Origin of the sequence: Streptomyces sp. NPDC102462 (assembly GCF_044765425.1) — a bacterium.
Taxonomy (GTDB): domain Bacteria; phylum Actinomycetota; class Actinomycetes; order Streptomycetales; family Streptomycetaceae; genus Streptomyces.
The window spans coordinates 172,956-230,626 of sequence record NZ_JBIWKB010000007.1 but is presented as its reverse complement, the minus strand read 5'-3'; the positions used below and the strand labels follow the sequence as shown (position 1 = coordinate 230,626).

General features: G+C 73.2%; 43 protein-coding genes and 1 pseudogene (1 of these 44 only partly in view). 19 read left to right on the top strand and 25 right to left on the bottom strand.

Translation table 11 applies throughout. The features are described from left to right. Positions 1–424, top strand: the end of a protein-coding gene (gene ptsP, locus ACIRFL_RS09320; RefSeq protein ID WP_404025731.1) for a phosphoenolpyruvate--protein phosphotransferase. It extends 1,247 nt beyond the left edge of the window; 424 of the gene's 1,671 nt are visible here — the last part of the coding sequence; its start codon lies beyond the left edge, outside the window; its stop codon occupies positions 422–424. Between the two features lie 68 nt (positions 425–492). On the opposite strand, the gene ACIRFL_RS09315 is transcribed toward ptsP, so the two are convergent. Continuing rightward, complete coding sequence (locus ACIRFL_RS09315) at positions 493–1,386, bottom strand: hypothetical protein (RefSeq protein WP_404025729.1); 894 nt, start codon at positions 1,384–1,386, stop codon at positions 493–495. A gap of 186 nt (positions 1,387–1,572) precedes the next feature. Continuing rightward, positions 1,573–3,540, bottom strand: coding sequence for an acetoacetate--CoA ligase (locus tag ACIRFL_RS09310; protein ID WP_404025726.1), 1,968 nt, complete (start codon positions 3,538–3,540; stop codon positions 1,573–1,575). A gap of 213 nt (positions 3,541–3,753) precedes the next feature. On the opposite strand from ACIRFL_RS09310, the gene ACIRFL_RS09305 reads away from it, so the two are divergent. Further along, complete coding sequence (locus ACIRFL_RS09305; protein WP_404025725.1) at positions 3,754–6,114, top strand: glycoside hydrolase family 31 protein; 2,361 nt, start codon at positions 3,754–3,756, stop codon at positions 6,112–6,114. Positions 6,115–6,123: 9 nt separating this feature from the next. Here ACIRFL_RS09305 and ACIRFL_RS09300 read toward each other — a convergent pair whose 3' ends face one another. Next, positions 6,124–6,660 carry an NUDIX domain-containing protein gene (locus ACIRFL_RS09300; RefSeq protein ID WP_404025722.1) on the bottom strand — a complete coding sequence of 179 codons (537 nt, stop codon included), beginning with the start codon at positions 6,658–6,660 and terminating at the stop codon, positions 6,124–6,126. Positions 6,661–6,804: 144 nt separating this feature from the next. On the opposite strand from ACIRFL_RS09300, the gene ACIRFL_RS09295 reads away from it, so the two are divergent. The 5 genes from ACIRFL_RS09295 (at position 6,805) to glpK (ending at position 12,842) form a co-directional block, all read left to right on the top strand. Next, positions 6,805–7,251 (top strand): Zn-ribbon domain-containing OB-fold protein, encoded by a 447-nt coding sequence (locus ACIRFL_RS09295; protein WP_404025720.1) that lies wholly within the window; start codon positions 6,805–6,807, stop codon positions 7,249–7,251. Further along, positions 7,248–8,438, top strand: coding sequence for a lipid-transfer protein (locus ACIRFL_RS09290; protein WP_404025717.1), 1,191 nt, complete (start codon positions 7,248–7,250; stop codon positions 8,436–8,438). Before ACIRFL_RS09295 ends, ACIRFL_RS09290 begins: the two co-directional genes overlap by 4 nt. A 131-nt stretch (positions 8,439–8,569) precedes the next feature. Beyond that, the gene (locus ACIRFL_RS09285) at positions 8,570–10,219 is read left to right on the top strand and encodes an EAL domain-containing protein (protein ID WP_404025714.1); all 1,650 of its coding nucleotides are present in this window, start codon (positions 8,570–8,572) and stop codon (positions 10,217–10,219) included. Between the two features lie 343 nt (positions 10,220–10,562). Next, complete coding sequence (locus tag ACIRFL_RS09280; protein WP_404025712.1) at positions 10,563–11,300, top strand: MIP/aquaporin family protein; 738 nt, start codon at positions 10,563–10,565, stop codon at positions 11,298–11,300. 21 nt (positions 11,301–11,321) lie between these two features. Continuing rightward, entirely contained in the window at positions 11,322–12,842 is a 1,521-nt protein-coding gene (gene glpK, locus ACIRFL_RS09275; RefSeq protein ID WP_404025709.1) for a glycerol kinase GlpK, read from the top strand. 117 nt (positions 12,843–12,959) lie between these two features. Here the strand turns inward: glpK and ACIRFL_RS09270 are convergent, their stop codons facing one another. The 5 genes from ACIRFL_RS09270 to ACIRFL_RS09250 are packed head-to-tail and all read right to left on the bottom strand — an operon-like array spanning position 12,960 to position 20,852. Continuing rightward, on the bottom strand, positions 12,960–13,565 hold the full coding sequence (locus tag ACIRFL_RS09270; protein WP_404025707.1) for a GTP-binding protein: 606 nt from the start codon (positions 13,563–13,565) through the stop codon (positions 12,960–12,962). Further along, the gene (locus ACIRFL_RS09265; RefSeq protein WP_404025703.1) at positions 13,546–17,163 is read right to left on the bottom strand and encodes a hydantoinase B/oxoprolinase family protein; all 3,618 of its coding nucleotides are present in this window, start codon (positions 17,161–17,163) and stop codon (positions 13,546–13,548) included. The genes ACIRFL_RS09270 and ACIRFL_RS09265 overlap by 20 nt, the downstream gene beginning before the upstream one ends. Before the next feature lie 24 nt (positions 17,164–17,187). Continuing rightward, entirely contained in the window at positions 17,188–17,583 is a 396-nt protein-coding gene (locus tag ACIRFL_RS09260; protein ID WP_404025701.1) for a DUF742 domain-containing protein, read from the bottom strand. 9 nt (positions 17,584–17,592) lie between these two features. Then, positions 17,593–18,027, bottom strand: coding sequence for a roadblock/LC7 domain-containing protein (locus tag ACIRFL_RS09255; RefSeq protein ID WP_404025700.1), 435 nt, complete (start codon positions 18,025–18,027; stop codon positions 17,593–17,595). Continuing rightward, on the bottom strand, positions 18,024–20,852 hold the full coding sequence (locus tag ACIRFL_RS09250) for a nitrate- and nitrite sensing domain-containing protein (RefSeq protein WP_404025698.1): 2,829 nt from the start codon (positions 20,850–20,852) through the stop codon (positions 18,024–18,026). Before ACIRFL_RS09250 ends, ACIRFL_RS09255 begins: the two co-directional genes overlap by 4 nt. Before the next feature lie 420 nt (positions 20,853–21,272). On the opposite strand from ACIRFL_RS09250, the gene ACIRFL_RS09245 reads away from it, so the two are divergent. Further along, complete coding sequence (locus ACIRFL_RS09245) at positions 21,273–21,728, top strand: hypothetical protein (protein ID WP_404025753.1); 456 nt, start codon at positions 21,273–21,275, stop codon at positions 21,726–21,728. Between the two features lie 75 nt (positions 21,729–21,803). On the opposite strand, the gene ACIRFL_RS09240 is transcribed toward ACIRFL_RS09245, so the two are convergent. The 3 genes from ACIRFL_RS09240 to ACIRFL_RS09230 form a co-directional block, all read right to left on the bottom strand. Further along, positions 21,804–26,501, bottom strand: a complete 4,698-nt coding sequence (locus tag ACIRFL_RS09240; RefSeq protein WP_404025696.1) for a hypothetical protein — start codon at positions 26,499–26,501, stop codon at positions 21,804–21,806. Between the two features lie 109 nt (positions 26,502–26,610). Beyond that, a complete protein-coding gene (locus ACIRFL_RS09235) occupies positions 26,611–27,489 on the bottom strand; it encodes a hypothetical protein (RefSeq protein WP_404025694.1) in 879 nt (292 codons plus the stop codon). A 52-nt stretch (positions 27,490–27,541) separates the two neighbouring features. Further along, the gene (locus ACIRFL_RS09230; RefSeq protein ID WP_404025691.1) at positions 27,542–29,068 is read right to left on the bottom strand and encodes a hypothetical protein; all 1,527 of its coding nucleotides are present in this window, start codon (positions 29,066–29,068) and stop codon (positions 27,542–27,544) included. 49 nt (positions 29,069–29,117) lie between these two features. Here ACIRFL_RS09230 and ACIRFL_RS09225 point away from each other — a divergent pair. Then, positions 29,118–29,597 (top strand): annotated as a pseudogene (locus ACIRFL_RS09225) (allophanate hydrolase subunit 2 family protein); the annotation flags it as partial. Positions 29,598–29,601: 4 nt separating this feature from the next. On the opposite strand, the gene ACIRFL_RS09220 reads toward ACIRFL_RS09225, so the two are convergent. From ACIRFL_RS09220 to ACIRFL_RS09200, 5 genes are all read right to left on the bottom strand, one after another. Further along, complete coding sequence (locus tag ACIRFL_RS09220; RefSeq protein WP_404025688.1) at positions 29,602–30,459, bottom strand: SGNH/GDSL hydrolase family protein; 858 nt, start codon at positions 30,457–30,459, stop codon at positions 29,602–29,604. Continuing rightward, on the bottom strand, positions 30,456–31,760 hold the full coding sequence (locus ACIRFL_RS09215; RefSeq protein WP_404025685.1) for a glycosyltransferase: 1,305 nt from the start codon (positions 31,758–31,760) through the stop codon (positions 30,456–30,458). The genes ACIRFL_RS09220 and ACIRFL_RS09215 overlap by 4 nt, the downstream gene beginning before the upstream one ends. Further along, a complete protein-coding gene (locus tag ACIRFL_RS09210; protein WP_404025683.1) occupies positions 31,757–32,884 on the bottom strand; it encodes a glycosyltransferase family 4 protein in 1,128 nt (375 codons plus the stop codon). The genes ACIRFL_RS09215 and ACIRFL_RS09210 overlap by 4 nt, the downstream gene beginning before the upstream one ends. A gap of 139 nt (positions 32,885–33,023) precedes the next feature. After that, positions 33,024–34,442 (bottom strand): HEAT repeat domain-containing protein, encoded by a 1,419-nt coding sequence (locus tag ACIRFL_RS09205; protein WP_404025682.1) that lies wholly within the window; start codon positions 34,440–34,442, stop codon positions 33,024–33,026. 301 nt (positions 34,443–34,743) lie between these two features. After that, positions 34,744–35,136, bottom strand: coding sequence for an ankyrin repeat domain-containing protein (locus tag ACIRFL_RS09200; protein ID WP_404025680.1), 393 nt, complete (start codon positions 35,134–35,136; stop codon positions 34,744–34,746). Between the two features lie 335 nt (positions 35,137–35,471). On the opposite strand from ACIRFL_RS09200, the gene ACIRFL_RS09195 reads away from it, so the two are divergent. Both ACIRFL_RS09195 and ACIRFL_RS09190 read left to right on the top strand, forming a co-directional pair. After that, the gene (locus tag ACIRFL_RS09195; RefSeq protein WP_121888451.1) at positions 35,472–35,666 is read left to right on the top strand and encodes a hypothetical protein; all 195 of its coding nucleotides are present in this window, start codon (positions 35,472–35,474) and stop codon (positions 35,664–35,666) included. Positions 35,667–35,706: 40 nt separating this feature from the next. After that, positions 35,707–37,593: a hypothetical protein gene (locus tag ACIRFL_RS09190; protein WP_404025677.1), complete on the top strand. Its 1,887-nt coding sequence runs from the start codon at positions 35,707–35,709 to the stop codon at positions 37,591–37,593. Positions 37,594–38,115: 522 nt separating this feature from the next. On the opposite strand, the gene ACIRFL_RS09185 is transcribed toward ACIRFL_RS09190, so the two are convergent. Then, the gene (locus ACIRFL_RS09185) at positions 38,116–39,624 is read right to left on the bottom strand and encodes a PLP-dependent aminotransferase family protein (RefSeq protein ID WP_404025674.1); all 1,509 of its coding nucleotides are present in this window, start codon (positions 39,622–39,624) and stop codon (positions 38,116–38,118) included. Between the two features lie 64 nt (positions 39,625–39,688). Here ACIRFL_RS09185 and ACIRFL_RS09180 point away from each other — a divergent pair, with 64 nt between their 5' ends. The 4 genes from ACIRFL_RS09180 (at position 39,689) to ACIRFL_RS09165 (ending at position 43,231) form a co-directional block, all read left to right on the top strand. Then, on the top strand, positions 39,689–40,378 hold the full coding sequence (locus ACIRFL_RS09180; RefSeq protein WP_404025672.1) for a YitT family protein: 690 nt from the start codon (positions 39,689–39,691) through the stop codon (positions 40,376–40,378). Next, positions 40,375–41,142: a glycerophosphodiester phosphodiesterase gene (locus ACIRFL_RS09175; protein WP_404025669.1), complete on the top strand. Its 768-nt coding sequence runs from the start codon at positions 40,375–40,377 to the stop codon at positions 41,140–41,142. The genes ACIRFL_RS09180 and ACIRFL_RS09175 overlap by 4 nt, the downstream gene beginning before the upstream one ends. A gap of 92 nt (positions 41,143–41,234) precedes the next feature. Further along, positions 41,235–42,578 carry an MFS transporter gene (locus ACIRFL_RS09170; protein ID WP_404025667.1) on the top strand — a complete coding sequence of 448 codons (1,344 nt, stop codon included), beginning with the start codon at positions 41,235–41,237 and terminating at the stop codon, positions 42,576–42,578. Positions 42,579–42,856: 278 nt separating this feature from the next. Further along, a complete protein-coding gene (locus ACIRFL_RS09165) occupies positions 42,857–43,231 on the top strand; it encodes an RNA polymerase-binding protein RbpA (RefSeq protein ID WP_003977404.1) in 375 nt (124 codons plus the stop codon). 119 nt (positions 43,232–43,350) lie between these two features. On the opposite strand, the gene fxsA is transcribed toward ACIRFL_RS09165, so the two are convergent. From fxsA to ACIRFL_RS09145, 4 genes are all read right to left on the bottom strand, one after another. Further along, the gene (fxsA, locus tag ACIRFL_RS09160) at positions 43,351–43,914 is read right to left on the bottom strand and encodes an FxsA family membrane protein (protein ID WP_404025665.1); all 564 of its coding nucleotides are present in this window, start codon (positions 43,912–43,914) and stop codon (positions 43,351–43,353) included. Positions 43,915–43,961: 47 nt separating this feature from the next. Next, positions 43,962–44,765 (bottom strand): polyprenol monophosphomannose synthase, encoded by an 804-nt coding sequence (locus tag ACIRFL_RS09155; protein WP_404025662.1) that lies wholly within the window; start codon positions 44,763–44,765, stop codon positions 43,962–43,964. A 534-nt stretch (positions 44,766–45,299) separates the two neighbouring features. Beyond that, positions 45,300–46,913, bottom strand: a complete 1,614-nt coding sequence (locus tag ACIRFL_RS09150; RefSeq protein ID WP_404025659.1) for an amidohydrolase — start codon at positions 46,911–46,913, stop codon at positions 45,300–45,302. A gap of 289 nt (positions 46,914–47,202) precedes the next feature. After that, positions 47,203–47,643: an Lrp/AsnC family transcriptional regulator gene (locus ACIRFL_RS09145; RefSeq protein WP_121888443.1), complete on the bottom strand. Its 441-nt coding sequence runs from the start codon at positions 47,641–47,643 to the stop codon at positions 47,203–47,205. Positions 47,644–47,911: 268 nt separating this feature from the next. On the opposite strand from ACIRFL_RS09145, the gene ACIRFL_RS09140 reads away from it, so the two are divergent. Continuing rightward, positions 47,912–48,349, top strand: a complete 438-nt coding sequence (locus tag ACIRFL_RS09140) for a hypothetical protein (RefSeq protein ID WP_404025657.1) — start codon at positions 47,912–47,914, stop codon at positions 48,347–48,349. A gap of 532 nt (positions 48,350–48,881) precedes the next feature. Here the strand turns inward: ACIRFL_RS09140 and ACIRFL_RS09135 are convergent. Then, positions 48,882–50,057, bottom strand: a complete 1,176-nt coding sequence (locus ACIRFL_RS09135; protein ID WP_404025655.1) for an acyl-CoA dehydrogenase family protein — start codon at positions 50,055–50,057, stop codon at positions 48,882–48,884. Positions 50,058–50,394: 337 nt separating this feature from the next. On the opposite strand from ACIRFL_RS09135, the gene ACIRFL_RS09130 reads away from it, so the two are divergent. Next, complete coding sequence (locus ACIRFL_RS09130; protein WP_404025653.1) at positions 50,395–51,636, top strand: glycoside hydrolase family 18 protein; 1,242 nt, start codon at positions 50,395–50,397, stop codon at positions 51,634–51,636. A 51-nt stretch (positions 51,637–51,687) separates the two neighbouring features. Here the strand turns inward: ACIRFL_RS09130 and ACIRFL_RS09125 are convergent, their stop codons facing one another. From ACIRFL_RS09125 to ACIRFL_RS09115, 3 genes are all read right to left on the bottom strand, one after another. After that, a complete protein-coding gene (locus tag ACIRFL_RS09125; protein WP_404025650.1) occupies positions 51,688–52,380 on the bottom strand; it encodes a TetR/AcrR family transcriptional regulator in 693 nt (230 codons plus the stop codon). 18 nt (positions 52,381–52,398) lie between these two features. Further along, a complete protein-coding gene (locus ACIRFL_RS09120) occupies positions 52,399–52,536 on the bottom strand; it encodes an SCO1431 family membrane protein (RefSeq protein WP_404025648.1) in 138 nt (45 codons plus the stop codon). Positions 52,537–52,674: 138 nt separating this feature from the next. Then, complete coding sequence (locus ACIRFL_RS09115) at positions 52,675–54,045, bottom strand: peptidase C39 family protein (protein WP_404025646.1); 1,371 nt, start codon at positions 54,043–54,045, stop codon at positions 52,675–52,677. Positions 54,046–54,324: 279 nt separating this feature from the next. Here ACIRFL_RS09115 and ACIRFL_RS09110 point away from each other — a divergent pair, with 279 nt between their 5' ends. Both ACIRFL_RS09110 and ACIRFL_RS09105 read left to right on the top strand, forming a co-directional pair. Continuing rightward, complete coding sequence (locus tag ACIRFL_RS09110) at positions 54,325–54,945, top strand: uridine kinase (protein WP_404025751.1); 621 nt, start codon at positions 54,325–54,327, stop codon at positions 54,943–54,945. A gap of 432 nt (positions 54,946–55,377) precedes the next feature. Further along, positions 55,378–57,255: an AAA family ATPase gene (locus ACIRFL_RS09105; protein ID WP_404025643.1), complete on the top strand. Its 1,878-nt coding sequence runs from the start codon at positions 55,378–55,380 to the stop codon at positions 57,253–57,255. Positions 57,256–57,671 lie beyond the last annotated feature (416 nt).

The window sequence follows — 57,671 nt, the reverse complement described above, 5'->3', positions numbered from 1 at the left end:
CCCCTCGGCCGCGCTGCGGGCCCGGTCGATCCTCCAGGAGGTCGAGTTCCTGTCGCTGGGTACCAACGACCTCGCGCAGTACACCTTCGCCGCGGACCGTCAGGTGGGGGCGGTGTCCCGGTTGCAGGATCCGTGGCAGCCCGCGCTGCTCGACCTGGTCGCGCTGTCGGCGGAAGCGGCCAAGGCCGAGGGCAAGAGCTGCGGGGTGTGCGGTGAGGCCGCGTCGGACCCGCTTTTGGCCTGTGTGCTGACGGGTCTGGGGGTCACCTCGCTCTCCATGGGTGCGGCGTCCATTCCCTATGTCCGCGCGACGCTGGCGAAGTACACGCTGGCCCAGTGCGAACGGGCCGCGTTGGCGGCTCGGGCGACGGACAGCGCCGAGGAGGCGCGCGCCGCGGCCCAGGCGGTGCTCTCCGGGGAGTAGTGCGTCACCCCGGATGGTCGTCGGGGGTTGTCCAGGGGCGCTCCGCTCGCGGGGCGCCCCTGGTGCGTTCAGTGGTGGTGGCCCGGTGTGCTGTCGTCGTCTCCGAGGTCGGGAGGCGCGCTGTAGTCGACTCCTGATTCGGGGGAGATCAGGTCACCCGATTCCACGTCGGTGCAGTAGGCGTCGAAGACTTCCCCGGCGGTGAGTGGTTCGAGGCCGTTGTGCCGGATCCGCCAGCCGTAGACGCGGTCGGCACTGCCGGGGGCGCTGGTGCGCATGACGAGCCCGCCGGGGCCGGGTGTGGCGATGCCCAGGGCCAGGACCGTGGTGAATTCGAGGGCTTCTGTCTCGTCCAGTCGTGTGGCGCCTGCCGTGTCCTGGTCCGCGTGGAGGACGGACACGAGGGTTTCCGAGGTTCGAGAGACGCTGCAGACCAGGTGGTGGTCGCCGGGTGGGGCCGTGTCGAGGATGCGGACGAGGAGGGCCGAGGCCCGGGTGAAGGCCGCGCGTCCGATGTCTTCTCCGCAGACGGCGCAGGGGCCGAGGCGGGCGAGGACGGTGCTGGCGTATTCCCAGGTGGCCTGCCGGACCGCGGCGTCGACGAGTGAGGGCACGAGGTCGGTGAGGTCCTGTCCCTCGTAGGGGACGGTGGCGCCCGTGGCGGCGAGTTCCGCGGTGAAGCGTGCGCGGCTCGCGGGGGCGTCCGGTTCGAGGCCGGTGTCCGCGCAGAACCGGGCGTATTCTTCGGGGTCGAACAGGGCGACCGTGGTGAGGTTGCCGTGGGCGGCACGGATCCTGAGGAGCGCTTCCACCTGTTGCAGGTAGGCGGTGTGGTCGTCGAAGGCGAAGGTGCGGTAGCGCCGCATGGCCCGGAAGTCCTGCTCGTCGGTCAGCAGGCCGAGGGTGCCGGCGATCTCGCGGCGCAGGACGCGTCGCATGGTCTGGTGGTCGGTGTGCGCCATGTTTCCCCCTGTGTGCAGTCGATCAATGCTCACTCACAGTAATCGGCGGCACTGACAACGGGCCGCGGTCGATGTCGCGAGTGCGCTCTGCGGGCGTGGGGCCGCTGTCGGGGGGCCTGCGCGGGCCGGGTCCGGTAAGAGGAGAGGATGAGCGTCAGTGGTTTTGTCTGGTTTTCCGTCGGTCGGTCAGCCGCGGTCGTGTGCCAGGGCCTCGTAGAACTTCAGCAGATCGAGGTTGTCGACGGAGCCGGGGTTGACGGCTCTTTCCAGGGGCGTGCCCTGTAGGAGGCGCTTGACCGGGACCTCGATGCGCTTTCCGGTGAGTGTGTGCGGCACGCCGGGGACTTCGATGATCTCGTCGGGGACGTGGCGCGGCGAGAGCTGTTCGCGGATGGCCCGCTTGACGCGGTCGCGGAGGTCGTCGTCCAGGGCGGCGCCCGGGGCCAGGTGCACGAACAGCGGCATCCAGTAGCCCCCGTCCGGCTGCTCGATGCCGATGACCAGGGATTCCTTGATGTCGGGGAGGCGTTCGACGACTTCGTAGATGTCGGCGGAGCCCATGCGGACGCCCTGGCGGTTCAGCGTGGAGTCGGATCGGCCGTGGATGACGACGGTGCCGCGCGAGGTGAGGGTGATCCAGTCGCCGTGGCGCCAGACTCCCGGGTAGGTGTCGAAGTAGCTGTCGTGGTAGCGGCTGCCGTCGGGGTCGTTCCAGAAGTGGATCGGCATCGACGGCATGGGGTTGGTGACCACCAGTTCGCCCACCTCGTCGATGAGGGGCTTGCCGCTCGGGTCCCAGGACTGCAGGTCGGTGCCGAGGCCGGGGGCCTGGAGTTCGCCGGTGTGGACGGGCAGCGTCGGCACGGCTCCGGCGAAGCAGGAGCACACGTCCGTGCCGCCGCTGACGGAGGCGATCCACAGGTCGTCGCGGACCTCGTCGTGCAGCCAGCGGAACCCGTCGGGGGGCAGGGGTGACCCGGTGGTCGCGACGCACCGCACCCGGGAGAGGTCGAAGTCGCGCGCGGGGTGCACGCCGGCCTTGCGGCAGGCCATGACGTATGCGGCGGACGTGCCGTAGAGGGTTGCGCCGGTGCGTTCGGCGATCCGCCACTGGGCGCCGGTGTCCGGGTGTCCGGGGCTGCCGTCGTACAGCACGATCGTGGTGCCGGTGAGCAGGCCGGAGACGAGGAAGTTCCACATCATCCAGCCGGTCGAGGTGTACCAGAAGAAACGGTCCTCGGGTCCCAGGTCGCAGTGCAGGCCGAGCTGTTTCAGGTGCTCGACGAGGATGCCGCCCTGGGACTGGACGATGGCCTTGGGCAGGCCGGTCGTACCGGAGGAGTACAGCACCCACAGGGGGTGGTCGAAGGGGACCTGTTCGAAGACGGGTTCCACGTCGGCCGCGGTCAGTGCCGACCAGTCCAGGGCGCCGTCGGGTGCGTCGGTGCCGAGGAGCGGGATGTGGACGACGGCGCGCAGCGTGGGCAGGTCGCGGCGCAGTTCGGCCACGGTGTCGCGGCGGTCGTGTTCCTTGCCGCCGTAGCGGTAGCCGTCGACGGTGAACAGGACGACCGGTTCGACCTGTTGGAAGCGGTCGAGGACGCTGCGTGCGCCGAAGTCGGGGGCGCAGGAGGTCCAGACGGCGCCGACGGCGGCCGTGGCGAGGAGTGCGACGACGGCCTGCGGGATGTTCGGGAGGTAGCCGCTGACGCGATCGCCCGGGCGTACGCCGAGGGCGCGCAGCTCGGCGGCGAGGGAGCCGACCTGTCGGCGCAGCTCGGTCCAGGTGACCGGGCGTGGTTCGTGGGTCTCGTCCACATGCAGGAGCGCGGGTTCGTCCGCGCGTGCCGTGGCGGCGCGCAGGGCGTGCTCGGCGTAGTTCAGGGTCGCCCCGGGGAACCACTGTGCGCCGGGCATCGAGCGGTCACCGAGCACGCGCGCGTAAGGAGTGGAGAAACGTACGTCGAACCACTCCGTGACGGCTTTCCAGAAGGTGTCCAGGTGGTCCACGGACCAGCGGTGCAGTGCGGGATAGCCGCCCTCGGCCGGGGCGCCGTGCCGTTCGGCCGCCCAGGACTGGAACGCGGTGATGCGTGCCTGGGCGATCCGTTCCGGCTCTGGCTGCCAGAGCGGCAGGGGGTTCGCGGTCGACATGGGGCGGCTCCCGGGCTGTACGCGGCGTGTGCGTCGCTCGCGCACGGGGTGCATTGTGCGCGTGACAGGGCTGACACGGACGATGCCATGTGATCGACTTCTGCACCAGGGTGTGCCCCACATAGTCCGTGTCGTAAAGGTGTGGTCCCAGCACTGGTGAACGGCAGTTGAACGACACGCACGGGTGGGGCGCTCAATGGCAGGGTGAGCAGCATGGACGGTCGTGACCTGGTGCGTTCGGTGAGATTGGTCGGTTCGGTGAGCGCGGCTCAGGGGTTGCGTACCGTGCGGGCGGCGTGGCGCAGGAGGCGTGCCGACGCGGTCGGGTTGCCGCCGCGGGGCGCCGAGCGTGCGCGGGTGCCCGGTCCGGTGCTGGGTGCGCAGCCCGGGCCCGGGGGCGGTGTGATCCGGTTCACTCGGTCCGAGTTGCGGATCACCGTCGCCGTGAACGGAGCCGTCTTCTGGGGCTGGGACGGGGCGGGTCCCGAGCCGTCGTACGCGCTCGCGGGGCGCTGTCCCGAGCCGGACCCGCGGGCGGTGCTGGAGCCGGACACGGACGGCGGCTGGCGGGTCGTGGCGGAGCGGGTGACGGTGGTGGTCTCCCGGCACGGGGCGATCGAGGTGTGCACGCCCGGAGGCGTCATGCTGCGCCGTGATCTGCCGCCGCGGTGGTGGGAGCCGGTGGGCGGGGGCCCGGCACGCTGGATGCAGCGTTCGGAGGTGGCCGCCGACGCGCGGTTCTTCGGTCTGGGCGGGCGCGCGTCCGGGCCCCGGCTGCGCGACGGGACGTACCGGCTGTGGAACACCGATCCCGGCCGTGCCTTCTCCCGGGCCGACGATCCGCTGTACATCACCATGCCGGTGCAGTTGGTGGTCGCCGACGCGTCGACGCATCTGGTCTTCCACGACAGTTCGTGGGACGGGACGGTGACGCTGCGGGAGGGCGAGGAAGGCGCCGGCTCCGGCCATGACCGGGCCGGTAGGTGCGAGCTGCGGATGGACGGCGGTCCGCTGCGCTGCTGGGTGGTGGTGGGCACCCCCGCGCGCGTGCTGCACGCGTGGGCCTCGCTGACGGGGGCGCCCGCGCTGCCGCCGGCCTGGGCGCTCGGGCACCATCACGCGCGGTGGGGATTCGGCAGCGAACAGGAGGTGCGGCGGATCGTCGCGGGCTATCGGGAGCGCGGGCTGCCACTGGACGCCGTTCACCTGGACATCGACCACTACGACGAGCACCAGGTGTTCACGGTCGACCAGGAGCGCTTCCCGAAGCTGCCGGCGCTCGCCGAGGACCTGCGGCGCGAGGGGGTGCGGCTGGTGTCCGTCGTCGACCCGGGGGTGAAGGCCGCCGCGGGCAACGCCGTGTACGACGGCGGGACGGCCGTGGACGCCTTTGTCCGTGACCCGTCGGGACGGCTGGTGCGGGGCGTGTCGTGGCCCGGCGAGTCGGTCTATCCGGATTTCACGCACGCGCGCGTGCGCAAGTGGTGGGGCGGGCTGTACGAGGAACGGCTGGCTCAGGGCTTCGCGGGCTTCTGGCACGACATGAACGAGCCGACGTCGTTCAACGCCTTCGGGGAGTCGACGCTGCCGCGCTCGGCCCGGCACTGCCTGGAGGGCCGCGACGGCGACCACCGACAGGCGCACAACGTGTACGCGCTGTGCATGGCGGACGCGGCCCACGGGGGGCTGCGCGAGCTGAGCCCCCGGGAGCGGCCGTTCCTGTTCTCGCGCTCCGGCTGGGCCGGAATGCAGCGCTACGGGGGCACATGGTCCGGGGACGTGGCCACCGGCTGGCCGGGGCTGCGGGCGTCCCTGTCCCTGGTGCTGGGCCTCGGGCTGTGCGGGGTGCCGTACTCGGGACCGGACGTGGGCGGTTTTGACGGGACCCCGTCGCCCGAGCTGTTTCTGCGCTGGTTCCAGCTCGGCGCGTACCTGCCGCTGTTCCGGACCCATGCGGGACTGCGGGCGGGGCGCAGGGAGCCGTGGGAGTTCGGTGCCGAGGTGCTGGAGCACGCGCGTGCGGCGCTGCTGGAGCGCCGGCGTCTGCTGCCGTACTTCGTGACGCTCGCGCATCTGGCCCGGCGTACGGGCGCGCCCTATGTGCGTCCTGTGTGGTGGGGCGCGCCCGAGGACCGGGCGCTGCGCGACTGTGAGGACGTGTTCTTGCTGGGCGACTGTCTGCTGGTGGCACCGGTGCTGGACCCGGGCGCCGATCGGCGTGCCGTGCGGCTGCCGCGCGGGCGCTGGTACGACACGGTCACCGAGCGGGCGTACGAGGGTCCCGCGCAGGTGCTCGTCGAGGCCCCGCTGTCGCGGATTCCGGTGCTCGCGCGCGCGGGTGGCGTCGTGCCCGTGCGGGGCGCGGACGGCGGGCTTGAGCTGGAGGTGTGGGCGCCGGCCCGCGGCAGGACAGGCGGCGGGCTGGTGGTGCCGGATGCGGGCGACGGCTGGGACGAACCGGAGATCGAACGCTACGTCGCCCGCTGGCAGGGGCGTCGGGTGGTGGTCACGCGGGACGGGGAGGACGGCGTGCGGGAGCCGTCCCACCCGGTGCGCATACGAGGGCTCGGGTGAGCCCCGGGCTCATATGTACCGGCCCTCGAACCACGCCCTTACGGCCAGGGTGTGCAGGGGGAAGGCCAGTTCCTCGGGCCTGCGCAGCAGGTGCCAGCCTTCCGTCTCGTCCGTCGTCCGGGACGGCGGGAGCGCGTCGGCGGGGCGTTCCGGGAGCAGCCCGAACAGCAGGAGGTGCCCGTCGGGCGAGCTCATCGCATCCATGAGCCGTACGTCGCGGGCGGCTCCGTCGATGCCCGTCTCCTCCTTGAGTTCGCGGACGACGGCCTGCCGCCAGTCCTCCCGGTCGTCTAGGTAGCCGCCGGGGAGCGCGATGCCTCCGCGCGCGGGTGCGACGGTGCGGGTGATGACGACGAGGGCGGTGCCCTTCGTGTCGTACACGGGCTGGAGTGCGATCGCCACCGGCAGGGGGTTGCGGTAGGCGACGGCCCCGCAGGCCGCACAGGTGCGGGGCCAGTCGGAGACTCCCTCTCCGTAGGGCGCTCCGCAGCTCGAACAGTGCGAGTCCGGCTCGGAGTTGGCGGTTGAGTGCTGGAATTCGGACACGCGCGGACTGTATCCGATCGCAGGAAGGACGTCTTCCGGAAGCCGCCTCCAGGTGGAGTCGCCCGGTTCGGGGCGCGGCCTGCCCATCTGCCCGGGCTCGTGCCACACTCCTGACGTACCGTCAGATCGAGGTCTGGAGGGGCTTTGTCGCGCACACGCACACCGGCGGTCTCCGGCTGGTTCACAGGCGAGGGAGACGCGTTCCGGCTCCTGGGCACGCGCTGTTCGGCCTGCGCCGCGGTCTTCTTCCCCCGCGAGGACGCCCACTGCCGCAACCCCGGCTGCCCCGGCGGCACCCTGGTGGAAACGCCCTTGTCGCGGCGCGGTCGCATCTGGTCGTACACGGACAGTCGCTATCGGCCTCCGTCACCCTATGTGAGCAATACGGAACTTCCGTGGGAGCCGTACGCGTTGATCGCGGTGGAGCTGGAGTCCGAGCGGATCGTGGTGCTGGGACAGGCGGCTCCCGGCATCACCGTCGCGGATCTGGCGGTGGGCATGGAGGTGGAGGTCGTCCCGGGCGTGCTGCACGAGGACACCGAGACCACCTGGACGACCTGGAACTGGCGGCCGACGGGGGTGCGGGCATGACGGCGGACGTGGCGGTGCTCGGCGTGGGCCTGCACCCCTGGGGCAAGTGGGGGCGCGGGTTCGTCGAGTACGGCGTGGTGGCGGCCCGCGCCGCGCTCGCGGACGCCGGACTGGAGTGGCGTGCCATCACATCGGTCGTCGGCGCGAACACGGTACGTGGCGGCTATCCGGGGCAGGTCGCGGGGGCGACGTTCGCGAAGGCCCTGGGCTGGCAGGGGGCCCGGGTCACCAGCGTGTACGCGGCGTGCGCGTCCGGCGCGCAGGCCATCGCCGCGGCGCGGGCGCAGATCCTCGCCGGGCTCGCGGACGCGGTGCTGGTGGTGGGCGCGGACGCGGCGCCCAAGGGCTTCTTCCGGCCCGCCGGCGGCGAGCGGCCCGACGACCCCGACTGGCTGCGTTTCCGCCTGCTGGGGGCGACCAACCCGGCGTACTTCGGGCTGTACGCGCGGCGGCGGATGGCGGTGCACGGCGACACGCTGGAGGACTTCGCCCTCGTGAAGGTGAAGAACGCCGCCTGCGGCGCGCTGAATCCGTACGCGCGCTACCGCAGCCGGGTCACGGCCGAGGAGGTCGCCGGCTCCGCGGTGGTCGCCGACCCGCTGCGGCTGCTCGACATCTGCGCGACCTCGGACGGCGGCGCGGCGCTGGTGCTGTCCAGCCTGGAGTTCGCGCACCGGCACGGGGTGCCGAGACCGGTGCGGATCCGGGCGGTGTCCACGGTGACGCCCTGCTACCCCAACTCCGTGCTGGACCTGCCGGACATCGCCACGGACTCGGCGGCGGCGGTCGGGCCACCCGAGCGGACGTTCCGGGAGTCGATCGCCCGGGCCGCCTACGAGGAGGCGGGCATCGGCCCCGAGGAGCTGTCCCTGGCGGAGGTGTACGACCTTTCCACCGCCCTGGAGTTGCAGTGGTACGAGGATCTGGGGCTGTGCGGCGAGGGCGAGGCGGCCAAGCTGCTCCGGGAGGGCGCGACCACCCCGGGCGGGCGCATACCGGTGAACGCGAGCGGCGGACTCGCCTCCTTCGGGGAGGCGGTGCCCGCCCAGGCGATCGCCCAGGTCTGCGAGCTGACCTGGCAGTTGCGAGGAGCCGCGGGTGAGCGGCAGATCAGCGGAGCGCGCGTGGGGATCACCGCCAACCAGGGGCTGTTCGGGCACGGCTCCTCGGTGATCGCCCTGCGCTGACCGGCGACGGAGGTGACACGGGGTCCGGCGGCTCACAAGGGGCGTCCTACGCTCTGTGATCGACCGGGAATGCTGCGTGAACGTCTTATGAACTGCGCCTGGGCGCGCGCCGGCGGCGTCATCATGCTCCCGTGCGCCCCTGGACGGATGCTCTCCGCTTCGCCTTCCAGCCGGTGGTCAACCTGGCCACCGGCGGAGTCGCCGCTCTGGAGACGCTGGCCCGCCCGGAGACCGGAGACATCCTGGCCGAAGCCCGTCGGGACCCCGAACTCGACGGCAGACTGGCCGTGATGGCCTTCCGGGCGGCGGCTCGCCAGGAGCGGCTGGTGCCCCTGCCCATCAACGTGTTCGCCGCGACACTCGCCGACCTCGGCGGCCTCACGCCCCTGCACGACGCCGTGCGCGGGGCGGGACGCCTGCCGTGGGAGGTGACCCTCGACATCGTCCCGCCGTACACGCACGTGCCGCAGCGGGCGCTGCTGGAGGCTTTGTCGGCGCTGCGCGGCCAGGGGTTCCGGATCAGTGCCGACGGCATCGGGGAGGGCGACGTACCGCTCAGGCTGCTCACCGACATCGCCCCCGATCTGGTCAAGCTCGATGCCTCGCTGCTCGACCGGCCGGCCGCGGTGCGGGCCATGCGGACGCTGTGCGAGCATCTGGGCGCCCTGCTGGCGGTCGAGGGCGTGGAGAGCGAACGGCAGCACGCGGAGGCGCTGTCGGCGGGTGCGCAACTGGCGCAGGGCGAGCTGTTCGCACCACCGGCCCGGATTCCCACCATGGACGTATACGTTCCGCCCCGCTTCCCGGACACCACGCCCGTGCCGCGCTCGGGGCCGACGGTGCGGGAGTTCGTGCGCCCCGCCGCGCTGTTGCCGGTGACCGCCTCGGCGAGCCAGGTCCGAGCGCTGCTGACCGGGTCGCCCGATGTGTCGGGGGTGCTGCTGGTGGACCAGTCCGGGGCCCCGGTGCGCTCGGTGCACCGCTCACGGTTCCTGTTGTCGATGTCGGGCCGCTACGGGCACGCCCTGTACGCCGACCGGCCCGCGTTCAAGCTGGGCGACCCGCCGCGCACGGTCGGCGTCGACGCGACCGCCTGGGAGGTCCTGGACGTCGTCGCGGTGGGCGGCCGGGACCGTACCTCGGACGACGTGGCGGTCGTGGACCACCGCGGGCGCTGCGTGGGCGTCGTCCGGCTCGCCGACCTGGTGCGGGCGCTGGCCGAGACACGGGTCGAGGAGGCGGCCGGGCTCAATCCCCTGACGCGGCTGCCGGGTTCGGACGCGATCACAGGAGAGGTGGACCGGCGGATCGCCGGCGGGCGTGGCTTCACCCTGAGCTGGCTGGACATCGATCACTTCAAACAGGTCAACGACGGGGCCGGCTTCGCGGCCGGCGACGAGCTGATCCGGGCCGTGGGGCGGACCCTGCAACAGGCCACGGCGGGGCACACGCGCGTGGGTCACATCGGCGGCGACGACTTCCTGGTACTCGCCGACGAGGAGGGCCTGGGTCCGCTGGCCGCGGCCGTGCTGAGCGCCCCGTGGTCGGCGGGCGGCCGTCCCGTCACGCTGTCCCTGGCGACCGTCGTGTGCCAACCGGGCAGCGTGGCCGACCACCGGCAGGCCGCGGCCTGCCTGGCCCCGCTGAAGAAGGCCGCGAAGGAACTGAGCGGCGCGAGCTGGGTGCTGGCGCGCGCGGGGCTGCCCGGGTACGAGATCCGGCACGGCCCGGCCGCGCCGCCCACCCAGGCGGGATACGCGGCGGTCGAGCCCCGCTACTGAACGGCCGCCCCTGCACGGCCGGTTGACCGGGCGCGGGCAGACGCGCGTGGGTGTCACCGTTGCCGTCGGCGACCTTGACGCTCCCCGGGCGGCGGTGAACACTTCCCGGTGTCGCTCGACATCGCCGCACATTCTCGGCGCAATCAGGCACTGCGCCGCGCGGGCACGTCCTGAGCCACCACCCGCTCCCCCACACAGGCGATTCGGCTGCGACGGCACGCTCGTCACGGCCGCCGGGCGGGGCGCGGGACTCTCCCTGCCTTCGGCGGAAGGTCGCCAAGGGAACCGTTCCCGCACGGAGAGCCGGGGCAGATCCCCCGGAAGCCAGCGCCTAGGAGCCGCCATGAGCAATGCAGACATTTTCGTCGGCGAGATCATCGGCACCGCGATCCTGGTCCTTTTCGGTGCCGGTGTCTGCGCCGCCGTCACCCTCAGACACTCCAAGGCGCGGGCCTCGGGGTGGGTGGTGATCGCGTTCGGCTGGGGATTCGGCGTGCTGGCCGGCGCCTACACCGCGGCTCCCCTGTCGGGCGGGCAGCTCAATCCCGCGGTCACCATCGGCATCGCCGTCGACACCGGCACATGGGACAAGGTCTGGGTGTACCTGCTGGGCCAGACGGTCGGCGCGATGCTCGGCGCCGTCCTCGCGTACCTCGTCTACCTGGCCCAGTTCCAGGCCAACGTGCGCACGGAGGACTCGGCTGACGAGCCGACACCGACGCTCGGGATCTTCTCCACCATTCCGGAGATCCGCAATCCGGTGGCCAACCTGATCACGGAGATCATCGCGACGATCGCGCTCGTCCTGCCGGTCCTGGCCTTCGGCCTGACCAAGGGGCTCGGCGAGTCCGGCACCACCGTGCTGATCGTCTCGCTGCTCGTGGTCGGCATCGGGCTCTCCCTCGGCGGGCCCACCGGGTACGCGATCAACCCGGCGCGCGACCTCGGCCCGCGCATCGTGCACGCCTTCCTGCCGATCCCGAACAAGGGCACGTCCGACTGGGGGTACGCCTGGGTCCCGGTCGCCGGCCCGCTGATCGGCGGGGCGCTCGCGGGCCTCATCTACAACGCAGCCTTCTGACCCAGCGACCAAGGGACAGCCATGACGGACACCGCCGGGACGTACGTCGCCGCCATCGACCAGGGCACCACCTCAAGCCGCTGCATCATCTTCGACCACGGCGGCGCGATCGTCGCCGTCGACCAGCGCGAGCACCGGCAGATCTTCCCCAAGCCCGGCTGGGTGGAGCACGACGCCACCGAGATCTGGTCCAAGGTGCAGGCCGTGGTCGCCGGTGCCCTCGCCAGGGCGGGGCTGCGCGCCGACCAGCTCAGCGCCCTCGGCATCACCAACCAGCGCGAGACGACGGTCCTGTGGGACCGGGCGACCGGCAAGCCCGTGCACAACGCGATCGTGTGGCAGGACACGAGGACGGCGGCCCTGTGCAACGAACTGGGCGGCTCGGACGGGCAGGACCGTTTCCGCGAGCAGACCGGGCTGCCGCTGGCGAGCTACTTCTCCGGTCCCAAGGTCGCCTGGCTGCTCGATAACGTGCCGGGGCTCAGGGGCCGCGCCGAGCGCGGCGAGATCGCCTTCGGCACCGTCGACTCCTGGCTGATCTGGAACCTGACGGGCGGCACCGACGGCGGACGGCACGTCACCGACGTGACGAACGCGGGCCGCACCATGCTCATGAACCTGCACACCCTGCAGTGGGACGCGGCCATCCTCGCCGCGATGAACGTGCCCGAGGCGGTGCTCCCGGAGATCAGATCGTCCGCGGAGGTCTACGGGACCGCCGTCGGCCAACTCGCCGGCGTCCCCGTCGCGTCGGCGCTGGGCGACCAGCAGGCAGCCGTGTTCGGGCAGGCGTGCTACGATGTCGGCGCCGCGAAGAACACCTACGGAACCGGCAGCTTCCTGCTGCTCAACACCGGCAGTCGGCCCGTGCCGTCCAAGAGCGGACTGCTGACGACTATGGGCTACAAGATCGGCGGTGAGGCGCCGGTGTACTGCCTGGAGGGGTCCATAGCGATAACGGGCGCGCTGGTGCAGTGGTTCCGCGACCAGCTCGGCATCATCCGCGGCGCCGACGAGATCGAGCCGCTGGCGGCGAGTGTCGAGGACAACGGCGGCGCGTACATCGTGCCCGCCTTCTCGGGCCTGTTCGCCCCCTACTGGCGCTCCGACGCGCGCGGGGTCGTCACCGGGCTGACCGGGTACGTCACCAAGGCCCATCTGGCGCGTGCGGTGCTGGAGGCGACGAGCTGGCAGACGCGCGAGGTCGTGGACGCCATGTTCCAGGACTCCGGCGTGCGGATCACCACCCTGAAGGTGGACGGCGGCATGACCCGCAACAACCTGCTCATGCAGCACCAGGCCGATGTGCTGGGAGTGCCGGTGATCCGGCCCAGGGTCGCCGAGACGACCTGCCTCGGCGCGGCCTACGCGGCGGGCCTGGCGACCGGGGTGTGGAACGACCTCGACGAACTCACGTCGCACTGGCGCAAGGACGCGGAATGGACGCCGTCGATGGAGGCGTCGGTGCGTGACCGCGAGTACCGCAACTGGCGCAAGGCCGTGGAGAAGAGCTTCGGCTGGCTGGAGGACGCGGCCGAGTAGCCGGACCGGCTTCCACGCGCGTGTGTCCCGAAAGGCGCGCACGCGCGCGTGGACGGCCGCACCCGGGCCATGGTCTGCACCCCGGTCGGCGGGGGTGCGGACCGTGCGCCGGTCCGCTCAGGTGGTGACGGACTGCCGGCGCTCGGCGCCGTACGCCATCGCGTGCTGGACGACTTCGATGAGCACGTCCTTGACCGACCGGCGGTCGCGGGCGTCGCACAGCACGAGCGGCACGCCGTCGTCCAGGTCCAGGGCCTGACGGACGTCGTCCGCCGGATAACGCGACGCTCCCTCGAAGCAGTTGACGCCGACGACGAAGGGTATGGAACGCCGTTCGAAGTAGTCGACGGCGGCGAAGCAGTCCTCCAGTCGGCGGGTGTCTGCGAGGACGACCGCGCCGAGCGCGCCCTCGGACAGCTCGTCCCACATGAACCAGAACCGCTCCTGCCCCGGGGTGCCGAACAGGTACAGGACCAGGTCCTCGCGGAGCGTGATCCGGCCGAAGTCCATGGCCACGGTCGTGGTGTGCTTGCCCTCCACGCCGCTGGTGTCGTCCACCGGGCGTCCGGCCTCGGTGAGCAGTTCCTCCGTGCGCAGTGGCCTGATCTCGCTGACCGCGCCGACGAGGGTCGTCTTGCCCACGCCGAAACCGCCGGCCACCAGGATCTTGAGCGTGACGGGCTCGACCGGAGGCTTGCCGCGCTCAGAACGCCCGAAGATCATCGGTCTCTTCTCCTGCTTGATGGGGGTGGGGTGCCGGCCGGCCGTAGCCGCCGCCACCTGGGGTTTCGATGACGAGTACATCGCCGGGGCCGACGTCCGCCGAGTCGCTTCCGGCGAGTTCGGTGACCGAGCCGTCGGCCCGCTCCACGCGGTTGGCGCCGAGCGCGCCCGGACTGCCGCCCGCCATGCCGTAGGGCGCGACCCTGCGGTGCTGGGACAGTGTGGAGACGGTCATGGCCTCGTGGAACCGGATGCGGCGCACCGCGCCGTCCCCGCCGGACCACCGTCCGTTCCCGCCGCTCCCCCGCCGGATCGCGAACTCGTCGAGTTGCACGGGCAGTCGCCATTCGAGGACTTCGGGATCGGTGAGCCGCGAGTTGGTCATGTGGGTCTGCACGACGCTCGCGCCGGGGAAGCCGTCGCCGGCGCCGGACCCTGAGGCGACGGTCTCGTAGTACTGGTGCCGCTCGTTGCCGAAGGTGACGTTGTTCATGGTCCCGGAGCCCTCGGCCTGGACACCGAGGGCCGCGTAGAGGGCGCCGGTGATGGACTGGGAGGTCTCGACGTTGCCCGCGACCACGGCGGCGGGCGGCTCGGGAGCGAGCATCGAGCCGTCCGGCACGATGATCTCCAGGGGGCGCAGACAGCCGTCGTTGAGCGGGATGTCGTCGGCGACGAGGGTGCGGAAGACATACAGGACGGCGGCGTTGACGACCGAGAACGGCGCGTTGAAGTTGGTGGCGAGCTGCGCGGACGTCCCGGTGAAGTCGATGGTCGCGGCGCGGCCTGCGCGGTCCACGCGCACGCGTACCCGGATGACGGCGCCGGAGTCGGTCTCGTAGGCGTACTCCCCGTCGTCCAGCGCGTCGATGACGCGGCGGACGGCTTCCTCGGCGTTGTCCTGGACGTGCCGCATGTAGGCCTGGACGACGTCGAGCCCGAAGTCCTCGATCATGCGGCCGACCTCGTCGACGCCCTTCTGGTTGGCGGCGATCTGCGCGCGCAGGTCGGCGAGGTTGGTTCCGGCGTTGCGCGTGGGGTACGGCGCCTCGGTGAGCAGGCGCAGCGTCTCCTCCTCGCGGAAGCGGCCGTCCTCGGCGAGCAGCCAGTTGTCGAAGAGGACGCCTTCCTCCTCGATGGTGCGGCTGTCGGCGGGCATCGAGCCGGGCGCGATGCCGCCGATCTCGGCGTGGTGGCCGCGGGAGGCGACGTAGAAGAGGATCCGGTCACTGTCCGTGCCGAACACGGGCGTGATGACGGTGACGTCCGGCAGGTGGGTGCCGCCGTGGTAGGGGTCGTTGACGGCGTAGGTGTCGCCGGGCCGCATCGAGTCGCCGCGGCGGCGGATGACCTCTTTGACGCTGGTGCCCATCGAGCCGAGGTGGACGGGGATGTGCGGCGCGTTGGCCACCAGGTTTCCGTCCGGGTCGAACAGGGCGCAGGAGAAGTCGAGGCGTTCCTTGATGTTCACGGACTGCGCGGTGGACTCCAGCCGGGCGCCCATCTGCTCGGCGATGGACATGAACAGGTTGTTGAAGACCTCCAGCAGAACCGGGTCGACTTTCGTGTCGAGATCGGAACTCTCTGTAATCGCCGCGCGTTCCAAGACCAGATGCCCGTCGTCGGTCGTCGCGGCCTTCCAGCCGTCGTCGACGACGGTCGTCGCGCTGGCCTCGGTGATGATCGCGGGGCCGGTGACGATCCGTCCGGGTGGCAGCGCCTCACGGCGGTGGAGGGGTACGTCGCGCCAGGCGCCGCCGGTGTGGAGGCGGACGGTCTCGGGCGCGGTGGCGCGGCCCTCGTAGGCGGTGAGGGCGGACAGATCCGGGGGTGGGGTGATGCCGGTGGCTTCGACGGAGAGGGCTTCGACCACGACGGGGCGGTCGAGGGTGAAGGAGTACGTGGCGCGATGACGTTCTTCGAAGGCGTGCCTCATGGTGTCGGGCTCGGTCAGCTCGACGGTGAGGACGGTGTCCGTGCCGTCGTAGCGGAGCTGGGCGCGGCGGGTGACCTCGATGCGGCCCTCCGGGACGTCCTCGGCCAGGAGTTCAGCGCGGGCCGCGGTCTCCAGGTCGTCGGCGGTCTTGCGGACGCCCGGCATGGAGGCGGCCTCCAGCGGTGCCTCGACGGACTGCTCGCGCATCGCGGTGGTGTCGGCGAGGCCGATGCCGAGCGCGGACAGGACACCGGCCATGGGGGGCACGAGGACGGTGCGGATGCCGAGCGAGTCGGCGACCATGCAGGCGTGCTGTCCGCCCGCCCCGCCGAAGGTGGTGAGGGCGTACCGGGTGACGTCGTGCCCCTTCTGGACGGAGATCCGCTTCACCGCGTTGGCGATGTTGGCGACGGCGATCTGCAGGAAGCCCTCCGCGACCTGCTCGGGGGTGCGGTCGTCTCCGGTCCGCTCGCGGATCTCGCGCGCGAGCGCGGTGAACCGGTCCCGGACGAGCGCGTCGTCCAGGGGCCGGTCGCCCTCGGGGCCGAAGACGGCGGGAAAGTGCGCTGGTTGGATACGGCCCAGCATGACGTTGGCGTCGGTGACGGCGAGCGGGCCGCCGCCGCGGTAGCAGGCGGGTCCTGGGTCCGCGCCCGCCGAGTCGGGGCCGACCCGGTAACGGGAGCCGTCGAAGTGCAGGACCGAGCCGCCGCCGGCGGCGACGGTGTGGATGTCCAGCATGGGCGCGCGCAGCCGGACGCCGGCGATCTGCGTGGTGAAGACGCGTTCGTACTCGCCCGCGAAGTGGGACACGTCGGTGGAGGTGCCGCCCATGTCGAAGCCGATGACCCGGTCGAAGCCGGCGAGCCGCGACATGCGGGCCATGCCGACGATTCCGCCGGCGGGCCCGGACAGGATGGCGTCCTTGCCGCGGAACTGTCCGGCTTCGGCGAGCCCGCCGTTCGACTGCATGAACATCAGCCGTACGCCCTGGAGTTCGCCTGCGACGTGCTGGACGTAGCGGCGCAGCACGGGCGACAGGTAGGCGTCGACGACCGCGGTGTCGCCGCGTGGGACGAGCTTCATCAGGGGGCTGACCTCGCTGGACAACGAGATCTGCGGGAAGCCGGTACGGGCGGCCAGTTCGCCGATCGCCTGCTCGTGGGCGGGGTGCAGATGGCTGTGCATGCACACGACGGCGACGGCGCGGATCCCGTCGTCGTACGCCTCCTGGAGCGGCCCTCGCAGGGCGTCCAGGTCGGGTGCGCTGAGCACGGTGCCGTCGGCCGCGGTCCGCTCGTCGACCTCGACGACCCGTTCGTACAGCAGCTGGGGCAGGTCGATGCGCCGGGCGAAGATGTGGGGGCGGTTCTGGTAGGCGATGCGCAGGGCGTCGCGGAATCCGCGGGTGATGACCAGCAGGGTGCGCTCGCCCTTGCGTTCCAGGAGGGCGTTGGTGGCGACGGTCGTGCCCATGCGGACGGTCTCGATGGGTTCCGGGGAGCCGTCGAGGAGTGCTCGTACGCCGGCGACGGCCGCGTCGGCGTAGCGCGCGGGGTTGTCGGACAGCAGTTTGTGCGTGAGCAGGCGGCCGTCCGGGCGCCGCGCGACGATGTCGGTGAAGGTACCGCCCCGGTCGACCCAGAACTGCCAGCCTGTCACGTCACTTCTCCGCTTCCGCGCCGGTCACAGCGCCCGCAGGCCGTTGATCACGTCGCGCAGAATACTCTCGTCGGGCAGTTCCGCAGGCGGTACGGGACGTGTCACATGGACGAGTTCCGCGGCCACGAGGTCGCCGACGAGGACCCGTACGACGCCGATGGGCAGGTCGAGTTCCGCGGCGAGTTCGGCCACCGACTGGGGGGTGTTCCGGCAGAGTTCGACGATGTCCACGTGTTCCGGGGACAGCGACTGGTCCGCTTCCGGGTCGCCCGCGTGGGGTTCCGTGACGACCACCGCGATCAGGTCGAGGCGGTGCTGGCCGGCAGTGGTGGTGCGGCCGCGCGTCATGGCGTACGGACGGACGACCGGTCCGGCCTCGTCGTCGAACCAGTGGCTTCTTCCCTGACCGTCTCCGCTCATGTCATCCCACTACCCGCCCGCGGTCAGATCGGTACGCGGGGCGGTGCCCAGATGCGCGCCGACCCGCTTGACGAGGAGCGTCATCTCGTAGGCGACCTGGCCGACGTCGGAGTCCGCGTCGGAGAGGACGGCCAGGCAGCTGCCGTCGCCGGCCGCCGTCACGAAGAGGAAGGCCTCGTCGAGTTCGACGACCGTCTGGCGGACGCTGCCCGCCTCGAAGTGCCGGCCCACGCCCTTGGCGAGGCTGTGGAACCCGGACGCGACGGCGGCCAGGTGCTCGCTGTCCTCCCGGGTCAGATCCTTCGACACACCCGTGGCCAGTCCGTCGCCGGAGAGCACGACGGCCTTGCGGATGCTGGCGACCCGGTCGACGAGGTCGTCGAGGAGCCAGTTGAGCGCGCCCTTGTCCGGTGCGGTGTGGCCGGTCGCCTTTGGTGCGGTCATCGACCGTCCCCCTTAGTCGTTCCTTGTGCTGTGCCGTTGCGGGCTCCGTCGCCCGCGGCGTTCTCCTCCCGGCCGCGCTGCCAGCCGCGCTGGAGCGAGGCCATCCGGCTGCGCACCTCTTCGGCGTCGCGTTCGGCGGGTTCCGTCTCGCGCCCGGGCCGTCCCGCAGAACCCTGCTTGAGCTGCGGGGCGAGGCTGGCCTGCCGTACGCGCCTGGGCAGCGGTCCCGTGCCGGACGGGGTCTCCTGCGGTGTGGCGCCGGCCGGCGGGGCGGTGCCGCCCTCGCCGTCGGTGCGGTTGTCCGGGCCACTGGTGCGCCGGGGGAGCTTGGGGGCCGCGGAGGGATCTTCCGGGCCGTCGGCCGGGGGTTGCGCGCGTGCGTCGAAACGGGCCGTGGATCCGGTGCCGGAGCGTGGGGGCGTCTCGTCCCGGCGTCGGGAGGGCAGCGGCGCCAGACGGGGTTCGGCGCCGGGCGGGCCGGCCGGGGACGGCTCGTCGTCCTCGCCCCGGTGGGACCGCTGCTCCTTGACCGGTCGGCCGTGTGAGCTGACCAGCTTGGGCGTCCGTCGGCGGGGCAGCGGCACCAGGGCGTCCGAAGGGTCGTCGGTCCCCGCCCGGTCCGCCGTGCCGGAGGCCGGCCGATGATCCGCGCCGGTGCGGCCCGCGGCCTCCTCGTCGGCACGGGCGAGGGAGCGGCGGGCGCGGAAGATGCCGCCGCGTTCACTGTGCTCGTCGGTGAGGGCGCCCGGGAGGTTGTCGAGGGCGTCCAGGCCGACGGGCCCCTCCAGTTCCACCGGGCCGTCCAGGACCGGCGCGGGCAGGCCCGGCAGTTGCACCGGCACCTGGGCGAGGGCGGCCCGCCGCTCCTCCCGGTCGGCCTCCCGCCCGGTCCGGTCCCGGTCGAGGCGGAAGCCGACGCCGTTGGTGTCGGGGACGTCGTCGGTCAGCAGCACGTCGGGGATGAAGACCACCGCGGTGGTGCCGCCGTAGGGAGAGGGCTGCAGGGAGACGCGGACGTTCTGGCGCTGGGCGAGGCGGCTGACCACGAACAGGCCGAGCCGGTCCGTGTCGGAGAGTTCGAACTCCGGTGTCTCGGCGAGCCGCAGGTTGGCCTCCAGCAGCGCTTCGGCCGCCATGCCGAGGCCCCGGTCGTGGATCTCCAGCGTGAAGCCGTTGGCGACCCGCTCGCCGAGGACCTGGACCGCCGTGTGCGGCGGGGAGAACACGGTGGCGTTCTCCAGCAGTTCGGCCACCAGGTGGGTGAGGTCGGCGACGGCCGGGCCGGTGACGGCGACGCGCGGCAGCCGGCGGACCTCGATCCGCTCGTAGTCCTCGACCTCGGCGACGGCGGCGCGGACGACGTCCATCAGCTGGACGGGTTTGCGCCACTGCCGGGAGGGGGCGGCGCCGGAGAGGATCACCAGACCCTCGGCGTGCCGGCGCATGCGGGTGGTGAGGTGGTCGAGGCGGAAGAGATCGGCGAGTTCGTCGGTGTCCTCGGTCCTGCGTTCCATGCTGTCGAGCAGGGTGAGCTGCTTGTGCAGCAGCACCTGGCTGCGCCGGGCGAGGTTGACGAAGACCTCGGAGACCCCGGCCCGCAGTTCGGCCTGCTTGACGGCGGCTTCGACGGCGGCGTGCTGGAGGGTGTTGAGTGCCTGGCCGACCTCGCCGATCTCGTTCTTGTCGTACTCAAGGCGTGGGGCCTCGGTCTCCACGTCGATCTTCTCACCCGCGGACAGGCGGCGCATCACACTGGGCAGCCGGACGGCGGACGCCTCGTGCGCCTCCAGACGCAGTTGCCGCAGATCGCGGATGAGTCCGCGGCCGACCCGCACGGACAGGACGAGGGAGGTGAGCAGCGCCGCCAGTCCCAGCAGCCCGGCGACGGCCGCCTGGATGATCACGCTCACCGCGACGGGGCGGGTGCGGTCCTGATAGCGGTCGCCGACCTGGTCGTCGAGGGTGCCCAGTTCTTCGAGCACGGTACCCGCGGCGGCGTCCCAGCTCTTGGCGCTGACCTCGTTCGCGGCGCCCGCCCCGGAGCCGATGACCGCCTCCTCGGCCACCCGCACCGGCGCGGTGGTGGCGCTCCTCCAGAACCGGTCGTAGCGGTCGCGTTCGGCAGCCGGCAGCAGCGGCAGGCTGATGTCGTACAGGAGGGTGCGCTGGGCCACGAGGTCGGAGATGTCGCGGGTCTCGTCCCGGGAGAGCCTGCCGACCACCAGGGCGGAGCCGAGCAGGGCGTCCTCGCGGGAGAGGAGTTCGCGGGCGCGGTTGACGTTGACGAGGGCGCGTGCCTGCGTGTCCATCTCCACGTCGTCGACGCCGTCGAGGCTCGCCAGCAGCGAGTAGCAGGGGTCGACGACGCGGTTGTAGAGGTCGAGGGCCTGATGGCGGGTGACCGTGCCGTCCTCGACGCTGCGGCGCAGGGAGTCGACGCCGTCGAGCGCGTCCAGGACCGCGGTGAGCCGTTCGACGTCGCCCGCGCTCATGCTGTCGCGGACGCCGGAGGTCTCGGCGTTCTTGCGGATCTCGGCGATGGCCTCGTCGGTGGCCGTCCGGGTCCGGCGCAGGGCGCCGAGGGCGTCGGAGGCGCGCGGGTCGGCGAGATGGACGAGGGTCTGGCGGCGTTCCTGCTGCAGGGCGCGGACGGCGTCCTCGGTGGGGTACTCGATCTTCTCCACCACGTGCGACACCTCGAAGACCCGAGCCACCTCCCGCCCCGTGAGCACGGTCGCAAAGCCCCAGATGGCGGCCAGGGACACCAGCGGCACGAGAAGCAGCGCCACGATCTTCCGGCGGATCGACTTCCCGCGAAAACGCATGGCCTCCCCCAGCTCGGTCCCCCTGCGGACGGGGGTGCACAGGTGCGTCAACAAACGGCGCGAGCCTACTACCGTCGCAGGGTCAACTCGAAGGCGTGTCCGGAGCCTGAACTTCACCTTCACTTCTGGGACATGGCGAGTTGTCCGGGCATTACGGGAGATGGCCGCCTCGGCTGGGGCGTGCGCGGTTCGGGTGTCCGGTCCGGTGTGCCGGGCCGGTTGGCCGAAATTCTTCCGGGGCCGGGAATCTTCCTGACGCGCCGTTCGTCCTTCTCTACGGGAAATGGGGGCGGAATCGGCCACAGGAGCCGCATCCACCATCCTGGCGGCGTAAAACAGCGCAAGCCGGGCAACCACAGGGGAGCCGGTGCCTCGGGGCGCCGGAGGAGTGGTCTGCCGGCGGTGGGGAGTGACATGGTGATGGGCACGGCGGAGCGGCGCGAGGCGCCCGAGGACGCGGCCGCCGGGGTACGGCGTCAGCCGGGGTATCGGCCGTTGTGGGTCGAGGAACCCGCGCGCAGACGCCGGCTGCCCGATCCGGTGCGTACGGCGGCGGTGCGGGCGGTGATCATCATCGCGGTGACGCTGATGCAGGCGATGGTGGCCTTTCTGTGCACGCTGGCCGGGTCCTGGCTGGCCTTCCCGATGGTCATCAGCAGTGTCGCCAGCACGGTGGTCGCCACCTGGGGCGTGCTCGACGTCTGGGTGACGCGCCAGGTCTGGAACCAGCGCAATGGCGTGGTGTCGGTGCCGAGCAGCACGGCGCGGTCGCTGCGCCGGGAGCGGCGCGCCGCCCGGCGGCAGGCGAAGGCCGCCGCGCGGGAACGGGAGCGGATACGCAGGCGCGGCGGCACCGGCCAGCTGTCGCACTCCTGAGGCCCTGAGGGCGGGGGCGGCGCCGACCGGCGCCGTGGCCGCCCGCCGGCGGCCGTGGCGCTCGGCCTGTCCCGGTCAGGGCGTGCTGGGCGCCGGGCGTTTGAACATGCGGGTCGCCGTGATCTCGCTGTGCACCGCTTCCCCGGCCGTGGCCTGCTGCGGAAGTCCCGGCCGCAGGTGTTCCTCCACGCTGATGTACTTCAGCCCGGCTCGCAGGTCGGCATCGTTGCGCAAGCGGATGACCAGCGGGAACTCGGCCAGTGCCGTCGTGTCGAACAGGCCGGTGGTGTAGAGGAGCTGCACGCCGAGCGCGTCGGAGACGGCGCGTTGCAGCTCCAGCAGATAGGTGGCGTTGGCGCGGCCGATGGGGTTGTCGAGGAACAGGGTGCCGGCGTGCCGGTGCCTGTCCCGTCCGCGGTCGTTCGACCGCAGGGCGGCCATCGTGCAGTACAGGGCGATCGCGGCGGTGAGCAGCTGGCCGCCGGAGAAGACGTCGCCCATCTGTCCGACGGGGACGCGTTCGGCGCGCAGGACGGCGTCCGGCTTGAGGATCTCGACGGCCACGCCCTTGGGCCGCAGCGCGGCGGCGACCCCGCGGAGCAGCAGGGACATGCCATCGCGCCGCAGGTCGGAGTTCTTCTTCAGGGCGGCGCGGGTCGCCTCGTCGATCACCTCGCCGAGCCGTTCGGTGAGCGTGGCCTGGTCGGGTTCCTCGAAGCGGATGCGCAGGAATTCCTGTCCCGACCACTCGCCGAGCCCTTCAGGCAGCCGGGACAGCCGCTGGGCGGAGCGCAGGGTGGCGAGCGCCGACTCGACCAGTCCGCGCAGCCGGTCCACGATGGAGTCGCGGTTGCGTTCGAGCTGCGCCAACTCATCGGTGAGGACCCGCAGTCGGGGGGCGAAGGCGGCGGCCCACTTCTGGGCGTGCTCGGGCAGCGCGGCGGCGGGCAGCTCGCGGATCTGCTGCCGGGCGGGGGTGCGCACCTGCTCGTAGCGGGTCGAGTTGGCGTGCCGGACCAGGACGTCGCCGGCCTCCCGCACGGCGGCCTCGGCGGCGGACAGGTCGGCGGCGCAGCCACGCAGCGAGCGGCGGGCCTCCGCGGCGGACCGTCTGGCCTCCTCCAGGGAGCCGGGGTACGGCTCGGGTTCCTCCTGCTCCTCGTCGGCTGTGTGCTCGCGCAGCAGGTCGCGGAGCATGGCCGCGACCTCGTCGAAGCCGCCGGCCGCGTCCTCGGCCGCGCGGTGGGCCGCGAGCAGTTCGGCGTGCGCGTCGCGTGCCTGGGCCAACGCTTCGGTGCGGGAGGCGAGTTCGGTCGTGGCGGTGCGCAGCAGCGCCTGGGCGTGCTCGGCGTCGCGCGGGAGGAGTTCTTCGGGCAGTTCGGTGTGCGCGCCGCCGTCCTCGGGGGCGTGCCGTTCGGCCTCGCCGCGCAGCCGGCCCAGTTGCTCGCTCGCGGCGGACATGCGGGTCTCCAGGAGCTGGACCAGTTCCTCGGCGCGTGCGGCGGCGGCCTGCCGGGAGGGGCCGTCGGAGCCGTCGGGCGACTGCAGCAGTTGTTCGGCCCGGGTGCGGACCTTGTTGCTGAGCCGGTCCAGTTCGGCGCGGGCCGCGCTCTCGTCGCTCTCCGCGCGGGCCTGCTCGGCGCGCAGATCGGCCCCGACGCCCACCTTCTCGTACACCTGGGAGGCGGCGCGGTAGGCCTCGCGGAGGGCGGGCAGGGACGCCTTCGAGGCGTCGGCGTCGCCCTCGGCCGCGGGCACGTCGTCGGGTGCGCCGGCGATCTCGGAGCGTTCGGCGCGCAGCGCGCGGGCGGTGCGGCGGGCGTCGTCGGCGGCGCGCTGGGCGGCGCGGCGATCCTCGTCGGCGGCGCGGGCCCGCTCCAGGCAGACCTGGGCCCGGGCCTCCGACTCGGCGGCTTCGTCGGCGAGTTCGCGCAGCTTGGCCTGCCAGCCGGAGCGCTCACGCAGCCGGAAGGCGAGCCCGGCGAGCGCGTCGGCGGCGCGCCGGGCCTTCTGCGCGGCCTCCTGGCGTTCGTCGCGGGCCTGGGCGGCCTCGGCGGCGGCTTCGTCGGCCTCGGCGCGCGCGGTCCGGGCCTCGGCGAGTTCCGCCTCGGACTCCTCGGCGAACGCGCCGGCGTCCCGGGCGGTGCCGGCCAGTTCGACGAGCCGTCCCGCCGGGCAGCCGGTGCGCCAGGAGGCGAGCCGCGCGGCCAGTTCCCGGTCCTTGGCGAGCCGTGCGGCGAGCGCGCGGATCTCCTCGTCCCGCTCGGCGGCCCGGGCGCGCAGCGCCTGCCGTTCCTCGTCGGCGGCGTACTCGTCGTGCATGGCCGGGTTCGGCGGTACCAGGAACACCTCGCCGGCGCTCGCGTCGGCGGCGGGGGTCGGGGCGAGCAGGGCGGCGGCGGTGCCGACGGCCACGGCGGACCGCGGCAGCAGCGCGGCGTCACCGAGGGCTTCGCGGGCGCGGGCGTGAGTGTCCGGGTCGGTGATGATCACGCCGTCGACGAGTTCGGGGCGGGCGGCGAGCACACGCGCGTGGTCGGCCGGGTCGACGGCCTGGGCGAGGTAGCGCCAGCCGGGCAGCGCGGGGATGCCGTGTTCGCCGAGGAATTCGACGGTGGCGAGCACGTCGGGGCCGGGCGGCAGCAGTCCGCCGTCGCCGAGCGCGCCGAGGATGCGGGCGTCGTCGGCGGCGGCGGTGCGCAGTTCGAAGAGGTGCCGTTCGGCAAAGGAGACGGAGTCGTCGAGCAGGGCGCGCAGTTCGTCGGCGAAGCGGTCGAGGTCCTCGGGGGTGAGGTGTCCGTCGCCGCCGGGACGGGCGGCGTCCGCGTCCGGGGCCTCGGCGGGGGCGCCGGGTGCCGCGTCCGGGTCCCGGGTGGTGTCGCCGCCCGCGCGCGGTGCGGGCACTCCGGCCCGCGTGCCGCCCCGGGTGCCCGGCAGGCCGAGCAGTTCGCCCAGCCGCTCCTCGGCGGCCAGTGCCTCGGCGATGCGGCGTTCGGCCTGGTGGGCGCGGTCGGCGGCGGTCGCCGCGTCCGCGGCCCGGGCGGCGGTCAGTTCGGCGCGGGACTCGGCGGACGCGGCTTCGCGCGCGTGGTCAGCCGCCTTGCGCGCCGCGTCACGGGCCGTGTCCCAGGCGGCCACGGCGGTCTTCTCGGCGTCGCTTGCCGCGAGGGCGGCGCGGGCCGGGTCCGCGTCGGGGGCGCTGTCGTCGAGCCAGCCCGCGCGCACCGCCTCGGCGGTCTCCTGCTCGACCTCGGTCAGGCGCTGTCGGAGGTGTCCGATCTCGCTGCGGGCGCGCTGCGCCTCGGTGGCGGCGGCGGTCGAGTCGCGGTGTGCCGCCTCGCCTGCCTCCTGGAGGGCGGCCGCGCGTTCCTCACCCTCGTTGGCGAGGGTCTCGGCGTTCTCGGCGGCGGCGTGCAGAGCGCGTACGAGATCCACGGCGGCCTTGGCACGGGCGGCCAGGGCCGGGGCGGCGTCCCGTTCGGCTTCCTGGATCGCGGTGGCCACGCGCGCGACGCGGTCGGCGGCGGCGCGGTGGCGCAGCACGGCCTCGGCCGCCTGCCAGGCGGAGTGCAGGGTGCGTGCGTCGGCCAGTTCGCGTTTTTGCGCGGTGGCCGACTTCTCGCCGGCTGCGAGCGCCAGTGAGGCGTGCCGGTAGGCGAGTTCGGCGGCGATGAGCGCGCTGCGCTCGCGCGCGCCCTCGGAGTGGGTGACGGTGTGCGCGGCGGCCGTGACCTGCTGGGCGAGGTCGGCGGCCCGCACCCGTTCCACGACGCCGCGCGCGGACAGCCGCCGGGCGAGGGTGCGGGTGCGGCGTTCGGCGCCGGCGTGGATGTCACGCGCGCGTGCGCGGGCTTCGGTGGCCTCGACGATCCGGCCGAGCAGGTCGACCGACCCGGCGGTGAAGTCCCGTTCGGCGATCAGTTCGGCGCGTCGGCCCAGCTTGTTGCCGAAGCCGCCGACCAGGTCGGCGAGGCCGTCGGTGTCCCGGGTGTCGGTGACCGCGCGCAGCAGCAGGTCGGTGAAGTCGGAGTCCTTCTTGACCGCGAACAGGCCGGCCGCCTCGCCCTCGTCGGCGTTCATCTCCCGCTGGTAACGGAAGAGTTCGGGGTCGAGGCCGAGGTCGCCCAGGTGCTCGGTCCAGCGTTCGTGGGTCTCCTCCCAGTGCACCTCCAGGTGCGGATACGCCTTGCCCGCCTCGCTGAGGGCGTCCCGGAAGCCCTTCATGGTGCGCCGGCGGCCCTGGGCGCCCGACTGGCCCTCGGCGGGCGGGCGTACGGCGGTGGACTCGGCCACGGGGAGGTTGTCGAGGCTGAGTCCGGGGCCCGGCCGGAAGGAGTACCATGCCTCGGCGAACTTGCGCGGGTCGTTGGAGACCTGCCGTCCGCGCCATTCGCTGACCTTGCCGACGACGACGCATTCGCCGGTCTGCACGTGCTGCCATTCCAGGGCCACGTGGCCGCAGTCGTCGGCGAGCAGGAACTTGCGCAGCACGCCGGAGCTGGCGCCGCCGAGGGTGTTGCGGTGGCCCGGCAGCATCACCGAGAAGATCAGCTTGAGCAGGACGGACTTGCCGCCGCCGTTCTCCAGGAAGAGCACGCCGGCGGGCGCTGGGCGGCGCGGCGGTCCGACGGGCTCCTCCTCGAAGAACTCCGCCTGCGTGGGGGCGGGGTCGGGCACCGGCTCGCCCACGCCCCGCAGGTCGAGCACGGTGTCGGCGTAGCGCGCACCGGCAGGACCGATGGAGTAGAGGCGGACCCGGGACAGCTCGTACATGGCGGACTCTCGTGGAAGGTCTTCGGAGGGGCAGGGCTAGGAGGCGCGGGGCTACGGAGGGCAGGGACACAGAGGGGCGGGGCCACGGTCAGGTGCGGCGGCCCGGCCGTCAGGAGTGGAACGGCAGCCCGGCGTCGGCCACCAGATCCAGGTCGTCGGTGTCCTCGGCGGGCAGCAGGCTGGCGGTGCCGTCGGTGACCGGGACGACGCCGAGTTCCAGCAGTTCGGCCATGGCGGCACCGCCTGCCATGTCGCGGACCTGGAGCTGGTAGCGCGCGGTGGTGCGGTAGGTGCCGCCGTTGTCGTCGCCGGTTCTCTGCAGGAAGCCGGAGTCGGTGAGGAAGGCGACCGCCTTGCCGACGATGCCGGTGGTGGAACCGGCCGGCCGGCGGGCGTCCTTGGTGGCGCCGGTGGCGCTGCGCCGCACCCAGATCCGCCAGGCGGCCTCCAGGCCGGGCGCGTCGGTGGCCGGGTCGGTGTTCTCGCCCCTCTCGGCGGCCCGCTCTTCGAGGCGCCGGCATGCCTGTCGTACGAACGCGTCGACGCCGTTGACGGAGACCCGCCCGATGTAGCCGTCGTCGGCGAGGTCCTCCGGGCGGGGGAAGGCCAGCGCGGCGACCGCGAGATGGGCGAGGCCGTGCAGGAACCGGTCGGCGGAGTCGGCGGCGGTGCGGCGGGCGTAGTCGCCCATGCGGACGGCGAAGACGGAGTCCTCGGCGGCGGTCACCGCCATGCCCGCGCGCGGGGACACCTCCAGCACGACCAGGCCGAGTCCGGCGGCCACGGCGTCCGCGAGCCGCGCGAACGCCGGGTCCTCGCGGTGGCGGCGCAGCAGTTCCGTGTATTCCTGGTCGCGGGCGGGCTGCAGTTTGGGCTGCAGTCCGAAGGCGACGAGCCGGGCGGCGTCGGCGGCGTCGGCGGGGGTGACGGCGGAGCCCGCGGGGGTGGCGGCGGGCTCGGGCTCGCTGCGGTCGGCGTGCTCGGTCACGGTCGGGGCTCCTTGCTGCGCTGGCCTGGTCGGGTGGGACGGTCGGATGGGGTCATGCCGCCTCGGTCCGGTCGGCCGCCATGCCCGCCGAATCCAGCAGTGCGGTGCCGACGATCAGGTCGGCGCCGCCGAACTCGGGGTCGTCCAGTTCCGTACCGTCGTCCACGGCGAACAGCAGCTTCTCCTCGCCCTGGCGGTAGGCGGTGCCGACCGGGGGGCTGGCCGCGTGCACGGCCAGCAGTGCGACCAGGTAGGGCAGTTCGGGGTCACGGCGGCGGGCCTCGGCGAGCAGCCCGGACAGCCGGCGTGGCGCGTCCGCCGGCAGGTCCAGCAGTTCGGTGGCCGCGGCCAGTTGCTCGTCGCTGAACCGGTTGTCGTCCGGTGTGGCGATCAGATCGGGCTCGGGCATCTCGGCGCCCAGGTGCTCCCGCTCCACCGGCGGGGTGAGCAGGAGGTCGACCAGGTCGCCGACCCGTACCGACACCGGTGTGCGCAGTCCGGTGCCGCGCGCGAAGAAGGCGTCCGTGACGCTGACCGCCCGCTGGACGGGCAGCGGCAGGACGGGGGCGACGAGATGGCCGTACAGGTCCATGCCGGACGTGGTCAGGGGGGTGGCGAAGGCCTGCCGGTCCTGCTCGGCGCGGAACAGCGGGCCCGCCTCCAGCAGCCGGGACTGGAGCTGGGTGTGGCGCCGGATGCAGTCCTTGACGATGTCGACCAGTTCGGCGGCGCGCCGCTTGTGCCCAGGGTCCTCGGACTCGTCGCGTGCCTTGCGGATGTTGGTGAGGATGGCGTTCTCGTGGCGATAGCGGTCGGCGACGTGGTCCAGGGCCTCGGCGATCATGTCGGGCACTGCGTTGAGCCAGTCCACCGCGCGGACGTTGCGCCGGGTGGCCTCCAGGGCCCTGCGCAGCGTTTCCGAGTACTGCACGGTCCGGTAGCGGGCCTGCTCCGCGGCGAGTTGGGCGTCGGCCAGTCGGCCGCGGTTGATCAGCACCTCCAGCTTGACCTCGGCGGCGATCTGGGCGCTGGTGACATCGGTGTCGAGGGCGCCGACCAGGACGTTGACGGCCTCGTCGGTGGTGCGCAGATAGACGGTGCCGCCGGGGCCGGGGACCTCCTCGACGAGTTTGAAGTCGTAGTCGCGGCGTACGTAGGTGCCGTCCGGCGCGAACGTGCCGTACACGGCGCGGAAGCCGCGGTCGACGCTGCCGACGTTGATCAGGTTCTCCAGGACCCAGCGGGCCACGCGCTCGTGCTCGGTCACCGGGCGGCGCGGGGCCTGGGCGGCGATGCGCGGGATGAGCCGGGCGACGATCTGCTCGTGGTCGGCGCCCGTGTCGAAGTCCATGTTGAGCGTGACCAGGTCGATGGCGGCCAGGGCCACCTCCGCCATGCCGTACACCGAGTACTCGCCGGCGAGGTTGGCCTTGCGCGCGTCCAGGTCGTGCAGCGGCGCGGTGCAGGCGAGCGCGCGCAGCCGCCGCGCCAGCCCCTCGTCGGCGGCCGGGCCCGGGGCGGGGCGCGGCCCCGCACTGAGCTGCGGCGGCACGCTGTCCGTGGATGCAGGCGAAGTCACGGTGCACAGACTAGGTCCTCCGTCTGACAACGACCCAAACGACGCAGAAGGCAGCCGGTCCACGGATCTGCTGACCTGGCTGGGTGCCGCGCCGCTCGCGGACGGCGTGGTGCTGCCCCTGGCGACCCGCCGGGTCCGCACGCGCGCGTGGACGTCGATCCGCAGCCGCGCCCGCCGGCCGAACTCGTGCCGCGCGTGACGCCGGGCCCGCGCGACGGCTGGTTCAGCCGCGGGACGTCCGCGACGTCACGTCACGCGTGTACCGGGTCTCATCGGGGCGCCACCGGTCGGGCCGCGGACGCAGGGGCCCGCCCTGCAACGGGCGCGTGCCGGTGAACTGCCCGGCGAGGGCATGGTCGTTGGGGCGGCACAGGTGCCGCCGTACGGGTGTCCGGTGGTCTTCCTCGCGGGCCACCCGACCACCGGGGGCTACCCGGTGATCGCGGTGGTCCGCGCCGCCGACCTGCCGGCCGCCGCGCAGGCGGTGCCCGGCGCCCCGGTCCGTTTCGTGGCCGTGCGGCGCCACTGAGCCCTCACGCGGCGTCCGCGGCCTCCGTATGCTCCGCCACCGACAGGGCGCCGAGGGCCGCCGACACGGCTGCCGCTGCCCGCAGGTCGAGTCGGGCGCTGGTGCCCCGCGCGCGGTGCCGCATCTCGTCGGCGGCCAGCCTGAGCAGTTGCGGCAGCAGATCGGTGCAGCGCCTGGCCACCCAGCCGGTGCCGGCGGTCGCCAGCCACCACAGGCTGGCCGACCTGGTCGGCGCGGGGAACTCGGGCTCGGGCGAGGGCGCGGTGCCGGTCGCGGCGCCCGCCGCGGCGAGCAGCGCGTGGAAGCGCAGCGCGAGCTGACGGTGGCCCCGCTCGCCGGGGTGCAGCCGGTCCGCGCTCCACATGGCCCGGTCGGTGAGCCATGCGCCCTCGGCCGCGTGCAGGTGGACGGCGCCGTACCGCTCGGACAGCGCGTGGACCACCGTGTTGACCGCGCGCTGGCGGCGGGCCAGCGGGCGGGCCAGGGCGCCCGGCAGTCCCAGCATCGCGCCGGGGTCGGGCAGGCACGCGGTGAGCAGGACGGCGCCCTGCCGGGTGAACGCCGCGTAGACCTGGTCGAGCCGGGTGGCCACCGCGTGGATGTCGAAGGTGCAGCGCAGCGTGTCGTTGACGCCGATCACGACGGAGGCGATGTCCGGACGCAGGTCGAGTGCGTCCGGGGTCTGGCGCTCCAGCACGTCGCGCGTCTGCGCCCCGCTGACCGCGAGGTTGGTGAACTGCACCGGTCCCTCGGCGATCCCGTCGGCCAGCAGTTCGGCCCAGCCGCGCCACCCGCCGCCGACGGGATCGCCCACGCCCTCGGTCAGTGAGTCCCCGAGCGCCACGAAACGGACGGGTCTCATGCCACGCCCTCCGGCACGACACGACGGGACGGCGCGGACCCGTCGCGCACGTCGGAGCGGGGGGCCCGGGGGGCTGCCGCCGTCTGGTCCGCGTCGGAACGGGACGGTACCGACGTGTCGTCAGTGCGACGGGACGCTCCCGTCACGTCGTCGTCCTCGTCCCGCCGGCAGCCCACCGGCGCGTCGTGCGCCGCCAGGAACGCCTCCACCGCGGCACCCCAGCCGAAGCACTCCGCACGCGCGCGTGCGCTGTCCCGCCGCTCGGCCGCGGGGCGGTCGAGCAATCTCTCGACGGCGTCGGCGAACGCCTCTCCGTTGTCGGCCGCCGTGGCCCCGGCGGACCCGATGACCTCGGGCAGCGCGGACGACGCGCTCGCCACCACGGGCGTGCCGCACGCCATGGCCTCCAGCGCGGCGAGCCCGAACGTCTCGGCCGGCCCGGGCGCCAGGGCCACGTCGGCCGAGGCCTGCAGCGCGCCCAGCTCATCGCGGTCGGAGACGTGCCCGAGGAAGGTCACCGGCAGCCCGCGCTCCCGCGCCCGCTGCTCAAGCCGTGCCCGCAGCGGGCCGTCCCCGGCCACCACGAGCACCGCCCGCCGCCCGCGCCGCAGCAGCGCCTCCAGCGCGTCCAGCGCCGTACCCGGCCGCTTCTCCACGGACAGCCGTGAGCACATCACCAGCAGCGTCTCGTCCACGCGCGCGTGGACGGCGCGCAGTCCGCCGTCGCGCAGCGCCGGGTGCCGGTCCGTCAGGTCCACGCCCAGCGGGGCCCGTACGACGTTGCGCGCACCGATGCGGACGAACTCACGCTCGGCGAACTCGGTGGTGCACACGACCCGTGAGTAGGTGTGCGCCGTACGGACGTTGAGGGCGTCGGCGGCCCGCCGGGACAGGTCCTCCGACAGGCCCCAGGTGCGCAGCACGCCGTCGGCGGTCTCGTGGGAGACCATGACGGCGGGGACGCGGGCTCGCCGGGCCCAGCGGCCGGTCCAGCGCAGCGTCGTGCGGTCGGAGACCTCCAGGCGGTCCGGGGCCAGTTCCTCCAGGAGGGCGGCGACCCGCCGCTTGTCGAGCAGCACCCGGTAGCCGCCGGTGCCCGGCAGCAGCGGTCCTGGCAGGGTGATGACCCGGCCCTGCTCGGTGTCCCGGTCGCTGTGGCGCTCGCCGGGCACGATCAGCACCGGCTCGTGGCCCGCCGCCCGAAAGCCCTTGCCCAGCTCGCGCAGCGCGGTGCGCAGGCCGCCGGACGCGGGGGCGACGAAGTTGGCGAGCCGGACGATGCGCAGGGAGTCGGTGTTCATGCCGCCACCGCCGTCTTGCGTGCGGCGAGCACGTCCTCGTAGTGCGTGATCAGCCGGTCGCCGATCGCGGCCCAGGTGCGGCCCTCCACGGTGGCGCGCCCGGCGGCGCCGTACCCGGCCCGCAGCACCGGGTCGACGGCCAGGGACCGCACGGCGTCCCGGAAGGCGTCCGCGTCGCGCGGCGGGACCAGCAGCCCGGTGTGCCCGTGGGCGACGAGGTCGAGCGGGCCGCCGGCGGCGGGCGCGACGACCGGCACACCGCTGGCCATGGCCTCCTGGACGGTCTGGCAGAACGTCTCGAAGGGGCCGGTGTGCACGAAGACGTCCAGCGAGGCGAAGATCCGGGCGAGTTCTTCGCCGGTGCGCCGGCCCAGGAAGGCCGCGCCCGGCAGGGCCTCGGTGAGGTGGGCGTGGCTGGGTCCGTCGCCCACGACCACGACCCGTACGCCCTCCAGGCCGCAGGTACCGGCGAGCAGTTCGACCTGCTTCTCGGGGGCGAGCCGGCCGACGTAGCCGACGATCACCTCGCCGTTGGGGGCGAGTTCCCGGCGCAGCGCCTCGTCGCGGTGGTCGGGGCGGAAGCGGTCGGTGTCCACGCCGCGCGGCCACAGCCGCACCCGGGGGACGCCGTGGGTCTCCAGGTCGTTCAGGGCGGCGCTGGACGGGGCGAGGGTGAGGTCGGCGGCGGAGTGGACGGAGCGGATGCGCCGCCAGGCCGCCGCCTCGCCCGCGCCCATGTAGGTGCGGGCGTACCCGGCGAGGTCGGTCTGGTAGACGGCCACGGTGGGGATGCCGAGCCGGGCCGCGGCCGCCATGCCGCGGACGCCGAGGACGAAGGGGCTGGCCAGGTGCACGACGTCGGGGCGGTGTTCGACGAGCGCCGCGGCGAGGCGTCGGCTGGGGAGGGCGACGCGGACCTGGGGGTAGCCCGGGAGCGGTAGGGAGGGGACGTGGACGACGGGGCACGGCGCGAAGGCGTCGGGCCTGTTTCCGGGAGCGGGGGCCGGAGCGACGACGAGGGGGGCGTGACCGCGATCGACGAGGTGCCGGGCGGTCTGGAGCGCGCAGTGGGCCACGCCGTTCACATCGGGGGGAAAGGATTCGGTCACGATGACGACACGCATACCCGTGTTCTCGCCGCACTGGACGTGGCCGCGTCAACGTGGATCTTTCCGAACGAGGAACGTCCCATGAGCGTTGCACTGCACACCCGAGCGGGTCAGCCCGTGTCCATCGGCTCCTGACCCATGAGTCACCCCGTGTTCACGCGAACCGCCCGTCCGGTGCGATGCGGCTGCGTACGGCGGTCTGGACCTCGGCCTCCTCGGCCGGATCGGCGGCGAGCCGGCGCAGCCGCTCGACGACCCGGGCGTCGCCGGTCTCGGCATGCCGGGCGGCGACCTCGCGCGTGGTCTCCTCGCAGTCCCAGAGGCATTCGACGGCGAATCCGGTGGCGAACGACGGGTCGGTGGCGGCCAGGGCGCGGGCGGCCCGGCCCCGGAGGTGGGAGGAGGCCGTCTCGCGGTAGACATGGCGCAAAACGGGTGCGGCGCAGGCGATGCCGAGGCGTCCGGCGCCGTCGACGAGGGTCCACAGGGTGGGCGCGTCGGGCCCCTCACCGCGTACGGCCTCCCGCAGTGCCGCGAGGACGAGTTCGCTGTCGCGGGCCGCGCCACGGCAGGCGAGCATGCGACCGGCGGCGGCGCCGAGGGCGTCGGGCCTGCGGGCCCAGCCGCGCGCCCGGTCGACGGCGGCGACGCTGCGCATCCGTTCGAAGGCGTCGACGGCGGCCTCCGCGACGGGCGTCGGGCCGCCGGTCACCGCGGCCTCGATCAGGCCGAGGGCTTCGGGGGCGTTGCTGTCGGCGAGGTACCGCAGGGCGGTGCACCGGGCTCCCTCGGTGCCGTCCTGGGCTGCGCGGACGATCTCCGGCCGGTCCTCGGGGCCCGCCACGGCGGTCAGACAGCGGGCGGCGGGAACGTGCAGGGCGGTGCCGCGTTCCACGCCCTGCTGGGCCCATTCGAGGACGGCGTGCACGCTCCAGCCCGGGCGCGGTCCGGTCGATCGCAGCTGGCGCTGCCACCGGTCGAAGCAACCCGCCTCCTGAGCGGCACGCACACGCGTGGCGACGGATTCGCGCGGGTCGTCGGCCCACAGCCGCCACGGCCTCGGTTCGAAGGCGTCACGGACGGCGGCGGCCAGCTCGGCCTCGCCCTCGGTGTCCGTGCCGAAGCGCGCCAGGACGGGGACGGCGAGTGCGCGCAGGGCCGCGTCGTCGTCACGCAGGGCGAGTTCGTCCAGGGCCCAGGCCCAGTTGGCGCCGTGGGCGGCGTACCGGCGCAGCAGCCGGAGCGCGTCGCGCCTGCCGTACGAGGCGAGGTGCCCGAGCACGGCCAGCGCGAGGCCCGTGCGGGACTCGTCGGGCTCAAGGGCGTCCTCCGGGTCGAAGAGGTGCGCCTCGATCGCGTCCAGCCCGCCGTTCAGGTCGAGGTAGAGGCGGGCGTAGTAGAGGGAGCGGTTCTCGACCTGCCAGTCGTGCCGGGGGTCGTGCAGCACGCAGTGGTCCAGTGCCGCAAGCGCCTCGGCGCGGGGGGCGGTGAGCGCGTGCAGGGTGCCGTCGCCGCGGCCCCGCTGGAGCAGGCCGAGCAACGTGCCACTGGGCGCTATGACCGGATCGAACATGGGAAACAGCCTCACATCAAGCGTCGACGCAACCGGGGAACACGCACTACCTGGCCGCGTGACACAACGTCGGGGCGCCCGCCGTCTCTTGCTTGCTGTAGACCATTTTCCTCTGCCTCTCGTCGGTGGCCCATGCGGACCGCTTCACGGTCCGCGCGGTGCGGCAACACCTGCCCAGCCATCGCGTCCGTGAATCACGACGTCATGATGACTCGCGGGTTTCTCCCGCCGCGACCGTATTTCCGGCGGCCCTTTACCGCCTCCCCCGTTTTCCGTGTCGTGCCTGGTCAGAATGGACTGATCACTGTGCGCCGAACAATTCCAGCAGTTCCGTCCTGCCGAACATCCGGGCGGTGTCGACGGCCGAGGGAGTGCCCTCGGCGGGATCGGCACCGCCGTCCAGGAGGGCTCTGATCACGTCCGGTTCGTCCTTGAAGACGGCGCCGGCGAGCGGGGTCTGGCCCCGGTCGTTGGCCCGGTCCGCGTCGGCGCCCCGCGCGAGCAGGGCGCGCACCGCCTCGGCGTGGCCGTGGTAGGCGGCGAGCATCACGAGCGTGTCGCCGCGGTCGTTGGTGAGGTTGGCCGGTACGCCCGCGTCCAGGTACGCCACCAGCGCCTCGGTCCGCCCCTGCCGGGCCAGATCGAAGATCTTGGTCGCCAGCTCCACGACGTCGGGGTCGGGGGCTTCACTCATGGGCCGGACCGCCTCTCCTGCACTTCGGGCCTTTCGGGAACTGACAGAGCCTACGGCAGCGGGGGGACCCGGGCCGTACGGGTGAATCGCCAGCGTACTGGCTGACGGGGCACGGGGCCGGATGCGCCCGAGGTGAAGATCATCGCGAGTCCCGCCGGCCGCGCGAGCCGCCTCCGCCGGCCGGGTGAGCCCTGCCCGACCGGGCCAGGACGGCTCCGCCACCTGAGGGAAATCCCCCTTATTTCACCCATTTGCACCTTTTGTCGTATAGATGCATGCTGTGATGCTGGAAGTACTCACGGTGACTGTCCCCCCTCGACACCAGGAGACCTCAAATGATTCTCTCCATGTCAGGCGTCGTCCTGCTCGGCATCATCGTCTTTCTCTTCTTCCGCAAGGACGGCCTCAAGGCGTCGCACGCCGTGGTCTCGTCCCTGTTCGGCTTCTACCTCGCCAGCACGGCCATCGCCCCGAGCATCAAGGCGGGCGGCGAGAGCCTGGCGAGCCTCCTCGGCGGTATCAAGTTCTGACGCCGACCGTCCCGCCCGCACGCACCGTCAGGAGAAAGCAGTGGCCCGGCGCCCCCTCCCCCGCATTCTGAGCAACGGCAGCGCGCAGATCGCCCGGAGCCGGGAGCTGGCCCGGACGGCGGCCGACAGCGCCACCGACGTCCTCCACCCGCTGATCACCCTCTCGCGCGGGCTGGGCCGGCTGGCCGCGGCAGGACGGCACAAGTGGGCGGACACACCCAAGGACAAACGCGGGCCGCTGCTGTTCCTGGCGGCCTCGGTGGTCCTGGTCGTGGCGCTCGCCCCGTACGGACCGCTGCTGGCCGCCATCGCGCTGATGGCGGCGGCGGCCTGGCACGGCCGGGACCGCGCCCCGGCCCAGCCCGAGGGTCCCGACGAGTCCCAGGCGCAGCGCCTGCGGTCGCTGTACGAGTCCCTGGTGCCCTACTTCTCGGTCCCCGAGGACCCGGCGCCGCTCTTCGACCACGGCGGGGACTGGGAGAAGGCCTTCCCCCAGCACGACTTCGACGACACGGGGCGCGTGGCCCACCTGGTGATCCGCTACCCGGCCTACTTCCCCGACGGCGAGGCCGGCGCCCGCGCCCGGATCGAGCAGCTGCTCGCCACCAAGGCCGGGCGTGGCCGCGAGTACCACTTCGCGTGGGACGAGGAGGCCAACCAGCTCACGGTCGGCGTCCTCGCGCCGCTGCCCACCGGCATCGCCGCCCAGCGCTTCGTCACCACGCCGGGCGAGACGGTGCTCGGCTTCACCGACGCGTCCGAGGTGCACCGCACGCTGCCGCTCGGCTACGGCGGTGAGCAGCGCGACGTGCCGCCCGTGGTGTGGCGCACCGGCATCCGCTCGACCGAGCCGCACCTGCTGGTGATGGGCCGGCCCGGCAGCGGGACCTCGACGCTGCTGCGGTCCGTCGCCCTCCAGGCGCTCCAGTACGGCGATGTGCTGATCGTCGAGGGCGGCGGCACCGGCGAGTACGCCTGCCTCACCGGCCGGGACGGTGTCCTCGGCGTGGAGTGCGGGCTCACCGGGGCGCTGGCCAGCCTGGAGTGGGCCGCGCACGAGACGGAGCGGCGGCTCATCGCGGCCAACCGGGCCCGGCAGGCCGGGCATCCGCCGCCGGACGACACCAGGCGGCCGCTGTGGATCCTGCTGGACCGGCCGGGCGCCCTCACCCACCTGGCCGCGGCGGAGGGGCGCGGGGACCCGCAGTCCCTGCTCCAGGTGCCGCTGCGGCACGGGCGCGCGGCCCAGGTGACGGTGGTCGTCGCGGAGGGCTTCGACAACGCGGACGTCCTCGGCGACGCGGTACGCCAGCACACGCGCGCGCGTGTCGTGCTCGGGCCCGTGACGCCGGAGCAGTCGGCGTGGGTCCTCGGCGTGCCGCCGCACACGACGGCGCCGGCCCAGGTGCCGCCGGGCCGCGGCTACGCCCGGCTGGGCGACGGCCCCGTGCACCGGCTGCAGGTCCCCGCGACGCCGGACCCGTACGACGACGCCACGAGCGAGGCCGACCGGCAGGCGGTGCTGGCGCTGCTCCCCGCGCGCACCACCCCCGCGACCGCGGAACCGACCGAGCCGGTCCCGGTGGAGCCGGCCCCGAGGGATACGGAAACGGTCCCCAGGGAAACGGCCCCGGTGGAGGCGGTCCCGGTCCCGGCGCGGACGTTCGCGGTGGAAGTGGTTCCGGTGAAGTCGTTCTCGCCGGAAGCGGTCCCGTTGAGGACGGTCCCCGTGGAAGCGGCCTCCGTGAAGAGGGTCCCGACGGAGAAAGTGCCGGTGGACAGGGCCGAGGTGGAGAAGGCCCAGACGGAGAAGGCCCAGACGGAGAAGGCCCAGACGGAGAAGGCCCCAGCGGAGACGGTGCCCGCGAAGACGTCCCTCGCGAAGGCCGTCGCGGCGGACGCCGTCGCCGCGGAGAGCACCACCTGAGCAACCCAACCGCCTCGCCCCGCGGACACCGGCCCGGCCGGACCACCCCGCCCACGCCAGGCGCATCCGCCCGGCACCGGTCTCGACCCCGGTCCCTCCCGGCACGGGCCGACGCGTCCCTGCATCCTCGCTGCCGCCGCCACCGCCCCTCTGACACTGGGCCAGACGGACCGCACCGCCCACGCCGGCCACGTCCGCTCCGCACCGGCCGCCGCGTCCCCGGCATACTCGCTGCCGCCGCCAACGCCCCGCCGGCACCGGGCCAGAGGACCACCCCGTCCGCGCCGACCACGTCCGCTCCGCACCGGCCTAGACCCGGCCCCCTCCCGCCGCGCGGACACAGGCCCGGCCGGACCACCCCGCCCACGCCGGCCGCATCCGCCCGGCACCGGTCTCGACCCCGGTCCCTCTCCGGCAGCGGCTGTGCTTTCCGCCGTCGCCAGGTGAATCGCCGGGGCGTGCGGGTGCGGACGTCCGTTGTCTGCAGTGACGTGGCCTGCGGGCGGAGCCCGGTCGGGGCCGTCAGGCGACGAACGTGCGCGGTGCCTCGGTTCCCGTGGTCGCGCCCGTAGCGACCAGGTGGGCCGCCGCCGCCAGGCGGGCCGCCGCCTCGTCCGCCACCGCTCCGCCGACCGTGAACGGCAGCCGTACATAGCCCTCGAAGGCGCCGTCGACGCCGAAGCGGGGGCCCGAGGGGACCCGGACTCCGACCCGCTCCCCCACCTCCGCGAGCCGGGAACCCGACAGGCCGCCCGCGCGCACCCACAGCGTGAGCCCGCCGCGGGGCACCGCGAACTCCCAGTCCGGCAGCTCCCGCCGTACGGCCGCCACCAAGGCGTCCCGGTTCTCCCGGGCCTGGCCGCGGCGCAGTTCCACCGCCTGCTCCCAACCCCCCGTGCTGAACAGCCAGTTCACGGCCAGCTGCTCCAGCACGGGGGTGCCCAGGTCGGCGTACGCGCGCGCCGCGACCAGGCCGCGGATCACGTCGGGGGCGGCGCGCACCCAGCCGATGCGCATCCCCGCCCAGAAGGCCTTGCTGGCCGAGCCGACCGTGATCACCGTCGAGCCGGCCGGGTCGAAGCCGCAGACCGGCCGCGGCATCGTGGCACGGTCGAGGTCCTTCTCCAGCCACAGCTCGCTCATCGTCTCGTCGGCGACGAGCACGGTGCCCGCCGAGCGGGCCGCGTCCACCAGCCGGCGCCGCTGGTCGTCGTCGGCGAGCGCACCGGTGGGGTTGTGGAAGTCGGCGACGACGTAGGCGAGCCGGGGCGCCGCCTCGCGCAGCACCTGACGCCAGCGGTCCAGGTCCCAGCCGGAAAGCCCCTCGGCCATCGCGACGGGCACCAGCCGGGCGCCCGATTCCCGCATCAACTGGAGGATGTTGGCGTACGACGGCGACTCCACCGCGATGCGCTCGCCGCGCCCCGCGAAGAGGTGGCAGATGGCGTCGATCGCGCCCATCGCACCGGTCGTGACCATGATCTGCTCGGGCATGGTCGCGATCCCGCGCGCGGTGTAGCGCTCGGCGATCATCGCACGCAAGGCCGGGAGCCCGGCCGGGTAGTCGCCGTGGGTGTGGGCGTACGGGGGCAGCTCCTCCAGGGCGCCCTGGACGGCGCGGGTGAGCCATGGCTCCGGCGCGGGCAGGGCCGCGCAGCCGAGGTCGATCATCGAGCCCAGCGCCTCGGGCGGGAGCGGTTCGAGGCCGCGCGCGGGCAGCGGGTTCCCGGCCGGTACGGCGGTCCAGCTGCCCGCTCCACGCCGGGACTCCAGGAAACCCTCGGTGCGCAGCGCCTCGTAGGCGGAGGCGACCGTGGTGCGGCTCACGGACAGCGCCGGCGCGAGTTCGCGTTCGGCGGGCAGCCGCGCGGCCACCGGCACCCTCCCCTCCAGGACCAGCAGCCGGATGCCGTCGGCGAGCGCCCGGTAGGCGGGCGGACGGCGGGTGCCGGGCCCGGCCGGGCCCTCCTGCTGGGAGGTGAGCAGCCGGGCGAGTTGCGCGGCACCCACCGCCGAGGTCCACTGCGCCATGGCGATCGGTCCACCTTCCTGGAATTGGCCCTGGATGAGGTTTCTTTCCCAGCCACAGAGTGTCATGGGTCAGGCCACCGACACCACCAGGGGGTGCCTCTTGTCCACTCAGGACCGTCTCGGCCGACGGTTGATCCAGCTGTACGCCGGGCTCGCGCTGTACGGCGCGAGTTCGGCGCTCCTCGTCGAGGCGGGACTGGGCCTGGAGCCCTGGGGCGTGCTGCACCAGGGCCTCGCCCGGCTCACCGGGCTGACCATCGGCGTGGTGTCGATCGCCGTGGGCGCCGCGGTGCTGCTGCTGTGGATCCCGCTGCGCCAGCGGCCGGGCCTCGGCACGGTCTCCAACGTCTTCGTCGTCGGCCTCGCCATGGACGGCACGCTCGCCCTCGTCCCCGACGCGCATGCGCTCGCCGCGCGGATCCCGCTGCTGGTCACAGGTGTCGTGCTCAACGGCGTGGCGACCGGCCTCTACATAGCGGCGCGTTTCGGCCCGGGCCCGAGGGACGGCCTGATGACGGGGCTGCACCGGCGCACCGGCCGCTCGATCCGGCTGATGCGCACGGCGATCGAGGTCGCCGTGGTCGTCACCGGCTTCGCGCTCGGCGGCACCATCGGGGCGGGCACCGTGCTGTACGCGGTGTCCATCGGACCGCTGGCGCAGCTCTTCCTGCGGGTGTTCGCCGTCCCGTCGGCATCCCGCGGCAGCGCGACCGTTGCCACCGGGTCACCCGAGGGGGTGATACTGCGTCCGTGAGCACGCCGATCCGCCACCCGTACCTCGACCATCCCGGCCCGATCCCGTTCGCCCACCGGGGCGGCGCCGCCGACGGCCTGGAGAACACCGTGGCGCAGTTCCGGCGCGCGGTCGGCCTCGGCTACCGGTACATCGAGACCGACGTGCACCTCACGGCGGACGGGAGGCTCGTCGCCTTCCACGACGACACCCTCGACCGGGTCACCGACGGAGCGGGCCGGATCGCCGACCTGCCGTGGTCGCAGGTGCGGCAGGCGCGGGTGGCGGGCAAGGAGCCGGTGCCGCTCTTCGAGGAGTTGCTGGAGACGTTCCCCGAGGTGCGCTGGAACGTGGACCTCAAGTCGGAGCCGACGCTGCGGCCGTTCCTCGACCTGGTCGAGCGCACGGGCTGCTGGGAGCGGGTCTGCGCAGGGTCCTTCTCCGAGGCGCGGGTGCTGCGCGCCCAGCGGCTCGCCGGGCCGCGGCTCGCCACGTCGTTCGGCACCCGGGGCGTGCTCGGCCTTCGGTTGCGCTCCTGGGGGCTGCCCGCCGCCGTGCGCCGGTCCGCGGTCGCCGCCCAGGTCCCCGAGTCCCAGTCGGGCGTCCCCGTGGTCGACCATCGCTTCGTACGCGCCGCCCACGCGCTCGGGCTGCAGGTGCACGTCTGGACGATCAACGAACCGGATCGGATGCACCGGCTCCTCGACCTCGGAGTCGATGGCATCATGACCGATCACATCGACACGCTGCGCAACGTCATGCGGGACCGGGGCGTCTGGGCCTGAACCCCGGCCCGGCGGATGGCGCACGGCACTTCAGGCAGCGCCTTCGGCGGAGAACTTCGGGCGGCACCTTCAGCGGAAAGGCGAGGGCACGGGTGGGCACTGAGACCGTGCGGGCGGGGGCGGACGACGTCGCCGGCAGGCGGCGCGAGCAGCGCGGCTGGTACTTCTACGACTGGGCGTGCTCGGTCTATTCGACGAGCGTGCTCACCGTGTTCCTCGGCCCGTACCTGACGTCGGTCGCGAAGTCGGCGGCGGACGCCGACGGCTTCGTGCACCCGCTCGGGATACCCGTGCGGGCAGGGTCCTTCTTCGCCTACTCGGTGTCCCTGTCCGTGGTCCTCGCGGTCGTGGTCATGCCCCTGGTGGGGGGCCTCGCCGACCGGACCGGCCGCAAGAAGCACCTGCTGGGGGTGGCCGCGTACACGGGGGCCGGGGCGACGACGGGCCTGTTCTTCCTGGACGGGGACCGCTATCTGCTCGGCGGGGTGCTGCTGGTCGTCGCGAACGCCGCGCAGTCCGTGGCGATGATGCTCTACAACTCCTATCTGCCGCAGATCGCCCGGCCCGAGGAGCGCGACGCGGTCTCCTCGCGCGGCTGGGCCTTCGGTTACGCGGCCGGCGCCCTGGTGCTGGTCGTCAATCTGGTCCTGTACTCGGGGCACGACTCCTTCGGTCTCTCCGAGACGTCCGCGGTGCGGATCTGCCTGGCCTCGGCCGGCCTGTGGTGGGGTGCCTTCGCGCTGGTGCCGCTGCGCCGGCTGCGGGACCGGCGGTCCACGGCCGCTCCCGTCGCGGCCCCGGGGCTGCGGCAGCTGGCGGCGACCGTCCGCGACATGCGCCGGCACCCGCTGACGCTGGCCTTCCTGCTGGCGTACCTCGTCTACAACGACGGCATCCAGACGGTGATCTCGCAGGCGTCGGTCTACGGCTCCGAGGAACTGGGGCTCGGCCAGTCCACGCTCATCGTGGCGGTGCTCCTGGTACAGGTGCTGGCCGTTGCGGGGGCGCTGGCGATGGGGCGGCTGGCCAGGATCTACGGCGCGCAGCGCACGATCCTCGGGTCGCTCGTCGCCTGGACGCTGACACTGGCCGCCGGTTACTTCCTGCCGGCCGGGGTGCCGGTGGGGTTCTTCGTGCTGGCCGCCGGGATCGGGCTGGTGCTCGGCGGCAGCCAGGCGCTGTCCCGGTCGCTGTTCTCGCACCTCGTCCCGCCGGGCAAGGAGGCGGAGTACTTCGCGGCCTACGAGATGAGCGACCGCGGCATGAGCTGGCTCGGTCCGCTGCTGTTCGGTCTCACCTACCAGCTGACGGGCAGCTACCGCTCGGCGATCATCTCGCTGGTGGTCTTCTTCGTCATCGGGTTCGCGCTGCTCGCGCGGGTGCCGGTGCGGCGGGCGATCAGCGCGGCGGGCAACCCCGTTCCCGAGAGGATTTAGCACGGATTTAGCGCCCGGAGCGAAAGGGCGGTAGTGTACGCGTTTGGCCTGCCAGGCGTACCGTTACTGCGCGTCAAAGCTGCTGAAACGCTGGGTGACATCTGCTAGCAGATGTGACAAACCGGGCGCCGGTGGGTACAACAAGGGGCGGCTACGACGGCGACGCATGACCCGGAACGGGACTCGGAACGGGAATCTTTACCGCCGACCGGACGTTGACCGGATGACGACGACAGCGACACCTGTCCTGTGGGCGACAAGCCCGGGAGGCACGATTCATGAGTGAGCGAGCTCTTCGCGGTACGCGCCTCGTGGTGACCAGCTACGAGACGGACCGCGGCATCGACCTGGCTCCGCGCCAGGCCGTGGAGTACGCATGCGAGAAGGGGCACCGCTTCGAGATGCCCTTCTCGGTCGAGGCGGAGATCCCGCCGGAGTGGGAGTGCAAGGTCTGCGGTGCCCAGGCGCTCCTGGTGGACGGCGACGGCCCGGAGGAGAAGAAGGCCAAGCCGGCGCGCACGCACTGGGACATGCTGATGGAGCGGCGCACCCGTGAGGAGCTGGAAGAGGTCCTTGAGGAGCGTCTGGCAGTGCTGCGCTCCGGGGCGATGAACATCGCGGTTCATCCTCGGGACAGCCGCAAGTCCGCCTAGCGGGCGGCCGGGACACCACAACACAACGCAGGTACATCACCGCGGGCGCCGTACGTGATCGAGACGTACGGCGCCCGCGGCTTTGCGTGACCCCGGGTGCGGCGCGGGCCGCACGGCCCTCAGCGGGTCAGGGGCGGGCGCGGCTCGCGCGCCGCGTCACCCGGCCCGTCCGCGTCCTCCCTGATGACCTCACCCTGGACCACCTTGCCGTCGGGACGGTGAATGCGGGCCCGCTGGAAGGCATCGCCGAGGGAGCCGGGGGCCGCCCGGGAGAGCCTGCGCTCGAAGGCCCGCTCCGCATACCGGCTCACGGCCTTCTGCACCGGCGGGATCAGCAGCAGCAGGCCCGCCGCGTCCGAGATCAGGCCCGGGATGATCAGGAGCAGCCCGCCCAGCATCATCAGGCCGTTGCCGCCGCCGCGCTCCGGGGGGACGCCGCGCTGCAGCGACTCGTTCAGGCTGCGGAAGGCACGACGTCCCGCCCGCTTGATGACCACCGAGCCGACCACGACGCCGGCCACCAGAAGCAGGAACACCGTGAGGCCGCCCGCCGCACCGGCGACCTGGGTCAGCAGCCAGATCTCCAGCACGAGCCAGGCGGCGATGCCCAGCGGCAGGTACCGGCGCGGCCGGGAGGGCCGGGGCCGGGCGGGGTGCGGAGGGGTCGGAGCGCCAGTCGTCATGCTCCCAGTGTGCCTGGGTCCGGCTCAGTGCGGGATAAGGAGGGCGATCAACGCTCCTGGGACGGCTTCCCCTTGCCCGCGATCTTGCCGACCCGCTCGCCCACGCCCCACGCGGTGACCCGCCACAGCGCCTCCACGAGGATGTCGCGGCTCATCTTGGAGTCGCCCAGTTCCCGTTCGACGAAGGTGATGGGCACCTCTACGACGTGGAAGCCCGCCTTGACGGCGCGACGGGCGAGGTCGACCTGGAAGCAGTAGCCCTGGGAGGCGACCTCGCCGAGCCCCAGGCCCTCCAGGGTCTCGCGGCGGAAGGCGCGGTAGCCGCCGGTGATGTCGCGCAGGGGCAGGTCGAGGGCGAGCCGCGAGTAGAGGCTGCCGCCGCGGGAGATGAACTCCCGGCTCCTGGGCCAGTTCACCACCCTCCCGCCGGGCACCCACCGGGAGCCGAGCACCAGGTCGGCCCCCTTGAGCGCGGTCAGCAGGCGGGGCAGTTCCTCGGGCTGGTGGGAGCCGTCGGCGTCCATCTCCACGAGCACGCCGTAGCCGTGTTCCAGGCCCCAGCTGAAGCCCGCGAGGTAGGCGGCGCCCAGACCCTCCTTGCCCTTGCGGTGCAGCACCCGGACGTGGTCGTCCTGCGCGGCCAGTTCGTCGGCGAGCTTGCCCGTGCCGTCGGGGCTGTTGTCGTCCGCCACCAGCACGTGCGCGTCGGGGACGGCCGTGCGTACCCGGCCGACGATCGCCTTGATGTTCTCCGCCTCGTTATAGGTCGGGATGATCACCAAGGCCGTACCGAGCGGGCCGAACTGCCTCGCCCCGGACCGTGCGGCTGGGGTCCCGTCGCCGTCGTTCACTGCTGCCCCTTCATGTCGTGCGCAGGCGTCCACCATAGTGGCCGCCGCCTGCGGTGACGTGACGCCTCGTTCGTATGGCGGTGTCGATTCCGCAAGAGCGGGGTAAGACGGCGCGCCCGGCGCCGCCGCCCCGCTGCGGATGGGGGCCCGGCGCCCTTCGGGCCGACCTGGGACCCGCTGGCTGCGGGTCGACCGAGAGCCGTTGTCTACTGAGCGTCCGGGCCCCACCCGGGTCGCACCTCCCCGACCGGCCGGAACGTTCCCTCGTCGGCGCGGGCGCTGAGCCTGGTTCCCAGCGACGGTGCCCCGGTGCGGCACACCGTCCCTGACCCAGCGGCGCTGCGACGCCTGCGCGGAACCTCCCCGGTCGGGCGTCCGGTGGTGGACTCGGCCGAACCTACCGGCCCTCGGCCGCAGCCTGTCAACAGCCGTCTGACCTGCACCGATACCGGCCTGCTCGGGGGCGGTACGGAGGATGCGCAGGTCGCGCGACGCGGCGGCGGGCGGCGGCGCCGGCACCGCCGCCCCCGGAGATCACTCGCCCGGGCGTACGAACACCGTCCGGCCACCCACCACGGTGCGCAGACAGACCGGAAGGTCATGGCCTGGGGTCAGGTCGGGCAGCCCCGGGGTGCCCGAGCGGGGGTCGGTCGACCAGCGCGCGACGCGGTCGTCGGGGGCCTGGACGACGAGCGCGTCGGTGCGCCACACCGCATAGTCGGCGGGCGCCCCGGGCACCAGGACGCCCGCGTCGTCCCGGCCGACGGCCCGCCAGCCGCCACGCGTGTGCGCGGTGAACGCGGCGCGCACGGAGATCCGGTGCTCGGGCGTGCGGTGGAAGGCCGCCGCGCGGACCGTGCCCCAGGGGTCGAGGGGCGTGACGGGGCTGTCGGAGCCGAGGGCGAGCGGGACGCCCGCGCGCAGCAGGGCCGCGAAAGGGTTGAGCCCACGGGCCCGCCGCGGGCCGAGCCGCCGCGCGTACATGCCGTCCTCGCCGCCCCACAGGGCGTCGAAGGCGGGCTGGACAGAGGCGGTCAGGCCCAGTTCGGCGAAGGCGGCGATGGTCTCGGGGGTGAGCAGTTCGGCGTGTTCCACCCGGTGCCGGGCGGCGCGGACCCGGGTGAGGCCGACCTTGTCGGCGGCGGCTCGCACGCCCTCGACCACGGCCGTCACGGCGGCGTCCCCGATGGCGTGGAAGCCCGCCTGGAGCCCCGCCTCGGTGCAGGCGATCACATGCGCGGTGACCGCGGCGGCGTCGAGGTAGGCGGTGCCGGTGTGACCGGCGTCGGCGTAGGGCTGGTGCAGACAGGCGGTGTGGGAGCCGAGGGCGCCGTCCACGAACAGGTCGCCTGCGGCGCCGAGCGCGCCGAGTTCCCGGGCCTTCGCGATGCCTTCGTCACCCTGTTCGGCCCAGTAGCCGACGACGCGCGGGCCGGGCTCGCGCGCGGCGAGCCGCAGCAGGCCGGTGAAGTCGTCCTCGGAGGAGATCCGCGGGCCGCCGCACTCGTGGAGGGTGCCGATGCCGAGGGAGGCGGCCCGCGCGAGGGCGGCCCGCTGGGCCTCGGCACGCTGGGCGGGGGTCACGGCCGCGAGCGCGGCGGCCCGCACGGCGTGGTGGTCGTCGCCGGTCAGCGGCGCGTCCTCGCGGGTGACCGTGTCCGGCAGGAGGTCCAGCAGGGCGGTGGTCACAACGGCCGAGTGGACGTCGATGCGGGACAGGTACAGCGGGCGCCCGCCGGTGGCCGCGTCCAGTTCCGTACGGGTCGGCGGCCGGCCGCCGGGCCAGCGGGCGGCGTCCCAGCCGTGCCCGAGCAGCACCCGGTCGCCGGGGCGGGCGGCGGCGAAGTCCCGTACGAGGTCCAGCGCGGCCTCGCGGGTGCCGGCGGCGGACAGGTCGAGGCCGGTGAGGGCGAGGCCGGTGGCGGTGGTGTGCACATGGGCGTCGGTGAAGGCCGGGGTGACCAGAGCGCCGTCCAGGTCGACCACCTCGTCGACACCGTCCGCGAAGGCGTCGGCGGCGCCCTCGGAACCGACCCAGGCGACCTGGCCGCGCTCCACCACCATGGCGGTCGCGAAGGGGTCGGCGGGGCTGTGCACTTCTCCGCGGCGCAGGAGAACGGTCTTCGGGTCGGCGGGGCGCTCGTTCATGCCCCACAGTCTCTCGCGCACCACCGGCTCGACGGCACCCGGGGCGGCGCCGGAAAGTCACGGCGACCTTGGCGCGCGCCGGCCTCAAGGACCAGGCCGGATCAGATCCTTGACGGCCACGCCGCCCAGGGCGGCACCGGGGCGCGTTGACGCAGATACGGCAGGCACAGCGCGCGCCGGGCCTGGAGAGCGGGGCGGCTCGGATCCTCGGCCGCCGGGCCTCGCAAGGCGCCGTCGGCGACCTTGGCGCCGGACCTTGGCGCGCGGCGGGTCCGGGGAGCGGTGTGGTTCAGATCCTCGGCGGCCGGGCCTCGTAGGGCGTCGACAGCACCACCGTCGTACGGGTGGACACGCCCGCCAGCGTGCGCAGCCGGGCCAGCAGTTCCTCCAGTTCGTGCGGTGTGGCCACGCGCACCTTGAGGATGTAGTTCTCGTCTCCGGCGACGCTGTGGCACGCCTCGATCTCGGGGACGCCGGCGAGGCGGTCCGCGATGTCGTCGGGCGCGCTCGGGTCGAACGGTTTCACGGAGATGAACGCGGTCATGGGCAGCCCGACGGCCTCGGGGTCGACGACCGCCGCGTAGCCGCGGATGACACCGCGCTGTTCCAGCCGGCGCACCCGCTGGTGCACGGCCGACGTGGACAGGCCCGTGGCCTTGCCCAGGTCGGTGTAGCTCATCCGCCCGTCCTTGACGAGCAGCTGCACGATCTGACGGTCCAGCTCCTCCATGGCGCCAAAACCTACAGTGCGCTTGATCTGCTGGGATACCCGGGCAACCCAGGTCATAGCCGGTTTGTGATGTACCCGGGAGCCGAACGGGGGTCAGCGGAGGGACAAAAGCGCCGCACCGGGCACCTGCGCACGGCATGTGACGAACGCCACACCCGCCGGACGGGCTCCGTGATGTTCTCGTGATTACCGCCGAGAGCGGACGGGAAGTGCTTGCTGTGGTCGAGGCCGCAGCGCCTTCACGGCCCAGCCCGAGGGGGAGAATCCCATGCAGAGTCTTAAGCGCCCTGGTCGTACCGCGTCCAAGCGGCAGCAGCCGGCGGTCGAGCCGCAGCCGGAGGGCGTCGAATCCGATGCCTATGACAGCGACGAACTCGACGCCTACGACACCTTCGAGATGTACCGGGTGATCTGCCCGGACTGCGCGCAGCCCATCGCCCTGCTGGCGGACGAGGACGTGCTGCCGGAGCACGCGCTGTGCGCCTCGCCGTGGAACCCGTTCGGTCTCACGGTGTGCGCGGGCACCGGCCGTTCGGCCGCCGAGGCCCGCTCCGCGGACGAGTCGTTCACGCCCCAGGAGCAGGACACCGCGCTTCTGCTCACGCTGCCCCAGGGTCTGAACTGGCGCACGCAGCCCTTCTCGCACGTCGGCGGCCCGGGCTCGCGCCCGATGCGCGTGCCGACGATGCGCGGCCAGGCCGCCTGAGCCGCCGCACCCCGTCCGGTCCACCGCCCCGCACCATGGCGCCCAGGCTGTCGTGGTGCAGGATTGATGCGCCCGCCCTGAGCAGGCCCGGCGAAGTCCCTTGCGGCTCGACAGCGCCCCGGAAGGGGCGCGGGGATCTGCGCGACCAGCCACGATGCCGCCGCGGACAACCGACGACGCAGCGCGGCACATCCGGCAGAGCGTTTGTGGGTGACGTCGCCGGGCACCTCGGTGCGGGCCGGTTTCGGGGTGAGGGCGGACGCGGGTGAACTCACGGTCGAATGCGGCGGGCGGTGACCCGGGTGGCCGCGGCGGCGTTGCCCAGGCATGTCCCGCACGCAATCGACAACCGGCCGGCCGCGTCGGCTCTTCGTCCACCGGACCGCGGAACCGGTTCTGCCGCCCCCGCCCCAGGACCCGCCCATCTACCGCGATCTGCTGCGCGCCTGGGCCGACCGGGGCCGCACCCTGCCGGGCCGCGACGACCCGGAGTGGGTGCGGCTGGCGGCCCTGCCGGGTGGCCCGGGCCTGATCAGTGAGTCTCGGGCCCCGCGAGGTGGCGGGCGATGACCATCCGCTGGATCTGGTTGGTGCCCTCGACGATCTGCAGGACCTTGGCCTCGCGCATGTAGCGCTCCACCGGGAAGTCGGCGGTGTAGCCGTACCCGCCGAGGACCTGGACGGCGTCGGTGGTCACCCGCATCGCGGTGTCGGTGCAGTGCAGCTTGGCCATGGCCGCCTGCTTGGCGAACGGGCGTCCCGCGTCGCGCAGCCGGGCGGCGGTCAGATACAGCGCCCGGCCCGCCTCGATCTGGGTGGCCATGTCGGCGAGCAGGAAGCGCAGGCCCTGGAAGTCGGAGATCGGCCGCCCGAACTGCCTGCGGCCGGTGGCGTAGCCGACGGCCTCGTCGAGCGCCGCCTGGGCCAGGCCGATCGCGCAGGCCGCGATGCCGAGTCGCCCCGAGTCGAGCGCGGACAGCGCGATGCCGAAGCCCTGTCCCTCCTCGCCGATGCGCCGTTCGTCGGGCACCCGCACGCCGTCGAAGTGGACCTGCGCGGTGGGCGAGCCCTTCAGGCCCATCTTCTTCTCCGGCGCCGCCGCGCTGACGCCCTCGGCGTCGCCGGGCACCAGGAAGGCGGTGATCCCGCGTGGGCCGTCCTCGCCGGTGCGGGCCATCACGGTGTAGAAGTCCGCGATGCCGCCGTGCGTGATCCAGGCCTTCGTGCCGGTGATCACCCAGTCGCCGTCCGCGCCGCGCACCGCCTTGGTGCGCAGTGAGGCGGCGTCCGAGCCGGAGGACGGCTCGGACAGGCAGTAGGCGCCGAGCAGCCCGCCGCCGAGCATGACGGGCAGGTGCTCGGCCCGCTGCTCCTTGGTGCCGTGGGCGGCGAGCGCGTAGGAGGCCAGGGTGTGCACGCTGACGCCGAGGCCGACGGTGAGCCGGGCCGCGGCCAGTTCCTCCAGGACCTGGAGGTAGACCTCGTACGGCTGGTCACCGCCGCCGTGTTCCGAGTCGTAGGGCAGGCCGAGCAGGCCGGACTCGGAGAGCAGGGTGAAGACCTCACGCGGGAAGCGGCCGGCGTCCTCTTCCTCGGCCGCCCGCGGGGCGATCTCGCGGTGCGCTATCTCCCGGACGAGCGAGATCAGGTCCCTTGCCTCGTCCGTGGGCAGCTGACGCTCCACCGGCTGAGGGGCGCGGTCGGACATGTCGACGGTCTCCTCCCTGTGTCGGGCGCATCGGCGGACGTGCGCCTTGGTGGGGCGGCGCCGCCTGGTCTTCTCCGGTTCCGGCCGAGGTGCGCGCTTCCGGGTCGCGGAAGCGGCTGACCAGCGGCTGTGCGCTGTGAGTATGCCCGATCGGCACCCCCACGTCACCAGTTAACGACCGCTCACTTCAAGAAGCATCTCGGCGGCTCCCGCTCCCCGAAATTGGTCCGAACCATTGACCCGACTGGTCTAGTCCTCCTAACCTCTCGCAGCAACGCTTGACCGCGTTCATGCCAATCGGCACGCGTTCCCCTCTCCCCCACGAGGAGACACACCGATGCACATGTCCCACCGTTCCCGCCGCCCCCTGCGGGCGCTGCTGTCCGCCGCGTGTTGCGCCGTCCTCGGCGCCGGGCTACTGGCCGGAGCGAGCACCGCCACGGCCGCCTCCCCCACCGCGCCCAGGGCGGCCGCGGCCGGCTCCAAGGTCGTCGGCTACTTCACCGAATGGGGCACCTACGACCGCAAGTACTACGTCAAGAACATCGAGACCTCCGGCTCGGCCGCCAAGCTGACCCACATCAACTACGCCTTCGGCAACGTCACCGGCGGCAAGTGCGCGATGGGCGACTCCTACGCCGCGACCGACCGCACGTACACCGCCGCCGAGTCCGTGGACGGCGTCGCGGACACCTGGGACCAGCCGCTGCGCGGCAACTTCAACCAGCTGCTCAAGCTGAAGAAGAAGCACCCGGACCTGAAGATCCTGTGGTCCTTCGGCGGCTGGACCTGGTCCGGCGGCTTCGGCGAGGCCGCGAAGAACCCCGCCGCGTTCGCCCAGTCCTGCTACGACCTGGTGAAGAACTCCAAGTGGGCGGGCGTCTTCGACGGCATCGACATCGACTGGGAGTATCCGAACGCCTGCGGCAACACCTGTGACAGCAGCGGCCGGGACGCCTTCCGGAACCTCATGGCGGCACTGCGGGCGAAGTTCGGCTCCGGCAGCCTGGTGACCGCGGCGATCACCGCCGACGCCACGAGCGGCGGCAAGATCGACGCGGCGGACTACGCGGGCGCCGCGCAGTACGTCGACTGGTACAACCCGATGACGTACGACTTCTTCGGCGCCTGGGACGCGGCCGGTCCGACGGCCCCGCACTCGCCGCTGACCTCCTACTCCGGCATCCCGAAGGCCGACTTCCACACCTCGGCGACCATCACCAAGCTGACCGGCCTCGGCATTCCGGCCGGCAAGCTGCTGCTCGGCATCGGCTTCTACGGCCGCGGCTGGACCGGCGTCACCCAGGCCGCCCCGGGCGGCACGGCCACCGGCCCGGCGGCGGGGACCTACGAGCAGGGCATCGACGACTACAAGGTGCTCAAGACCAAGTGCCCGGCGACCGGCACGGTGGGCGGCACCGCGTACGCCAAGTGCGGCAACGACTGGTGGAGCTACGACACCCCGTCGACCATCGCCTCGAAGATGACGTACAAGAACCAGCAGGGCCTCGGCGGCACCTTCCTCTGGGAGCTGAGCGGCGACACCTCGAACGGCGAACTGATCAAGGCCATCGATTGAGTCCGGCGCGGCCGGGCGGGCGGGGCGGGGCCGAAGGGCTCGCGTCCCGCCTCAGCCGTCGCGGCGGGCCGGCGCCGGCGCCGGATAGGACGGGTCCAACTCCTCGATGGCGCGCAAGGCACCGCCGAGCGTCTTCACCAGCAACTGGCACACGATGTCGCGGGGCAGTTCGGGGCGGGCGATCCAGTCGAGGGTGGCGCCCTCGACGCTGCACACCCAGGCGAGCAGCCCCGTCCGGGCCAGCGGCGCGATGTCCCCGCGGCCGTACGCGCCCTGCGCGATGGTCGTGACGATCGCCTCGCGCACGCCGTCCCGGATGGCGTGCACCTCGGTGTCGAAGCCGACGCCGCCGCTGACGATGGTGCGGTAGGCCGCCTGGTGGTGCTCGGCGTAGCGCAGATAGCTGTCGATGGTGCGGTGCACGCGGTCCGCGGCCGGCAGCTCCAGGCCGCCCGCGGCGTAGCTGACCAGGTGGGCGACGGAGTCCTCGATGATCGCCAGGTAGTAGCCGCGCTTCGACCGGAAGTAGTAGTAGATCAGTCCCTTGGCGACATGTGCCTGCCGGGCGATGTCGTCCATGGAGAGCGCGTCGTAGGAGGTGTCTGCGAACAACTTCCGCCCGATGGCGATGAGTTCGGCACGACGCGCCACCGAGCGCTCGGTGCCGCGCGCCCGCGGCCGGGCGACGGCGGGCTGTTGGTCGATAGGCAATTCGGACCCTGGTCTCAACGGGCTGCGGGACATCCGCAGTATGTCAGAACGTCATAGCAGTCCCAGCTGGGTCACGAGCATCGCCACGACCGCGACCAGGGTCCAGCCCAGGACGTGTTCGACGATCTTCGGGCCGTCGTCGCGGGGGCCGCCCGTGCGGGTGCGGGCGGCGGCTGAGTGTGCGGTCATGGCGTCTCACTGGGGTCGGCTGTGCTGGGTGGACTCCCCCCACCGTGCCGTCCACCATGCCACCGCCCGCGGGCCGTGCGGCGGAGAGGTTGGTCACAGGCGCACGGCCCCCGCGGCCCGGGGGCCGTGCCGCCCGCGTCAGCGCACGCCCACCGCAGCGAGCGCCCTGCGCTGGCGCGGCGTCGGACGGACCGGGAAGAAGAGGTAGCACACGCCGCCGGTGCCGGAGACCACCGAACCACCGGCGTTGTACCGCTTGGTCCTGAGCCAGATGTTCTCCCACTCCCGCCTGGGGTAGACGCGGCGCACCGCCTCGTTGCTCGGCGAGGCCGGGTCGTTGGCGATGACATCGCCCTCGGCGGTGAAGCCGATCACGGTCATCAGATGCCCGGAGGTGCCGTACCCGGCCCCGGTCAGCTCGGTCTTGAGGAACGACTGGGACGTTATGGCCGGGATGCCGGCCGCGATCAGCCGCTCCAGGTCGGTGAGCGAGCCGAGCCGGGTGACCACGCCCTGCAGCCCCCGGAACGTGGCCGCGTAGGCGGCGTTGAAGGGCCAGTTGCCGCAGCCCCGGTACTGGTAGTCGTAGGTGTGGCGGGCGGCGTGGTCCACCTGTGGGTCGGCGTAGCTCGGGTCGACCCAGGACAGCTGCTCGGGGGTGAGCCGGCCGCCCCAGTACTCGATGATCATCTGCGAGGAGGTGGGGCTGCACCAGGCCTCGCCGCCGTTGTCGTACTCCGGGTACTGGCCCGCGTGCACCTCCTGCGAGTACCGCGGGACGATCAGCTCCTCGGCGACGTGGTGCGGGGCGGCCGGGACGGTGAAGCGGTCGGGGATGTCGGAGCCCATCGCGCCGAGCCGCCAGACGGTGGGGGTCAGTTGCGAGCCGGGCCTGCGCAGCAGGGTGAGCCGCAGCCGGTAGGACGCCAGCCGCAGGCCGGAGGCGGCGGCGTCGACGGCGAAGGTGTCCGTCCAGATGCTGCTCCGGCCGTCGGACTGGCCGTCCACGGAGGTCCGTTTGATGTCCTGGTCGCCGGCCGCCCAGCGGCCCATCACATACCAGGGCGTGTCCGTGCCGTCGGAGTACGTCCCGCGCAGCTCGATCTGGATCCAGGTGCCGTCCGGGGTGCGCGCGTTCCAGGAGGCGATGGCCTCGGTGGCCGGGACGCGAAGGTGATGGACCGGGGAGGTCCAGGTGGCGTACTCCCAGGCGGCGGTGGTGCCGGTGTGCGGGTCCGTGTAGTCGGTGGTGCCCGCGGGGGCGCCGATGACCACGCCGGGGCGGACCCCCGCGACGGCCACGACGCCCTCGGCGAGGCCGGAACGCCAGTCGCGGTACGTGGTCCAGGCACGGTTGTCGACGGGCCGGCCGGGGCCCGGCTCGTCGGCGTCGGGAGCGGTCGCGGCGCCCGCCGACGCCGCGTCGGTGACGACCGCGCCGGAGGTCACCGCGGCGGCGACCGCGGCGGCCAGGACGGTTCTGCGGGACGGCTGTTCGGCTCTGCTCATGGGCAAAAGCACCCCCAGGGTCCGAGTCGGGACGGGTCCGGTCCACGGCGGTCCTGCCCCGGGCGGTGCCGCCCGTCGGCTCGATCGCCGTGCGGTTGTGCGCCAACTATGGATCAGGCGGCATGCCCCTGCCAGCTCTTCGGGCCATGCCACGCCCATGATTATTGGTCTCGTCCACTGGCACGGCCGCCGGGAGGGGCCCGCAGGGTGCGCCACTAGGATGACCGCGGAAGACCTCCCCTCTCCCTCGCCCCCTCTCCCGCCCCCGGAGGAACCGTCATTCACGACCTCGCCGCCCGGTTGCGCGGCCTCGCGCCGTCCTGCGGTCCGGTCCGGCTGATCGGCGTCGACGGCCACGCCGGTTCGGGAAAGTCCACGTTCGCGGGGACGTTGGCCGCCGCGCTGGGCGGGGCACCGGTGCTGCACCTGGACGACATCGCCAGCCACGACGAGCTGTTCGACTGGACCGGGCGGCTGCTGACCCAGGTGATCGAGCCGCTGGCCCGGGGCGAGAGCGCGGCGTACGCGCCCTACGACTGGCGGGCCCGCTCCTTCGGCCCGCCCCGCGCGCTGCCGGCCGCGCCCGTCGTCCTCGTCGAGGGCGTCGGGGCCGGACGCCGCGCGCTGCGGCCGTATCTGGCCCGCCTGCTGTGGATGGAGTTGGCCCGCGAGGACTCCTGGAACCGCGGCCGCCGGCGGGACGGGAGCGAGCAGCGGGAGTTCTGGGCCCGCTGGGTCGAGGCGGAGCGCCGGCACTTCGCCGACGACCCCACGCGCCCCCATGCCGACCTGCTGGTGCTCCAGTTGCAGAAGGGGTATGAGGTGCTGCCGGGACCCGCCGCGACCCACGGATCCGGACCCAATGTCACGCACGGTGATGGACCATCCGCTATGTGCTGAATCTGTGAAGGCCCTTGCGTGAGAACTTCTTCGAGTGCTTCAACTCCGCTTGACCCGGGGGCCGTACAGGACTTACGTTCTCAATGTGCGGCCACTCGGAGCCGCCCGCAGACGCGAAGCCCCCGGTTGTTCCCCCGTGACCGGGGGCTTCGTTCTGCCCGTATCCCGCCACGCGGACGCCCAACGCGGCGATCCGATCACCCTGGGTCACTGTCGCCGTGTGCGCCCCATCTGCTCCCACCTCGTCAAACGGGCCGTGCGGCACCCTTCGGCGCGCACCCGACGCGCGGGTACGATGCCCCTGGTGCGACCTACGAACGGCTGCTTCGCGCACCTGCAACTCCGGTCCGCGGCACAGCGGTTCGACCAGAGGCGGCCGCCGGGCAGCCGCCCGGCGGTGAACCAACGGGGGCACGGTCTGTGGGGGACGTGATGGACTTCGGCACGCAGGGCCCGAAGGCCCCGGCCGACCTCGCCTGGCTGCGAGGCGTGGACGCCTACACCGTGGGCGCCTATCCGCAGGCGGAGGAGGAGTTCCGCACCGCGGTGCGGATGGATCCCGGGATGGCGGACGCCTGGCTCGGGCTGCACGCGCTGCGCGTCGACACGACGACCGCGCTGCTGCGGATGTTCCGGCACCGCGACCGGTTCGGGGAACAGCGGGCCCGGCACCGCCGCAGCCTCAACTCCTGGTACTGGCTGGGCTGGTGGGTGCAGCCGGTGCTGGAGAGCCCGCGCGACCTGCTGCTCGCGCACTCCTCGCACTGGCTCGACGGCCGCCATGTGCCGGAGCTGGACCGGGCGCTGGCCGGGCTGCCGCCCGTGGACACCGACCCACAGGTCCGCTTTCTGCACGCGTGCCGCGCGTATCTGGTCAAGGACTGGGAGCAGCTCGTCCGGCACACCGACCCACTGCTCGACGACGCCCTGCTCGGCATCGAGGCGGGCCTGTTCGGCGGCATGGCCCGGGTACGCCTGGAGATGTACGGCCAGGCGGAACCGCTGCTGTCGGCGGCCCTGATGCGCTGCCGCAGCGAGCAGCCGCAGCGCAAGGAGCTGCGCTACTGGCTGGCCCGTGCCCACGAGGGCACCGGCCGCAGCGCCGCCGCCCTCCCCCTGTACCGGGCCGTGCACCGGGTCGACCCCGCCTTCATGGACACCTCGGCCCGGCTCGCCGCGATCGCCGAGGGCGACGGATACGACGGCTACGACGACGCCGCCGCGGACCTCGCGGCGATCATGCTCACCGGGGCCGGACAGGACAGCGTGGACGGCCCGGACGTGCTCGACCCCCTCTTCGGCGGCGAGGGCCGCGACCTGCGGCTGCCCGAACCCGACCTGCCGCCGGCCGGCCCGCCGCCGTCGGTGACCGATCCGGCGGTGCGCGAGAAGACCGGCGTGCCGTCGCCGCCGCTGCCCACGGGGCCCACCGATCCCGCCCTGCTGGAGGAGGCACTTGCCGAACTGGAGCGCATGGTCGGGCTGGAACCGGTGAAACGCCAGGTCAAGGCGTTGTCCGCGCAGTTGAACATGGCGCGGCTGCGGGCAGGCCAAGGGTTGCCGGTCCAGCCGCCGAAACGCCACTTCGTCTTCTCCGGCCCCTCGGGCACCGGCAAGACCACCGTCGCCCGGATCCTCGGCCGGGTCTTCTACGCGCTCGGACTGCTCGGCGGCGACCACCTCGTGGAGGCGCAGCGGGCCGACCTGGTCGGCGAGTACCTGGGCCAGACGGCCGTGAAGGCCAACGAGCTGATCGACTCCGCGATCGGCGGCGTGCTGTTCGTGGACGAGGCGTACTCGCTGTCCAACTCCGGCTACGGCAAGGGCGACGCCTACGGCGACGAGGCCCTGCAGGTGCTGCTCAAACGGGCCGAGGACAACCGGGACCACCTGGTGGTGATCCTGGCCGGCTACCCCGAGGGCATGGACCGGCTGCTGGCCGCCAACCCCGGGCTGTCCTCCCGCTTCACCACCCGCGTCGACTTCCCCTCGTACCGGCCGCTCGAACTCACCGCGATCGGCGAGGTGCTGGCCGCGGAGAACGGGGACGCGTGGGACGAGGAGGCGCTGGAGGAACTGCGTTCCATCGCCGGGCACGTGGTCGACCAGGGGTGGATCGACGAGCTGGGCAACGGACGGTTCCTGCGCACCCTGTACGAGAAGAGCTGCGCCTACCGGGATCTGCGGCTGTCGGGGTACCCCGGCGCGCTGTCCCGGGACGACCTCGCGACGCTGCGGCTGCCCGATCTGATGCAGGCGTACGGGGAGGTGCTGTCGGGGCGCGGACCGCAGGATCCGTCGGCCCTGTGACCCACGCGACGACTTCCGTGCCGCGCAGCGCCTGGACGCCGTGGGGTCCGGTCGGCCGCGGACCGGCCCGGGAGACCGGTGGACGGGATCGAGCGGCCGCTGCGGGACCACCGGGACGCGGCTGACGACACCCGCGTCGCTCAGGCCGCCTCCAGGATCCGCGCGATGGCCGGCGGCCCCATCCGGCAGCAGCCGCCGCTCCGCCGGGCGCGGAAGCCGGCGCGGGCGTGGGCCGCGGCATCCCAGGACTCGCCGTTCCCGGGGTAGGCGACGAGCGGCCTGCCGGTGACCCGCGCGGGCCCGACTCAGCCGGCCGGCGCCTCCTTCGGTTCACCGCGATGGCCGGCGCGGGACCATCCGGCGGCAGCCGCCGATCAGCCGGGCGACCGCCGCCGGGCGCGGAAGCCGGCGCTGCC

Coding starts and splice junctions, on each gene's coding strand:
- ACIRFL_RS09315 (WP_404025729.1), bottom strand. CDS start 1,386: ATGGCGCACACCGACCACCAGACCATGCGACGCGTCCTGCGCCGCGAG.
- ACIRFL_RS09310 (WP_404025726.1), bottom strand. CDS start 3,540: ATGTCGACCGCGAACCCCCTGCCGCTCTGGCAGCCAGAGCCGGAACGG.
- ACIRFL_RS09305 (WP_404025725.1), top strand. CDS start 3,754: ATGGACGGTCGTGACCTGGTGCGTTCGGTGAGATTGGTCGGTTCGGTG.
- ACIRFL_RS09290 (WP_404025717.1), top strand. CDS start 7,248: ATGACGGCGGACGTGGCGGTGCTCGGCGTGGGCCTGCACCCCTGGGGC.
- ACIRFL_RS09280 (WP_404025712.1), top strand. CDS start 10,563: ATGAGCAATGCAGACATTTTCGTCGGCGAGATCATCGGCACCGCGATC.
- glpK (WP_404025709.1), top strand. CDS start 11,322: ATGACGGACACCGCCGGGACGTACGTCGCCGCCATCGACCAGGGCACC.
- ACIRFL_RS09270 (WP_404025707.1), bottom strand. CDS start 13,565: ATGATCTTCGGGCGTTCTGAGCGCGGCAAGCCTCCGGTCGAGCCCGTC.
- ACIRFL_RS09260 (WP_404025701.1), bottom strand. CDS start 17,583: ATGAGCGGAGACGGTCAGGGAAGAAGCCACTGGTTCGACGACGAGGCC.
- ACIRFL_RS09255 (WP_404025700.1), bottom strand. CDS start 18,027: ATGACCGCACCAAAGGCGACCGGCCACACCGCACCGGACAAGGGCGCG.
- ACIRFL_RS09250 (WP_404025698.1), bottom strand. CDS start 20,852: ATGCGTTTTCGCGGGAAGTCGATCCGCCGGAAGATCGTGGCGCTGCTT.
- ACIRFL_RS09245 (WP_404025753.1), top strand. CDS start 21,273: ATGGGCACGGCGGAGCGGCGCGAGGCGCCCGAGGACGCGGCCGCCGGG.
- ACIRFL_RS09240 (WP_404025696.1), bottom strand. CDS start 26,501: ATGTACGAGCTGTCCCGGGTCCGCCTCTACTCCATCGGTCCTGCCGGT.
- ACIRFL_RS09220 (WP_404025688.1), bottom strand. CDS start 30,459: ATGAGACCCGTCCGTTTCGTGGCGCTCGGGGACTCACTGACCGAGGGC.
- ACIRFL_RS09215 (WP_404025685.1), bottom strand. CDS start 31,760: ATGAACACCGACTCCCTGCGCATCGTCCGGCTCGCCAACTTCGTCGCC.
- ACIRFL_RS09210 (WP_404025683.1), bottom strand. CDS start 32,884: ATGCGTGTCGTCATCGTGACCGAATCCTTTCCCCCCGATGTGAACGGC.
- ACIRFL_RS09205 (WP_404025682.1), bottom strand. CDS start 34,442: ATGTTCGATCCGGTCATAGCGCCCAGTGGCACGTTGCTCGGCCTGCTC.
- ACIRFL_RS09200 (WP_404025680.1), bottom strand. CDS start 35,136: ATGAGTGAAGCCCCCGACCCCGACGTCGTGGAGCTGGCGACCAAGATC.
- ACIRFL_RS09195 (WP_121888451.1), top strand. CDS start 35,472: ATGATTCTCTCCATGTCAGGCGTCGTCCTGCTCGGCATCATCGTCTTT.
- ACIRFL_RS09185 (WP_404025674.1), bottom strand. CDS start 39,624: ATGGCGCAGTGGACCTCGGCGGTGGGTGCCGCGCAACTCGCCCGGCTG.
- ACIRFL_RS09180 (WP_404025672.1), top strand. CDS start 39,689: ATGGGTCAGGCCACCGACACCACCAGGGGGTGCCTCTTGTCCACTCAG.
- ACIRFL_RS09165 (WP_003977404.1), top strand. CDS start 42,857: ATGAGTGAGCGAGCTCTTCGCGGTACGCGCCTCGTGGTGACCAGCTAC.
- fxsA (WP_404025665.1), bottom strand. CDS start 43,914: ATGACGACTGGCGCTCCGACCCCTCCGCACCCCGCCCGGCCCCGGCCC.
- ACIRFL_RS09150 (WP_404025659.1), bottom strand. CDS start 46,913: ATGAACGAGCGCCCCGCCGACCCGAAGACCGTTCTCCTGCGCCGCGGA.
- ACIRFL_RS09145 (WP_121888443.1), bottom strand. CDS start 47,643: ATGGAGGAGCTGGACCGTCAGATCGTGCAGCTGCTCGTCAAGGACGGG.
- ACIRFL_RS09140 (WP_404025657.1), top strand. CDS start 47,912: ATGCAGAGTCTTAAGCGCCCTGGTCGTACCGCGTCCAAGCGGCAGCAG.
- ACIRFL_RS09135 (WP_404025655.1), bottom strand. CDS start 50,057: ATGTCCGACCGCGCCCCTCAGCCGGTGGAGCGTCAGCTGCCCACGGAC.
- ACIRFL_RS09130 (WP_404025653.1), top strand. CDS start 50,395: ATGCACATGTCCCACCGTTCCCGCCGCCCCCTGCGGGCGCTGCTGTCC.
- ACIRFL_RS09125 (WP_404025650.1), bottom strand. CDS start 52,380: ATGTCCCGCAGCCCGTTGAGACCAGGGTCCGAATTGCCTATCGACCAA.
- ACIRFL_RS09120 (WP_404025648.1), bottom strand. CDS start 52,536: ATGACCGCACACTCAGCCGCCGCCCGCACCCGCACGGGCGGCCCCCGC.
- ACIRFL_RS09115 (WP_404025646.1), bottom strand. CDS start 54,045: ATGAGCAGAGCCGAACAGCCGTCCCGCAGAACCGTCCTGGCCGCCGCG.
- ACIRFL_RS09105 (WP_404025643.1), top strand. CDS start 55,378: ATGGACTTCGGCACGCAGGGCCCGAAGGCCCCGGCCGACCTCGCCTGG.